Genomic DNA, 57,671 nt, shown 5'->3' with positions numbered 1-57,671 from the left:
ACACATGCATGTCTCCCATGGGGGAGCGGTTCAGGGAATGGCATCACATATGGCCTTTTTACCTGAACTAGACGTTGCCGTCATTGCACTAACAAATCAATGGTCTAGAGCCGCGCAAGGATTAACAGCAACCATTTTAGAAAGCTATATTACTGAAAAACCAACTGACTATATTGACCTCTATATTGATGGTAAAAACCGATATAAAGCTAGGCAAAAATCTCAAAAGCCAGCCACTGAACCAACAACAACTCAAATTACGACGCCAACATTAGCGCTTGAGGACTATGCAGGTTCCTACCATGACACATGGTATGGTGAGGTTTCGATAAAAAAACAAGCCGATCAGCTCCATATTAAGTTTTCACGTAGCGATGCATTAGAGGGCACACTGCTTCACCTTCATGGTAATCGCTTTATTGCGAAATGGAATGATAGAACGCTGAACGCAGATGCTTACGTCAACTTTGAAATGGATTTCGAAGGAAAAGTAAAAACGATTAAAATGAAGGCAGTGAATCGCAGCACAGATTTCTCTTATAACTTCCATGATTTGCTGTTAAAAAAGCGCTCACAATAATTACCGCAATTCGGCAAAAATGTACATAGAACGCGCTAAATCGTGCGCTCTATGTACATACCTAGCATTACTGGGGCTGCACGATGGCACTTTGCCCGAATAATCGGCGCTGAAGGGTGTGATTATTTGGACAAGCCAGCGTAAGTAATTGCTGAAACTCCGCCTTAGACAGTACACGACCATGGTGCGAAGACACATACTGAGAAATGTCTAGCTCAAGATCTAAGGTTCTTTTATGCAATACATTACTACGATAATACACATCTCGGCTCGGCCAACTGTTAGGAGAATGAAACCCGTGTTTCAAACTACTCCCGAACATATCCTCAGCAAAAAGAACCTCTTGATTAGGCAAATATACGACAAGATTGTGCTCTGAGTGGCTGCTTGGTATATCTATTAGCTGAAGATGGCCAAGTTTAGGCAGCACTTGTTCCTTGACAAATATATACTGCTCAGAGGTCAGCGCCCCAGATACGCTGTCTTGAACGGCAGCCAAATGAGCAGGCAACAAGACTAGACGCGCGCCATGATCAACCACTTCTTGCAATCCCATTAGGTGATCATCATGATGGTGTGTAACGATAAAGTGAGATACTGGCTTTGTGTTTCCCGTTACTTGGTGCAGTTTGTCCAGTCGTTTTTGCCATGTAAAATGGTCGTTAGGCATTTGCCAAGCGCCCATCGAAACATAAGCACTTCCAATATCAAAAAACAGTGTAAACCCCCACCCTTGGCCGACTAAATATACGCCTTCAGCGACTTGATTGACACTCGGTTGTGAGAAGGCCAAAAATGTCGCCGTGCTTTTTTGCGTATACCCTTTTGGGTTCAATACAAAGCTTGTTTGTTCTCGCCCAGTTGAGATAGTTCGAGATGTGACATGACGATCAGGTTTTTCATTTGCACTGATTAAAACTTGTTGTGCCCAAGCAATCCCCGCCTTGTTGCGCGTATGCGCCAAAAAATCGTAGCGTATAGATTGATTATCAAATGTATTTATCATTCGGGATAAATACCCACTTTGTTTATCAAAATAGAAATTTTTTTTGGTATCTTTGCCCACCAGTGTAAGCACTTGATGCTCCCGGCCTTGAATGAACATAGTCCCCCGACTCGTTATATTTGCTTTGTTCGCCGCTAACCTCTTCACCAACAGCGTGTCTACCGCGTTTTCCATACCTAAGGCAACAGAGCGCCAATTAATGCTGGCAGTGTGCTGATACGTTTTTAAACAATGATCAACCATAGTTCCCACACCGCCACCTATGCGCCTATCAATCGTCGTCATATTGTGTAGACCATAATTTCCTATCAAGCTTTGATCGCTACGTTTAAAAGTTTTGGTTTTTGCTTGAAAGTCTATGTGCAATTGCTGGTAAAGTTTATGCAATTGAATACCATGTGCCCCCTCAGCAGCAAAGCCACTTTGACCTTGAGAATAATGAAAAAGTTGTTCTTCAATTTTAAGCTGCTGGGTATCACGCAACGCGTCAGCGCCATACGCAGAAAATGCGAAGTCTATCGTCATATCAACGCTTTCTGTAGCTGCGGATTTCGTGCAATTGACTGCCAACAGCACACTCAAAAAGAGGGGGGTTATTTTTATAGTTTTAACGATAGAGGTTCGAGGATGTGTACTCACCGTGTGGCTCCCTAACTAGTACGAATTTAGAGTGAGTACTGTGCTTGACTGGTAGACAACAACAACAATGGCCCGCTGATGAAATCATGATGAATAGCTGATATCTATATTAAACAGTAAGTTACAATAGCTTTTGAAACTCGACATCAGATACTAATATCCATATACTCAATTTACTTTGTGCTGTTATATTGCTGTTATGTCTTCACCTTCGCGATTTTATATCAACGAATTTCTTATCGATTTGTCTCGCTCTGAAGTGATTTGCAATGCACGTAGCGTAAAAGTTGAACCAAAAATTTTGCAGGTATTACTACTGCTTGCACAACACCCGCAACAGGTTGTCAGCCACCAGCAAATTATGGCGCACGTTTGGAGCGGCACTGAAGTCGTGCCAAACGCGTTGCAACGATGTATCGCACGATTGCGCAAAGTATTGGGAGATGACGCCAAGTCTCCACACATTATCGCGACCCACCCTAAAATCGGTTATCGGCTTATCGCTGACGTAAAATGGCAGCAAACGAGTGAAGAGCAGCCTAATTCGGCCCCCACAATTACATCACGACATAAAAAAGGAATATATCTGCTAGTGCTTGGGCTCGCACTGATTCTGAGCGTTGTATGGTTACACAGTTCACCAAAACAGCGTTCGGTGTCTTCCATTAAACCAATCACACAAACAGATGCAAACGAAAGGGATGCAACCTATAGCCCCGACGGTCAATATATTGTATTTAATCGTCATGTCCGCGCATGCCAAAGTCATATCTGGGCAAAACACTTGGCATCAGGTACCGAAACACGTTTAACTGCATTCGCTGGTTTTTACCAGGATACGCGCTTCACGCCCGATGGACGAAATTTGATTTTTGCTCAGCAACATCATTGTGACCAACCCACAGTGCCTTCATACGAGCCGCAAACCGCAAATTGTTGGCAAATAAATATGCTTGATTTGGCTGAGTCGTTACAAAAACCTCAGTCGCCGAGCGTACGCTATCAGTGCCAGGCGAGCGCGATTGAGCGCCCTATCGCATTGCCAAATCATCATTACGCGTTCTTACACACCAACCATGGTGAACGCAGCCTAGTTAGTTACAGTGCTACGACACATCAAGTAAATGAGCTTTTTATGTCCGCTGAGTTAACGATCTATAGCTATGACTTTGATCATAAACACTCAAAGTACATTGTACTGAGCCGCAATGATCAGTTAGAACACGTGCTCACCGTGTTAAATATACGAGGTGAAGTAATGCAGCAAAACACCATACATCTACAAGGCAAAAGCCAGTTTGCTGCACCATTTCATATTAACCTATCAAGCGATAACAGCAGTCTAGTCGCTGTTAATCAAGGACGACTGTATCACTTAACCCTAAATGGAGCACTGACACCCTACAATTTAACCTCGAGAGATATTCTCAGTGCATATAAACACCCAACACAACCAAAACTTGTCGCCATCCGTGGGTACAAAGATACAGACATCGCGAAACTGATAATAAATGAGCAGCATCATCAAACGCGTCAACTAGGTATAAATCAACGTGTACAGCCTTATAAAAGTATTGCTCGCACTAAGGCACAGGAGAAATCACCTCGATTTCAGCCACTCGGCGAGCTGGTAGCATTTATTTCTGCCCGCACCGGTCATGATGAGGTTTGGCTGTGGGATGGTAAGCAATCCACACGGATAAGTCGCTTTACAACGCAAACTAACATTGATCGACTAGTCTGGTCGCCTTCAGGGGAAAAAATCGCGGCTGTCGTTGATGGCGTGCTTCGCATTCTCGACCTTAATGGAAACATCGAAGTCATACACTCTCCGATACCTTTAAAGCAGGTAGTCGCTTGGCATGGACAAGCCGGTTTATTTGTTACCGCAAAGTCGCGACAAACAACAAATCAATTATGGCGGGTAAACATGAAAACGTTGCATTTTACGTCATACCCAGCCAAGAATGTTCATAATATTTGGCTTGCCAATGAACACCTCTATATCAGCGACTTCTCCGGAAAAGTGTTTAAACAAACGTTATCGCCCGAAACAAAGACATCGCAGCACCTACCCACATTAAACGGTAAAAGCCTCGTGCTGCACGACGCCTTGTTTTACAGCTATGACCCGACGTCGAAGCATTTATCAACCTATTCTCTGACAGGTGAAATACAGACACAGATAATGCCACTCAAGCCTTTTGCTTGGAAAATAACCGATGTTCGTGACAAAAAAGTTTTGCTTGAACAAGTGATTGAACTGAATCACGATGTGGTAGAGATCTCATTTTAATGCTTCATGTTGACTCACGCACTGTATTTAACTCTTCACTTACTCACCTCGTATTAAGTTACCCCTGAGTGCGTACCGTCAATGAAATAAGGAGTGTAACTGTAGAATAAGGGCCAAAATACGTCGTACCCTAGTTTGTTAAATTATGCTTTATCAAAACAGTTAATCGCCAGAGCCCATCCCTGAATTACCAGCACTACCGCCTCCAAATGGTCTTTTACTCGTATGGATGCTTTCTTGATCTTGGCTGCGGTAAAATAGCCAAAGCCCTGTCGCGCCAAAAATGGGGATAAGCCAGATTATGATAATCTGAACTGCCTTTTGAATGATTTCAAGATCATTTCGTTTAGCGATAAAAACACTCATCAATAAATTTTGCGCACCGATAATCATCAGCACATAATCTAAATATGCCATAGGTATACCTCCCGATTGTATACATAATAAACCCGAAATTTGCTGTACTCTTTGCTAACACACCATGCGTGTTCGCCACGACTTCGCATTGTTATAATCCGAGTTTATTCACTTTTTTTACCAAGAAAACGCCTCTCATGTATGAATATAACGATATTTGGGCTCCTTTTGGCAAGGCTTTAACTCTATTATATTTGCAAGCTTACTGTACAAATAAAGTGTTTTTCTCAATAATACAGTGACAAAATAACACTAATAAACAGAAACGTAAAAAATTAGAAATAGCACCGCCTTCATACCAATGTGATCGCTGTTTTAAAGATAATGGCGGGAAAAGTCAGCGTTCACTCATTCCCTGCAAAAGCAACTTTGTGAACCCCATTCTTTTTAAAGAGGTTGCTCACTTGGAATGTATAGGTAACAGGCACATCTTCAGCCACATACATCCACACTCTGTCGGTTGGGTACTCAGACACCATCTCATTGATTTGCTTATCAATGCCTTGTTTATCTTCAATTGAAAAGCGCTTTCTTACACCGATAAAATGCACCATACCATTCGCTGTCACCCCAACCTTAATAGCCGAGCTGTGGCGACGTCCCCAGTAGGTGTGGTCTAGAATTTTTCCCAGCTTATACTCAATGCCAGCCTCTTGTTTAACAGGGTAAAGTACAAATAATGCAATGATCAGCACCAAAGCAATATCAACAAACCCCAAATTATTAAAATTCACTCTGTTTCATACCGGTTAAAAACATCTCATTTTTTAGTCTTAGAGAGCATGGTTACAAACTTCACTTGCCCAGTATATCTCGTCGATAATTTAAATCGTAGAATGGCCTAGGTATCTTAAACATTACATCCCCCTGTCGCTCACTTTAACTCTTTTCAATGTTCTTTGTAGTAGGCACTAAATTTGGTATACCTTCCCACAACGACTCAAATAAAGTTCGTGTTGAAAGCCGCGAGACGCATTTGCCGTTTTACGATATCCAGCGCTAAATACCCTGCTTCCATCAGGATCGAGAGCACAGGTTAGCGATGTTCAATTTCGTCTAAGAAATGTTTCAGAATTTTTCGACTTTCAGCCAATTTTTTCGCTTTGCTATCAACAAGTTTAATTTGCGTATGTAACAGCGAAATTAACTCATCGCAGGGCTCTAAAACGAGTTCATCCCCTCGTATACACGGTAAAAATTGCAACACGGTGCTTAAGTTCATACCAGCAGAATTCAGCAGTTTAATACGCTCTAACGTTTGCACATCTCGCTCGCCAAAATCTCGATACCCTGCCGCCGTTCGGTTGGGGGCTAGTAACCCTTGCTCTTCATAATAACGTAACATTCTCACACTCACGCCGGAGACTTTAGAAAGTTCACTTATTTTCATTTTCCTTATTGACCCTCACACTACTGTTAAGGTTTATCCTAACTGCACGATTCACCTTTTTCAAATAGGAAACAGCACAATGAAAGTCGAAATGACCTCACATTACACTTTTTTAAATGGGTCACAGGTACCAAGCAATGACATGTCTAAACTGGTATTTGGTGGATTTGCACACTTCACCTCACTGCAAGTAAGGAACAGAATGGCAAAAGGACTCGATTTACACTTAGAGAGGCTACATCAAGCTTCCATTAAACTTTTCAATCAAGCGCTGCCACATGCAACCATTCGCTCGTGTATACGTCAGGCCATAGAAAGTGGGCCAGCCGATCACAGTCTCTCAGTTACCCTTTTTTCACCTAACGGCGAATTTACGGCACAAAGCATGAATATCACTCCACATGTTTTGGTTAAAACCACTGACCCATTATGCGGCCCTGTTGGCCCTTTGCGATTGATGGCGATTTCTCATGAAAGACCTTTAGCTGAAATCAAACATGTTGGAGAAATAGGTAAAACGTATTATTTACACCAAGCCATAAAACAGGGGTTCGACGATGCCGTTTTCGTAAATAAAAACGGTGACTTAAGTGAAGGCACCATTTGGAACCTGGCTTTTTGGGACGGCAATTCCGTTGTCTGGCCAAAAGCGCGCATGCTAAAAGGCACTATGATGAGTATGATCCAGCGACAGTTAAGTCAGCTGAATATTACACAGCGGTATGAGTCGATTTCCATTGACAATTTAGCAGATTTTAAGGGCGCAGCCTTACTGAACTCTTTGACACCCGGTGTTGAAGTGTGTGAAATTGGATCGACACGTTTTCAGCTCTCGCCACAATTGCTATCTATTCTCCATCGCGCCTATGCGTTAGAGCTAGCAGAACCCGTTTAACATAAAAAGTGGCCCATTAAATGGGCCACATCCTAGCTTTACGGACTATTGAATTAGACACAATTTAGAGTGTTTCATCCAACCACTTAAAGAATTCTCTTTGCCATACGATGCCATTTTGTGGCGTCAGTACCCAATGGTTTTCCTCAGGGAAGTATAAAAAACGACTCTTTAAACCGCGTAATTTTGCCGCTTGGAACGCTTGAATACCCTGACCAAGCGGTACTCGGTAATCCTTGCCTCCATGGATAACAAACATGGGTGAATCCCACTTATCGACGAAGTTAACCGGATTAAATTGGTTGTATGCTTTGCTCGCTGCCGCGTTGTCTTTTTCCCAATAGGCTCCACCTAAATCGTGGTTCACGAAAAACAACTCTTCTGTCGTGCCATACATGCTGCGTGTATCAAAGATCCCACAGTGAGAAATAAAGGTTTTGAAGCGACCATCGTGGTTGCCCGCTAAGTAAAACGCTGAGTATCCGCCAAAACTCGCGCCGATAGCACCAATGCGCGACTTGTCTACGTACGACTCTTTAGCGATATCATCAATGGCATCTAGGTAGTCTTGCATCGCCTTCCCACCCCAGTCTTTACTGATATCTTCATTCCACTTAACACCGTGGCCGGGCATGCCCCTTCGGTTTGGTGCCACGACGATATAACCCTGAGAGGCCATGACTTGGAAGTTCCAACGGTACGAGTAAAATTGTGACAGCGACGATTGAGGGCCGCCTTGTAGGTATAATAACGTTGGGTATTTCTTACGCTTATCAAAGTTTGGGGGGTAAATTATCCACGATAACATATCCTTGCCATCTTTGGTCTCTACCACGCGCTTTTCGACTTTTGGCAGATCTAAGTTTGCATAAAATGTCTCATTTACTCGCGTCAACGGCGTCATTTTATTGTTACGCAGGCTCAGTGAATAGATTTCTTTCGCTTCATTCATGCTGTTGCGTGTTATCACAAGTTGCCCGTCTAATGCTGCAACAATGCCATTAACGTCAAACTGACCTTTTGTCAGCTGTCTAATCTTTGGCTGGATTTTCGAACGCGTATTCACAGCGACCTGAAACAGTTGAATTGTCCCATCGGTTGGCGCGATAAAGTAAATGTACTTACCATCGTGGCTCCACTTAAAGCTGTATACGGTGCCATCCCAGTGCTCAGTCAGGTTGATTTTCGCCTTGTTGGCCAATACGATAATATCGTTTTTGTCCGCTTCATATCCTGGCTCATCCATTTGCAACCACGCGAGCATTCCCTTTGATGAGAACGCAGGGCTTTTATCGTATCCTAGATTGCCTTCTGTAAGATTAGTGGTCTTTTTGCTTGCAAGGTTGTAACGGTAGATATCGGTGTTGGTGCTGGTCACATACTCAACACCTGTTAGCTTTTTACTTACATAGTAAATATTTTTGCCTTTAGGGCCCCAAATGTAATCTTCAGAACCACCAAAAGGAGAAGTTGGACTATCAAAAGGTTTACCTTTCATAATGTCCACTTTTTCTTCCGTTTTTAGATCTTGATAAAACACATGTTTAACGCTGCCATCCTTCCATGTATCCCAATGGCGGTAGTTCAAATCGTCAAAAACATACGCATTCGCACTGCCTAAATCTTTGTGTCTGTCTGAGGCCAATATCGCAGCCATATTCACTGACTCATGGAATAACTTTTTGCTGCCGTCCGGAGACATGTTACTGTCTACTAACAAACCCTGATATGCATCTAGTAACTGTGCTGCGCCTCCTTTAAGCGGCACTTGATACACTTGACTATCAAAGTTATTCATCTCAACACTTGGTGTGGTAACACGATAGATCACGTGCGTGTTTTCTTTATTTAAACCAAGCGCGCTAACACGCTTTACCTGCCACAGCTTTTCTGGGGTCATGACCTCTTTAGCAGACGCTTCTGCCCCCACAGCTAGCCCCAAGCTAGCACACAATAAAATTCGCAACATCGCGAAATGCCTCCAAAATTACAAACCGGTTTAGACTACATAAATATGTTATAACATTAAAGCTATCTCTGTCATAACCTTGAGACCAACTTATGCTCTAAATAACTTATTCCTATACGTAATTTCCGGATTGAGTAAATTAACAAGACTGAGGTTGTCGTCAATTTCACCGCTGTTCTCACTGTATGCCTATCAGCAAGCTGCTGCCAGAAATCTGCTCATTGATCACATATTCCTACGTTGATATGCCTTTAGATCAAGCGGAGTAACGATATCAGCTTATTTAAGTTCATATCGTGGCAATATACCGCGTATCGACCCGTAAACTGTTGCCTAGCAGAGGGAGAAAAGGCATGCTACTTGGCTTCCTTAGTCCAGTTTAGTGGCGTGCGCTCTACCCGTTTAATTTGAACTAACCCGAGGCTTAGGAGGAGGAGGGATAATCTTTTTAAAGGCCTTAGCATTGAGAAGTTCGCGCAGTGTTAACTTAACCACTGAACCACACATTACAATACTTTGTGCATACAACTCATTAGATGATAGCCAAAGAGGACCCCTAAATGCTTCAAAAAAATCATCTAAGAATGTTTTCAAGTGCGGCGGTGCATAAACAAAATATTGACCTGTCGTAAAGTCATGCTCTATTTTTAGTTGTTTTTCCGTTGCGAAACTCAACGTTTCGTCTAAGTCTAAGTCTAAGTCTAAGTCTAAAATTAGTCATCTTTGCTTCATGCGCGCAACGGAATACACTAAAGTAAGCTATGATAATGCTTAGATAAATTTGTTTTGTAAAGCAAAAAGGGACAGCGGCCATAGCGTAATACTAAGGTGAGATAAACGCTTCGGGCATAGGTGAATCAACGGTCCAATGTTGACTATAAGTCGTACCACCGTGATTGAGGTATACACTTTGTGTGCCACCCAATTCAAAACAAAAGTTTAATGTAAAAACAGACCAAACTTGGGAACGGCGGGTTAACTATACAAAGCGCGCATTTTGTATGTCTTCAAACCTTTTATTCCAATTTCCATTATGCTCATTTTGACACGCTTCTTCGGTATCAAAAACAATACGTTTTTTAATGCCTTTGGCTTTGACGTTGGCTAAGGTAAGCTTGCGTTCAATCAGAGTTTTAATACGCTCGCCCTTATCCATTTCAATAACTTGTTGCAAACTCATGTTGCAATTAAAAACACAAACAATAGATAAGCTGTCAGGGAATGTTTGAAAGTTCACGAAGTGTGTTAACCACTCAAACCCTTCATACAGCTTAAGCACCTCTTCACAAGCCTCGGTTAAGGCGCTGACAATGGTTTTTTCTAGTTTTTTATCAGATTTACGCATAAATATCGTTGGATAATGTCCCATTTTATGGTTAAGCGCACAGTAAAATTAACGCGCTGTATCACTGCTGAGAGGGAAATTAGCACTTACAGTTCGTGATTTCTACTAAATTGAGAGATTCGCTCAGTGTCACCACTTTATTTGTTCATCGTATTACACGTGGCTGCGTTTTAAAATAATTATGAAATTACTGCAATACTCATCATCGTAAAAAAGTAAAGTTGGCTAGGCACACAAATAGCGTGTACTAGAAGTATTTAAATTTTTTTCCTGAAAAATTTACAGCGAAATTTATGTCAAATCCCGAATAATTTTATTTTATGAATTGCGTGAAAAGTAATAATTTGGATGTCATTCAGCCTTTAAAAGTAGTTTAAATACCAAAACGCCTTAAAAAGTGCCAAATAAGCCTTTGACCAAAAAGTAAACTCATGCTCTTGTCTTACTAAAATTCAATTTATTCCTCCATTTTGCTTTCATAATTATGTATCACCATGTGACAAAAGTCGGTGATCTAGCTTGGAACCAATATGCAGCATACTAAAAAGGTGAAAGACATAAAGTCTTCAAAAGCTGTTTATGAACAAAAAAATAACAATAAAAGCGATGAAAGTAGTAAAAAAAACTACAAAGAAAAAGTACCACTAATTTCTCCAACCAGCTTGGGGAGCGCAGACTTTTGCAAAGATTATTGCATTAAATACGCCTACTTGGCGGGTGGTATGTACCGCGGCATTGCGTCAAAAGAATTAGTAATTGCTTTGGCTCATGCAGGGTTTATGGGCTTTTTAGGTACCGGTGGCAGAAGTATCAAAGATATTGAGCAAGATATTCTGCAAATTCAAAATTCGCTGAATGAGCAACAAGCATATGGCATGAATCTCGTTGCGAATTTAGACGCCCCCGATTTAGAGCTTGCAACAATTGACCTCTATCTCAAATATGGTATCCGCTGCATTGAAGCTGCTGCCTTTATTCGTATGACTCCTGCTCTGGTACTATACCGTTTACAGGGCCTGTATAAAGATCAGCATGGTACAGTAAAAGCAAAAAATAAAATCATTGCCAAACTCTCTCGGCCTGAAGTCGCCGCCCAATTCTTAAGCCCCGCCCCCATGCACATCGTGCAACAACTATTCGCACTTGGGAAAATCTCACCTGAACAAGTTGAGTTAAGTCAGTCCGTCTTTATGTGTGATGACATTTGCGTTGAAGCTGACTCAGGCGGCCATACTGACAGAGGACTCCCCTCTGTCTTACTGCCATCAATTCAAAACCTTCGTGACCAAAAACAACAGCAATATGGTTTTGACCATAAGCCAAGAGTGGGCCTTGGGGGAGGAATTGGCACGCCGGCTTCGGCAGCCGCTGCATTCATGATGGGTGCAGACTTTATCCTGACCGGTTCCATTAACCAGTGCACGGTTGAAGCTGGTACATCCGATTTAGTTAAATCTATGCTACAAGAAATCAATGTTCAGGATACTGACTACGCCCCTGCAGGAGACATGTTTGAGTCTGGTGCTAAAGTTCAAGTGCTCAAAAAAGGAGTATTTTTCGCTGCGAGAGCCAACAAGTTATACCAGCTTTATCAACAATATGACTCGCTAGAATCCTTACCCGATAAAGTGCAAACACAATTGCAAGAGAAGTATTTTAACTTATCGTTTGATGATGTTTGGGCACACACAAAGCAATACTTATTGGCTTCAAATCGAGCCCAAGATATCGCGCGCGCAGAGCAAGACAGCAAATATAAAATGGCGCGCATTTTCCGTTGGTACTTTTCGCACAGTATGAAACAAGCTTTTGCTGGAAATGAACACTCCCGAGTTAATTTTCAAGTGCATACCGGGCCAGCCTTGGGCGCATTTAACCAATGGGTTAAAGGTACCGAGTTAGAGCCATGGCAGAATCGTTATGTTGCTCAAATTGCTGAAAAGCTCATGCAAGACACCGCAGCACTGCTCAGTGCCAAAACGCAACAACTCTTGGCATTAAATCACGTCACTGCTTAAAAAACGGAGGCAATATGAAAACTTACATATTTCCGGGACAGGGCTCACACTACGTGGGTATGGGGAAAAAGCTTTTTAAACAGTTCCCACACATGGTTGAACAAGCAAATGAAGTACTTGGCTATTCCATTCGCGATTTGTGTCTAAACGATTCATGCAAACAACTCAACCAAACTCAATTTACACAGCCTGCACTCTACACCGTCAGTGTGCTTGCTTATTTGCAGCACCAACAAGATAACCCAACTCCCGCTGACTTTTTTGCAGGTCATAGCTTAGGTGAATACTGTGCTTTATTCGCTGGCGGCGCTTTTAGTTTTGAAGCAGGTTTAAAACTGGTCAAAAAACGCGGCGAACTGATGAGCCAAGCAGCTTCTGGTGCCATGGCCGCAGTGCTCAATGTGGAAGAAGTAACGCTACGCTCGAACTTACATGAAAACCAGTTAACAAGCGTTGATATTGCCAATCTTAACGCCCCCGATCAAATCGTCATTTCTGGACCGACTGCTGACATACAACGATGTCAGCCGATGATTGAACAGCTTGGTGGTCGCTTTATCAAGCTAAACACCAGTGGTGCCTTTCACTCACGTTACATGGCGCCAGCGCAACAAGAATTTGCACGATATATTCAGGCATTTAATTTTTCGGCGTTACATACCCCAGTGATCGCCAATGTCACTGCTCAGCCTATGGCGTCTCATGACATTGCCAAGCTACTTATTGCTCAAATCACGCAACCTGTAAAGTGGACACAAAGTATTGAGTTTTTGCTTACACAAGGTGAGATGACATTTACAGAACTGGGCCCTAAAAAAGTACTCACCAAACTCATACAAAGTATCCAAACAAACGTCGCGTTGGTAACTCAGCACAAGTCGGTTACACCGGTTAGTGCCACTGATAAAACACTGACACCTCAACAACAGGTTACACATTGGAATCGCATTTATCCAATTGGCACTGAAGTGAAGATTAATGGCAAGTCAGACCTATACACCACGCGAACAAATGCAAGCTTACTGTTTGGTCACCGTCCGGCAATTTATTTGCACGGTTTTCACGGCTATTTCCATTTACACGAGTTAAGCGCAATGCCGCAAACCGCTCATGCAGCGAAATCGGCCTAATACAGAAACAACTATAGACATAGGCTTGGCGTATCAACCAGCCATCAACAGAATAAACATTAACAATACTTTTGGACCACAGCGATGAAATATTATATTGGCTTAGCAACCTCATTCCACGACCCTGCTATTGCAATCGTAAACGAAAAAGGCGAACTAATTTTCGCTGAAGATGCAGAACGATTCTTAGGCTACAAGCGCGGACTATACTGTTTGCCTGATAACCCCTATTACATTGAAGAAGTGCTGAAAACCCACTGTGCAGATTGTACTGAATTGGTTATCGCTAAAACTTGGAGTAAAGGTCGCGAGAAAAGCACAAACATTTTAGAAAATGTGGTCCTCAGTATTTTGGAAACCTTCTCGTTTAATATTGATGTCAATACTCGAGATATTAAAGACCAATTTTATTTTGCTCGCGCTTCACAAGCGGCGGCTGGTAGAACACTATCGCGCTTTTTTGAAGCCGGCTGCAGAAACTTTATTGTTGGTAACTATCGGACTAAAAAGCCCACTGATATACGCTACCATGACCACCATTTAACACATGCTGCGAACGCTTGTTTCAACAGTCCCTATGATGATGCGGCATGTATCGTCGTAGACGGTATGGGTGAAAAGAGCAGTATTGCTTATTACACCTACAAAAACGGACAAATTAAACCTGCCCCGATTAAAGTGAAACGCTCGTTTAAAAGCCTAGGCCTGTTCTACACTATCATTTGCGAAAACTTGGGCTTTGATCCACTCAAAGGAGAAGAATGGAAAGTCATGGGGCTTGCGCCATACGGTAAAAAAGATCAGCAAGTCTATGATCTACTGCGCGCTTCACTTCAAGTTAAAAACGGCAATTTTGCGGTGCCTAAAAACTTAAATGCCATCATGAAAGAAATCAAAAGCATGGCCAGGGAACCAGGTGAGTCTGTTGAACGATTCAAAGATTTTGCCTACACCGGACAACTCGTATTTGGCGAAATCTTTATGGATTTAATCAATGCTGCGTATGACTACGCACCATCTAAAAACCTCGCGATTTCTGGCGGCTGTGCACTCAACTCCTCATTTATGGGAACCGCCCTTGCGCGTTCGAAGTTTGAAAATATTTTTGTACCATCAGCGCCTGCGGATGATGGCAATGCGATTGGGGCCGCTTTCTTAAGCTACCAGCAAGATCACCCAAACTGGCAGCCAAGTAAAACGGTGCAATCACCGTATACAGGTTCTGTCGTCAAAGAAAAATCGCTACAAAAACTCGCGCAATATGGTCACTTAAAGGCCACCGAGTGTGGCGATGACGTTTACCAAAAAACTGCCGAGTTTTTAGCACAAGGCAAGATCATTGGCTGGGCACAAGGCAGAGCGGAATTTGGGCCAAGATCTTTGGGTAATCGTTCAATTCTGGCCAATCCCTGTTTGCCAGATATGAAAGATACCATCAATGCGCGCGTTAAGTTCCGCGAAGAGTTCCGCCCTTTTGCCCCCTCCATTTTGCATGAGTATGGTGACGAGTACTTCGAAAACTACCAAGAATCGCCCTATATGGAACGTACTTTAGTCTTCAAAGAGGCGGTACGTCATAGGGTCCCAGCTGTCGTTCATGTCGACAATACAGGCCGCTTACAGTCCGTCAAAAAAGAGTGGAACGAACCGTATTACAACTTAATTAGTCGCTTTAAAGAAATCACAGGCGTCCCCGTGTTGTTAAACACCAGCTTCAACATTATGGGCAAACCCATTGTGCATTCAGTCGAAGACATGCTGGCGGTGTTTTTAATGTCAGGTATCGATGTCTTGGTCATTAACAATACCATTTACGAGAAACACTAGTCGCCTCGTGCCCTTGACCCGAATAGGTCAAGGGCGACCACCAAGCTTAGTGGTCGCCCTTTGTTCCATACACCCGTTTTATTGAGACAAAACATGAAAGAGACACAAGATACTATGGTCCCAGAACAAACGAACGCTCAGCAAGATATTGCGATTGTCGGTATATCTTTGCGCTTCCCTGGCGCAAATTCAAAAGAGCAGTTTTGGCACAACTTGGCAAACAAAGTAAGTAGTATCAGAGAGATCCCCGAATCACGCTGGCGATGGCAGGATGATTTCGACCCTGCTCCCAAAAAAGATGAACAAAAAATTGTGAGTAAATGGGGCGGCTTCATCGACAACATAGATAGCTTTGATGCCCACTTTTTTGCGATTTCGCCAAAAGAAGCACAAAGTATGGATCCACAACAGCGTTTGAGTATGGAACTGGCTTGGCAGTGCTTTGAAGACGCGGGGTTATCACCAAGCAGCTTTAAAAACACGAAGACGGGCGTGTACTTAGGGTGCAGCAATACTGACTACCAAGAACTTGCGACAGGCAATATTGATCCGCATTTTCTAACTGGCATGTCTACAGGGGTGTTTGCCAATCGAATCTCTCATTTCTTTAATTTTCAGGGGCCAAGCGAAACAGTGGACACAGCCTGTTCTTCATCTTTGGTTGCGTTACACAAAGCTGTGAACGATTTCAAAGCCGGCGAAATCAATGCGGCACTGGTAGGTGGAGTCAATTTACTAATTACCAAAAGTCGATATGTTTCCTTTAGCAAACTTGGTGTGCTTTCCCCTCAAGGACGCTGTAAAACATTAGATGCCGATGCAGATGGGTACGTTCGCGGCGAAGGGGTTGGTATGGTGCTATTGTTGCCACTCAAACGTGCACAGGCTGAAAACCTAAACATATATGGCGTCATAAAAGGCAGCAGTGTTGGTCACTCTGGCCATACCAACACCCTCACGTCGCCGAGTCCATTTTCACAATCTCGGGTTATTCAGGCAGCCATCGATAATGCGGGGATACACTCAAACGACTTATCGTTTATTGAACTGCACGGGACAGGCACTGTACTGGGTGATCCAATTGAAATCCAAGGCCTGAAACGCGCCTTTAGGGCCACTAAATCCAAACAAGAACGTAACGAGCAACAGTGTTACTTAAGTACAGTAAAAACCAATATCGGACACCTTGAGTCTGCTGCTGGTATCGCGGGCATCATTAAAGTACTGTTAAGTTTTAAACACCAGCAACGCCCACCACTTCAAAACTTTGAAACGCTCAACCCCAAAATTGCGTTGGAAAAATCGCCATTCGTACTTACAACAGAGTGTCAACCTTGGCAACAAAGTAATGACAAGCCATTACTTGCCGGTATCTCATCATTTGGTTTTGCTGGCGTAAACGCGCATGTGATTTTGCAATCTCCCCCAAAATCATGTTCGACACAGGCAACCAAGGTTTCACCTGTGGCTATCGTTTTGTCAGCTAAAAAATCCTCCGCTCTCACTGAGCGTGCAAAACAATTACATGCATTTATAAAAGCGCGTGCACTTGACGACACAAAGCTGGTTAATCTTGCATACACCTTACAAGTCGGTCGAGACCACATGCAACACCGCCTGTGCTTTATCGCCGATTCAATCGCAGAAGTCGTTCATCAGCTCGATCTCTTTATTGGTAACCAACATGGTACTTGGCAACAAAGCAAAATAAATAAGGAAAATACACAATCCCTTGATGCGAGCAATTGTAAAGAGGCACTTGCGCATTGGATGACAGGTGCACAAATTAACTGGCGCACGCTGTACCCAAATACCTTACCACTTAGGATTGCCCTGCCAGGTTACCCATTTAACTCTAAGCCTTATTGGATGAATGGGGCAAACCATCACGCAGTGGCTGCTCAGCTACACCCGTTGTTACACCAGTCACTGCCCGCTTTTGACGCATTGCTGTTCAGTGCTTCATTTAATGGCAACGAGTTTTTCCTCAATGATCACCAAATTCAGCATGAACGTATATTGCCGGGGGTATGTGGTTTAGAAATGGTCCGTGCCGCCATTTCACTGTCACATAATTTAGGTGATCATCATAGTCTTACTATTGAAAACATAAATTGGCTGCGTCCTATTTGTATTAAGCCAAATGAAGACTTAGATCATCAACGTGTTTTTCTCTCAATGTGGGAAGTAGACACGCAGATCCAATTTGAAATTCGGCAACAACAAGGTGACGATGAACAAATTTGTGCCAGTGGCACCGTTTTGATAGGTGATCGATTACCATCGGTTACCGCATTAGATTTGCCCAGCACACCACACAGTACGTTAACATCCTCGCAAGTATATTCTCTTTTTCAAAATGCAGGTATCGAATACGGTCCGAGCTTTCAAGGACTCAAGCAAGTCGAGTTACACGACAATATCGCGATCGCAAAAGTCCAAGTACCACCCACAACGTGTGAAGACTTTGCCCTCTCACCCGCATTAATGGATGCGGCTTTGCAGTCGTTGATTATTTTCAACCCCAAGCAACTTGCCTTGCCATTTGCCACTGATAAAGTGACCTATTTTAACGCCAATAAACTCGCTGCCAGTTATCATGAAGAAGTCTTGGTAAAAGCCGTTAAAACAAGTGCAGATTCACAAAACACGCAAAAATTCGATATAGATATCTGTGACTTAGAGGGCCAGTTATTGGTTCGTATTCAGGGGTTCTCAACCAGAGAAGTTACCGCTCCAGCGTTGCCGAAAACAGATGATGTACAAGAGAAATTGCTCACTCTAAAGCCGTGCTGGACTGAGGTTACACCCACTGTTTCTGGCGAACCTGCATCGAACCTTCGTTGGCAATATATCGGGCCGAGCGAATCAAAACCACATTGGCTCGCTGAACGTGATAGTCACACGGAGTTCGACCACCTTCTGTGGGTTGCACAAGGAGACTACGCAGCCCCTTTAAAACTATTTAATTACTTGAAGGAGTTGTTGGCACAAGGCTATGACACTAAAACGCTCTCAATCACGCTAATTACCAATCATACCCACTCTGTTTTCGGTGAACCCGTCAAAGCGGATGGCGCTGGACTTATCGGGTTATTGCAAAGTGTGACACAGGAATACTCACGCTGGACCCTACGCGTCATCGATATTAACGGATCAATTGACAACACCGACCTGTCCAGCCACATAGCAGAGCTCAAGGCTGGCTGCTACGCGCTCAGACATACCTTGTGGTATCGCTTTGAGCTTACTTCACATGACTATTTATATGCGTCAACAGGGCACTACAAACCCCAAGGCGTTTACGTTGTTCTGGGCGGCGCTGGTGGCCTCGGCCAAGTTTGGAGCCAGTGGATGATCGAGCGCTTTGACGCACACATTATTTGGCTAGGTAGGCGGCCGATAGATAGCGACATCGAAGCAAGCATAGCGCGTCTTGCAAAACGAGGGAAAGCCCCTGTTTACATCTCTTGCGACGCCCGTGACAGAACAGCAATGCAAGCTGTGTGCGACGATATTAAGCGTCAATATGGCGCCCCAAATGGCGTGGTTCATTCGATTTTGCACCTTGAAGATCAAACATTTGCTAAGATGGATGAAACACAATTCCTGAGAAGTTATGAGGCAAAACAACTGACAGGAGAAGTGGCTTTAGACGTGTTTGGTCACGTCGATTTGGACTTTTTCTTATTCTTTTCATCGATGCAATCATTTTCTCCCGCGCCAGGACAAAATAACTATGCCGCAGGCTGTACTTATCTCGATAGCCTTGCGCGCTCCTATCAACATATCTGTCCAGTAAAGGTTATAAATTGGGGATACTGGGGATCAGTTGGTGTCGTTCAAGACGAATATTACCAAAAGAAAATGCAGGCAATCGGGTTGGGTTCCATTGAGGCCGAAGCTGGGATGGCCGCGCTGGACAAGTTTATCGGCTCCGACCTGTTACAAGCTGGCGTAATGCAGATCATCCAAGGTCAGTTTCAAGACACATTAAATCAACTAAGTTATAGTGCCGCTGGCGAGCAACCAAATCTTGATCTAACACAGTCACAGCTACGCCTGCCCGAAGACCAGGCTGCAGTCGACACCGATTTAGAATGGCTGTGTTCAACACTTATCAAAGCAGGCTGGCAAACTCCGCAATCACGTCAAAATGCGCTCGATAAGCTACCAAGCTATTTCAAAAAATGGTGGACAGAAACACAGCGCTATTTGGCTGACCATGGCTTGCTTACAGACGGAGTATTGAAAGCGGTTGAGTATGAAGGAAATACGGATGGCCAAACTAACGGTAACCTGCTGAGCAACTGCTTAGCAAATTTACCTGCTATTTTATCCAATGAAATGAAAGCGACGGATGCCGTATTTCCAAATGCCTCACTGGCGCTCGTCGAAGCCGTTTACCAAAATAACCCGACTGCTGATTACGCCAATCATGTATTAATTGAGCAACTTCAAGCATATCTTACTCAACATTCACTGTCATCGATCAAAGTACTCGAAATCGGCGCAGGAACGGGTGGGACAACCCGTTCCGTATTACCTGCACTAGACAAATGGCAAGTGGATGAATACGCATATACGGATTTATCTCATGCTTTTTTCAATCATGCCAAAGCGCAATACCAAACCAAGTTTCCGTTTGTTGAACCTAAATATTTAGATATCAGTAAGCCAATTGGGTCACAAAATATTGAACTTGGTGGCTATGACGTCGTGATTGCAACAAATGTATTGCATGCTACGGCAGACATCAAACATACCCTACAAAATGCCAAAGCATGCCTTAAGTCCGGCGGATTGTTGTTGGTGAATGAAGTGGTGAAAAAATCACTTTTTACACACCTCACTTTTGGCTTACTGGAGGGGTGGTGGCTGAGCCAGGACGCCCACTTACGCCTATGCGGTTCCCCTATGCTGTCAGCTTCAAGCTGGCAAAAGGCACTAGCACACTCTGGGTTTACCCCAGTCACAACCCCCGCCGATGTGCGCTGTTCTCAGCAAATATTCTGTGCAATTAGTGATGGGCAGATTTTACAAAAACGCGAGCCAATGTGTGCTCACACAATTCAAAAAAAGCCAAAGCCGAAACATATGACAAACAAGAAAGTGTCTTTAGAACATCCCCAATCTCATGCTTTGCAAAATACAACAAACGTTTGCGATCAGCAGACCATCACGCTCTTTGTACAAGAAGCGTTATTTAACATCGCCAGCCACGCGCTTGATATCGCACCGAATGAACTTGACATTGATGAATCATTTGCAGACTACGGCGTCGACTCGATTCTCGCGATTCAAATATTAGATGAGATCAACGCGAAATTTACGTTGAACCTACCCGCGACACTCCTTTTTGATTATCCCTCAGTAGAGACATTGAGTCATTACATCGCTCAAGAGCATACCGAACGTGTGATTGCATTGATGCCCGCACAACCCGCATCGCCTTTAACTCTCTCTCCTCAACCAGAACAACCAGTCAAAAAGCACTGTGCAACCAAGCCGAGTCTTAAAAAGCACTATGCCCGCACACCCAAAGCAAGCCCAGCTTCGACGAACAACACGCAAAACCCAAGCGGTAAAATCGCCATTGTGGGTATGAGTGGCCAATTTGGTGATGCGCACAACTTAGACGAGTTCTGGTCCATGCTCTGTGAAAAAAGGACATCCGTTAAAGCTCAAACGCGCTGGCATACAGACACGCTGAATAGCGAAGAGAAAGCTTGGAGTCAGTACGCCAGTTTACTAGATGATATCAGTACTTTTGATGCGCCGTTTTTCTCCATTACGCCACAAGAAGCGATGTACATGGATCCTCAACAAAGGTTGTTTTTACAAGAAGCATACAAAGCCCTTGAAGATGCCAACATGATCACCCAGGTCTCGGGCCAAAATGTCGGTGTATATTTAGGCTGTGCACAAAGTGACTATGCAGAGATGGCCGAACGCGATGCGCCAGCACAGGTCTTTTGGGGTAATGCTGGCTCCGTTATCCCTGCACGGGTCTCCTATTTCTTAAACCTCAAAGGCCCCGCTCTTGCGATTGATACCGCGTGCTCGTCGTCATTGGTTGCCATACACAGCGCTTGTCAGGCGCTCAATAATGACGAAATCTCCAGCGCATTAGTCGGGGGAGTGGCCACTTTGTGTTCGCCAAAGTTTTCGATATATGCTGGAAGAGCTGGCATGCTCAGCCCAGATGGCACTTGCTATACCTTTGATGATCGTGCCAATGGGTTTGTACCGGGCGAAGGCGTCGGTGTTTTGGTATTGAAGAAGCTTGAGGATGCTGAACGAGATAACGATCAAATCTATGGTGTTATTTTAGGATCTGCAACTAATCAAGACGGTACCACCAGCGGCATTACCGCGCCGAGCTCCTTATCACAAGAGCAGTTACACCAAGAGATTTATGACCGTTTTAACATCGAACCTGATTCAATTCAAATGCTTGAAGCCCATGGTACGGGCACCAAACTGGGCGATCCGATAGAGTTTCAAGCACTTACTCGCGCGTTTCGTGCACATACAAAACGTACTGAATTTTGCGCGCTGGGCTCAGTGAAAACAAACATTGGTCACTGCTTAACGGCAGCAGGTGTTGCCGGTGTCATCAAAGCCTTATTAGCCATAAAGTACCGTACTATTCCGGCCTCATTGCATTTCGAGCAAGGCAATAGCCACATTGACTGGCAAAACAGCCCATTTTTTGTCAATCAAGACGCCCACCCATGGCAGCCAAAGAGTACGCAAAAACGCAGAGCAGCTGTCAGCTCATTTGGTTTTAGTGGTACCAATGCCCACGTGGTGCTAGAAGAATATGAAGCCACCAGCCCAGCTCATTTTGGCTCTACCGAGCAGCCGGTTATTATCTCGCTCAGTGCTAAGAGCAAAGCATCACTGATTGAAAAAGCACAACAATTATACGCTTATTTGGACCATGACGGCCTCACCGATACACAATTGAGCGCTTTGGCATATACGCTGCAAAGTGCGCGAGAGGAAATGGAGCACAGACTCGCTTTTAGCGCCAGAACAATCAAGACTGTGCGCACGCAATTGAGTGACTTTTTAGCCAGTGCACGGGGGGATTACAAACAGGGAGAGGTAAAGCAAGGCAAAGAAATTTTAAGTGCGCTCGATAGCAGTGACTTTACGCGCTGGATTGAGCAAGGGGAGCTGAACAAGTTACTCGCATTATGGGTCGTCGGTGCCAACATCGATTGGCCATTGCTATATGGTGAAAGCTTGCCAAGGCGACTGCGTTTACCAACTTACCCATTCGCTAAGGGCCAATTTTGGCTGCCCAATGCCTCTGTTGTGAGCCCGCAGTATGACAGCGCCCCTACGCAGCGCCTAGATCAAGACTTAAGTTTTGATCTACAAGGTGATGAAGTCATAGAATTAACACCAACTCAACCAAGCACAGCATCGGTGAAGGCAAAGTCGACGCTATTGCATTACACGGCTAATTGGATCGACACGCCATTGGCGACACATGACAACGCCATACAGAACCGTCACATCGTGCTTATAGGGGAAAACCTGGCTTGCCCATTGTCCACACCGATAACCCATTTTACATGTGATAACACCAGCGTGGACACACAACTTGAAACCTACACGAATAAACTCATCACCTTTTTCAAAACTCTTGATTCACGCATCACAGCAACAGGGCAAAAGCGACTCGTTCAAGTCGTCGTCCAAGATCAAAGCCACCTACTCAGCGCATTAAACGGTGTGCTAAAGAGCGCAGCAATCGAGTATAGCTGTGTATCAGCGCAACTGATTTGTATCACGGACAACCAGGATCTTGAACAGCGTTTAAATCAGGAGTCGACCCAACCTCAGCAATGTATTCGCTACACTCAAGGTCGCCGAGAAGTTTTAAATTTTGACTTGCAACCCTATTCACCGGTCAATGCCACTACTTTGCCTTGGAAAGAGCAAGGTATATATGTCATTACTGGCGGCTTAGGTCAACTCGGACAAATATTTGCCAAAGAAATCATCCGTAACACCACACAATCCCATGTCGTGCTTATTGGTAGAAGCCCATTGAATAGCCAAATTCAGTCACAACTGAACGCGCTTCAAATTACAGACACCCAACTTAGCTACGAATCAGTGGATATGACAGATTCTATTGCGGTTACTCAATTGTTTAATCAACTTCACGCTCAACATGGCAGCATTACTGGCATTATTCATAGCGCAGGTGTCATTAAAGATCAGTTGATCAGCGACAAAACACCGCAAGAAGTGGCGGCCGTTTTTGCGCCCAAAGTAACTGGCTTAATCAATCTCGATGAGGCGACCAAATCAATGGATTTGGACTTTTTCGCATGTTTTTCGTCGATTGCCGCCATTTTTGGCAATATGGGACAAGCTGACTATGCCTGTGCAAATGCATTCATGGACCGCTTCATGACCAACCGCAAAGCACAAGTAGTTCAGGGTGAACGTTTTGGTCTGAGCCTCTCGATTAATTGGCCGCTATGGTCCGAAGGAGGCATGCAAGTGGATTCGCTGACGGCATCCATTTTACATTCGCAAGGTATAGAAGGGTTACCCAACGAGGTCGGTATTGACGCATTCTATCGCATTTTTACTGCCCAAAATATCGCGGTTCAACACTGCTTTTTATTTGGCGATGCAGGCAAACTAAGTAAATTATGGCATTGGCACCCCTCTGAAAATAAGCTGCGCGAGCACACCCATTCTGGCAAAAGTAAAACAGTTGCCCAAATAAGTACATACGTTAAGTCCGTAGTTTCGAATATCACTAAAATTGACAGCACAGACTTAGAGGATGATACAGATTTTAAAGACATGGGCTTTGATTCAATCATGTTAATGTCCATCGTGCAAAAGATTGAATCAGATGGCTTTTTAGAAATTGATGCCCTGCCCCCAACGCTGCTATTCGATATTAGTACCATCGCGCAACTGTGCGACTATTTATTGAAACATCAAACGCCAGAACAACCAACGTCGGTGGCTCAACACACGCCCATATGTTCAACCTCTCCAATCCCTCTATCAAAAGCACAGCAAGGGTTATGGCTGTTACAAAAACAAAACCCAACACTCAGTAGTTATCACGTCCCAATGGTGTTTGAAGTGACAAACCTCAATGTGGCCTGCATGCAAGATGCACTTGATTGGGTCAGTAAAAAACATCCTATTTTATCCGTGGTAATCTCAGAAATAGAGGGCTTACCTCAGCAGGTAATAACCCATTTAGCCCCCAATCTGACACCGCAATATGCGCAGGCGACTACCAAATCCGCGCTTTTAGCCTTAATCAAAGAAGACATAAAGCGTCCATTTCTAATTAGCCAAAATACAACTTCTGTTGAAAGCAATCAATTATTGTGGCGTGCTACACATTGGCGAATTGACCACTCATCGCAACCTTTGGATGTCATTGTGTTGGTATTCCATCACCTCATCATTGATGGCGTCTCAGCAACTCGGTTGCTAGAAGAGCTTTGGCAAGCTTATCAAACTCGCCTCTCAAACAACGAACTGCTGGCACCCGGACAAGATTTGGGATTCTTTGCTTATTTAGAGTGGGAAAAGCAGATGCTCAACAGTGCGCAAAGCAAGGTGCTCAAACAATATTGGCAATCTAATTTGCACGGCCCACTGCCCATACTGACACTGCCAGAAAAGCGCCAAGTAAGCTCTACTGAGAAACTTGCCAGCCGTATAGAGTTACCACTTCCTGGCAACGGTCTAGCGCGTATTGAAGCATACTGTAGCACGCATAAAATCAACCCAGCTGCATTTTTCTTGGCTGCGTTCCAAACACTGCTGTCTGCCAAAACACGATGTACAGATATCCTAGTAGGAATACCTGTTTTGCATCGTCCAACAAAAGAAATGACAGACTCCCTTGGCCTATTCGTGAATCAACTGCCTTACAGAGCACATCTAAATTGGCATCAAACATTTGATGAGTTAGCGTTAAATAATCAACGTGGACTGGGGCAATTAATTAAACACAGCGCCCTACCATTCTCAGAAATTGTTCGCACCGTGCAAGCGCCGAGGGCCAAACACGACCACCCTATTTTTCAAATCGGGTTCGCCTATCACAACTTTTTAAAAGCAGAGTGGATTGAATCTAATCAAGATCTTGTCAATTCGATATGGCAATCGTGCTTACAAGAACCAGAGTTGGATCTGAGCTTAGAAATCACGCCGCTTCCCAACACCTTTAAAATCGCCTTTAAATTTAACGCCTATGTATACCCTGTACATGCCGTAAACGCTTTAGCAGAAGAGTTTTTAACCTTACTTGAAGATGTGATGTTCGCTAACAAGCCCACACTCAATGAACTGCCAATATTCGCTTCTCACTCGCCAGCGGTTCAACCCAAGAACCTACCGCACACACTAGTATCTCAATTTGAAACACAAGTGCGCCATCATCCTCTACGCACTGCCGTGAGTATTGGCATGCAATCACTCAGCTATAGCAAGTTAAACGATAAAGCCAATCAATTTGCACAGGCACTGCTCAGTCACCCTGAGTTTAAGCCGAATTCACAAAACCTAATCGCTTTGTGTGCGAAGCCTTCGGCAGATCTGATTGTTGCTATCCTTGGCATTTTAAAATCGGGTGCGGCTTATGTGCCAATAGACCCAAGCTCTCCAAAGCCCCGCATTAGTCACATTTTGCAAGATGCTCAGCCTTGTATTTTGGTACTTGATACTGACTTACCTGAGACGGGGTCGATTACCCATCATCAAGTGATCGATCTACAACACGCACTGTCTGGCAACACGCAAGTGACCAATATCAATCGGGCAAAGGCGAACGGCTTGGCTTACATGATTTATACCTCTGGCTCGACAGGTAAGCCTAAAGGCGTTCTGGTTGAGCACAGCAATATCTGTAGCTTAATCAGCAATACACAACCACTTTTTGGCTTTAATGAGCAAGATGTTTGGTGCCTGTTCCATTCCTATGCATTTGATTTCTCGGTGTGGGAGATATGGGGCGCTTTGCTCAATGGCGGTAAACTGACGATTCCAGATGAAATAGTGCGCAAGGACACTGGCCTTTTCGCGCAGTTTATTGCAGACAATCAAGTGACCATTTTGAACCAAACCCCTTCGGCATTTTACCCACTCATGGCAGTATTGGTTGCTAATGGGCCTGACAATAACGCACTTAGAAAAGTGATTTTTGGTGGCGAAGCACTTGATCTTAAAAGGTTGATGCCTTGGTTTAGTCAGCCCGCTGCGCACGCCGAGTTAATCAACATGTATGGCATTACAGAAACCACGGTGCACGTTACGCATATCACAATTGACGCTGATTTAGTGCACTCAAACACGGCACAAAGTGTCATTGGTCGCCCATTACCGGGTTATGAAATACATTTATTCGACGAACATTTAAACCCTGTCCAGCCAGGCCAAACTGGCGAGATTTATGTCGGTGGCTGCGGCGTATCTCGTGGCTATCACAACCAAATTGCACTCACAAACACGCGCTTCATTCAGCATGTGGGCCAACGCTTGTATCGCTCCGGAGATCTGGCACGTTTAAATCACGCGGGCGTATTCGAGTATATCGGCAGAGTCGATGACCAAGTGCAGATCCGGGGCCATCGTATTGAGCTCGGCGAAGTACAACATGCATTACATTCATTGGAATATATCCAAGATGCCTACGTGACGGCGGCTAAAAAACAGCTTGGTCAGGTACTAGTCGCGTTTTTGGTGGCGTCAGATGCCCCTTCCACAGCCCAAATAAGAACCGACCTATTAATCAAGTTACCCGAATATATGGTGCCCGCTTACTTTGTTTTTGTACCAAACTATCCGTTAACTGCAAACGGTAAAGTCGATAAGCAAGCCCTACTCGCACAATTACCATTTAGTCAGCAAGCACACGAGTCAATTACGAGTCCTGCAACACATACTGCAACCTTGGTGCACACCCAACCCACGTTTATAGACACAGACAGGCATGCAGCAATCACACAAATTTGGCAGGAGGTGTTAGAAGTCGATCAAATCGCGACCAATGTGCCATTTTTTGAAGCGGGTGGCGACTCCCTGCTCGCGAATGTTCTGAGTGCCAAGTTTAAATCTCAATTGGGGATCGAATTTCCGATCACACATATCTTTCAACACAGCACCATTGATGCCATGGCAAGTTATGTCGCCCAACAACATACCAATATAGCGACACCATCACAACAAGACTCATCTCCTCAATTGGAGGCGACCCAGTCTGACGACAGTACCCAAAGCGTGGCGATGATAGGCTTGTCCTGTCAGTACCCTAATTCGCCAACACACCAAGCATTTTGGCAAAACTTGGTGCAAGAAAAAGACTTTTTAACACGCCTTAGCGAATCTAAAGCACAAGGGGATATCACGTGGCTCGACTCTTGGGTGGATGGACAAGAGTTGTTTGACCCTGAGTTTTTTAACATCTCTGAAAAGAATGCCAAGACCATGAGCTACTCTCAGCGCCAGTTGCTTTTACATGCTTGGAAAGCCATAGAAGATGCAGGTTATCGCACAGACCAAATGCCAAACACCGGCGTATATGTATCTTCATCAGGCGCTGATACCCTCGACTTACACTTGCAGGATAAATTTAAAGATGGCCAATTTGTATTAAACGCGCAGGATTATGTTGCATCCACGATCAATCAGCCTGGAACTTTACCAACGACAATTTCATACCACCTTGGCTTCAATGGCCCCAGTCTGTTTGTGCATTCAAACTGTTCTTCTTCATTGTCAGCAGTAGCGCTGGCTTGTAGTGCATTGAAAGCCAAAGAGATTGACTATGCAATTGTCGGTGCAGCCTGCTTATACCCGCAGCGCTATACCGGGTACGAACACGAGCAAGGGTTAAATTTTGCCGCAGATGCACGCTGCAAAGTGTTTGATGAAAAGGCAGACGGTATGATCGGAGGGAGCGGTGTTTCTGTCATTGTATTAAAACGCGCTGAAGAAGCCATTGCAGACGCAGACAATATCTACAGCCTAATTCGAGGTGTCAAAGTAAATAATGATGGTAAAGACAAAGCGGGGTTCTTTGCCCCTGGTACACAAGGTCAAATGCACGTGATCGAACAGACACTGGCGTCCGCCAATGTCTCACCGGCTTCGATTAGTTATGTAGAAGCGCATGGCACGGGGACCGAACTGGGTGATCCCGTTGAATTCACGTCATTGCAACAGATTTACCAAAAGCATACCAATAACAAACAGTTTTGTGGTCTAGGTGCGGTAAAATCCAACCTCGGTCACACAGACACCTTGGCGGGATTAACAGGGCTGATTAAAACATCGTTAGCGCTTTATAACAAAAAGCTGCCGGCATCATTGCACTACAATAAAGCGAATCCACACATTGACTTAGCAAACTCTCCATTTTATGTTGTAGACAAAACACAAGATTGGCACACGCCGCTGTTGCCCAGGCGCGCAGCCGTCAGTTCATTTGGTATTGGCGGTACCAATGCCCATGCGATATTAGAAGAGAAACCTCAGGATACCGTGCCCAGTTTGGTTGAAGAAGCGCTTGTGACATCTCCTTCTATTGTGGTTTTGTCAGCGCAAAACCCTCACGTGCTTGCCAATCAGGTCAAGCAACTGCACGCGTTTATTATCGATAACCCCCTGAGCGAATATGAACGTATTAGGCTAGCATACACCCTTCAATTCGGTCGTTCTGTGATGCATACCCGAACCGGATTTGTTGTAAATAGCGTGGAAGAACTCAAATCGAAACTTGAACACTTTTTACTTTCACCCAATTACAATACGGCTCCGCAAAAGGCCGCGCATCAAGGCACACTGTCTGCCATGCTGGCTCAAGACAACCATACTGCCATTTTGAATACTTGGCTCGAAACAGGCTTCAATGATTGGGGTTTCATCTACCAAGGTCGTCGAGTACAAAAGCTCTGCTTACCTACTTACCCATTTGCGCTTAAAGCGATGCCTATGGGAGAGGGACATGCCGCTAAAGTGCCTAGTTCAAAAACTCACCCGGTCGATAGCGCAGGTCGGGCAACCATTAAAATACCGGTATGGACAGCCAAACCGATACATGAGCAAGAGCTAAAATCGCAAGAAGAGGGTTATCATCATCATGTGGTACTGTGTGAAGCCCCTGAGGTTGAGCATTGCAGTGAAACACTACACACGTTACGCTCGAACCACTTTTCTATAGAACAAAAAATTGAAGACTATGGCTTCCAATTAATAGAGCTGGCCAAATGCTTACACGCAACCAAACAGCCTATCAAACTTCAATTACTGATAGGTAACTCGGCTGATAGTGCAACCTTAACCAACCTTTATACGTGTTTTCATGCCTTGCTTAAAACAGTGAGTCTGGAGTGCAATAACCTAAAAACACAACTACTTATTATAGATATACCATCATCACCGCGTGACATTGCACATACCCTAAATGAAAACCTAACGTCTTTTGAGGACAGCGTTGTTCGCTATCAACACACGATGCGTTCAGTGCTGGCGTACTCTGCCGTTGCAGATCAGCCCACCCCCTCGCCATTCAAACCAAATGGTATCTACCTAATTACCGGCGGCTTTGGTGGCATTGGGAGACACTTCATTCAATCGCTGAATGCACAACCATTCCATAAAACGGTAATTGTCACTGGCAGGAAGCCCCTGGACCACCCTGAAGTGACAGCACATTTAGCCCAGCTACAAGGCACACATAGTGACTTACATTATCATCAGCTTGATGTATCGCATAAAATGGACGTGCTGCTGTTGATTCGAAAGATTGTCGCTGAACATGGGACTTTATCTGGCGTAGTCCATAGTGCGGGCATCGTTGAAGATACACGCTTTACCACTAAAGATCGTGAAACATTCAAGCGCGTGCTGTCGCCCAAAGTGGCGGGCGTGGTGGCGTTAGATGAAGCCACTCAAGACATCGCACTTGACTTTTTTACGTGTTTTGCCGGATTAAGTGGCGTCCACGGTGCACTCACTCAGGTTGACTATGCCACTGCAAACGCCTTTTTAGACAGCTATATGCATCAACGTGATGCACTTCAAAAACAAGGTAAACGCCATGGCTTAAGTGCCAGTATCGACTGGCCTTATTGGCAAGATGGTGGCATGACCATTAACCCTGATGTTCTCAAAGCAATTAGCTCAAGTGGCTTTGCGCCCATGCCGACACAAGTTGGTATTAACGCCTTCTCTCAAGCTTTACATTACCCACAAGCATTGGTCGAATATTCAACAGACAACCAACAACAGAAAGGGCCAAATACGCTGGCGTCAAAACAATTTAAAAGTCGAGAAGCACTGACTGCAGCGCTTGAAGAAAGCTTGGCACAAATCGCGGCCAACGTGCTTGGCGTGGCTACCAATGAAATTGACCCCGACACCGACTTAGGAGATTTTGGTGCAGACTCCATTGCATTTATCACCTTTATCAATCAAATCAATACCCAGTATGAATTAACGCTTTCTCCCAGCGTACTATTTATGCACTCAACCTTAAATGGCATCTTGCAGCATATTGTGGATGAACATGGCGCTCAACTAATTGGCCACCCCGCCAGTCACATGCAACCCTGCAACACACCGCAAAACGATCAAAGTGCCCCGCCAGATGATCGCATCGCAATTGTGGGTATGAGTGCACAATTTCCAAAAGCGCACGATCTGGCCACTTTTTGGCAAAATTTAATCAATGAACAAGACTGCATCAGTGAATTTAATTGGGTTGACGCACCTGGTAATGATCCCCGTTCACAAAAAACACTTCCTAATGAAATCAATTGGCTAGGACGGCTTGAGCGCAATCAAACATTTGATCCGTTGTTTTTTAACATTGCTCCAGCGGAAAGTGAGCGCATCAAATTGCAAGAAAGTTTATTGATGACACACGTGTGGAAATGCATCGAAGATGCAGGCTATGACCCCAAATCTCTAGCAGGTACCAATACCGGCCTATTTATTGGTTGTCAGGCCAGTTACCACGATGGGTTAGTTACCTCTTGTGCCTATGCGCCAAACAGAATGAGTTACTTCTTAGATTTGCATGGTCCGAGTGAAGGCGTAGATACGACATGCTCTTCATCTTTAGTGGCTATCCACAAAGCAATTCAATCTATTAGAAGTGGAGAATGCGACCAAGCCATCGTTGGCGGTGTCAACGTCATTGACTCGCCAAGTGCTTCTCTAGCGATGCATGAAATCGGCGCGTTATCAGCAACGGGTCGCTGCCGTACATTTTCGTCAGATGCTGATGGTATTGTCCGTGGTGAAGGCGTTGGGATGCTTTTTATTAAAAAATTGTCAAACGCAGAACAAGATAACGACCACATCTACGGCACCGTTTTAGGTTCGGCCATCAATCATGGCGGAAAATCTCAAGGCTTCACAGTGCCCAATGCGAAAGCACAAACTCGTCTGCTGAACAAAGCATGGACAGATGCCGGTATTGATCCGAGTACACTAAGCTACATTGAATGTCATGGTACTGGTACATCTTTAGGCGATCCGGTGGAAATTGATGCACTCAAAGCGGCGTTTAAACCTACTCAGTCGGACCAGACGGCTTCTGCACGCTGTGCTTTGGGCTCTGTAAAAAGCAATATTGGTCACCTCGAAATCGCGGCAGGTATCGCGGGCGTCATTAAAGTGCTGTTACAGCTAAAGCAAAAAACATTGGTACCCTCTTTACATGTGACTGAGCAAAACCCATACCTATCATTGGAAAACTCCCCTTTTGAAGTGCAAGTGGATACGCGTCACTGGGAAAGTATTCACCCACGCCGAGCAGGTGTGAGTTCTTTTGGTATCAGCGGTGTCAATGCGCATCTAGTTTTGGAGGAGTACACACCGCCAGCGCAGCAAACTTTGCAAGAAGACAACAACTCACGTGAGCATATTGTCGTGCTATCTGCCACCAGCATATCTGCATTGACGACTAAGGTCCGTGAGCTCAAGGCCTATCTGGACGAGCATGATGAGCCGGCGCTTGACGCCTTGGCTTATACCCTGCAAATCGGCAGAACGGCTCACAAATATCGTATTGGCTGGACGGTGTCTTCTATCGCGACCTTAAAGAGTGCCCTCGCTGACGCATTGAACGATAATTTAGAGGCATCCTCAAAAGTGCCCAGCAGCAAACAGCCGACACTAGATGATACCGAGATCCAACAGTTACAGCATGATTTGCAGCCACTGCTGCGTTTTTGGCTAGCGGGACACGGTGTAAATTGGCAGGTTTTATATATCACTAAACCAAGAAGACTGAATTTACCCAGCACCTCGTTCATTGAACACGCACCAGTTGTAAAAAGTGAATCGGCTCCGTGGCTACTGCTCAACAATCAGTGGCAAGCCCAACCTTTAAATGCACCAAATGATTGGCATAGCCATATCGAATCAACGGCCGGTGATAAAAAGATACTGGTGATATCCAAACACCCAGAGGCAGCTACGGCACTTAGCAACCACCTAAAAAAGGTAGAGATAGAAACCCTGTCATTTTTGCAAATGACCACACATACGTTCAACCCAGAATCTTTGCCTGATGTGATATTTTTTATCGGCGAAGCGGGCAAGTTAGCGTCTATTGACCCAAGCTTGCAGCCACTTCATAAGCTACTTATGGCCATCGCACCATTTGATAAACACCCGATACAGTTATTTTATTCACTATCACTCACTGACAAACATGCTAGGCGCGATGATATAAGTGCCCTGCTCAGAAGTTACACCATGCGAAATGCAGCACATGCATGGGCACTGATAGAATTTGACAACCAAGTCGAAGATTGGGCTGAGTTACTCGTCAAAGAGTTAATATCACCCAGCTTAAGCAATGAACTGGCACAGCCGAACCATGTAAAATATCTTGGCCAAACTCGCTATGGCCAATTTTTGCAACAGGCTGAACAGGTGCAATCCAGTGCCACTGAGTTTAAAGAAAAAGGCACCTACCTCGTTGTGGGCGCGCTGGGTGAGCTTGGACTTGGCCTTTGCGCTCACTTATTGCAAAACTTTAACGCCACGATTGTGCTGCTAGGTAGACGCCAAATACAAGCGTGTGAAGCACCGTTGAAAACCCTCAAATCGATTGGCAAAGGACATATTCACTACCTCACAGCTGACGTAACATCGACGCAGGACCTAAACGACGTAAAGCAGTATTTGGCTGACGCACACCTTACTTTGAACGGCGTACTGCATTTAGGTACTTCCTTTTCAGAACATGAGTCTACTTGGGAGGACTTTGAAGAAGCGATACGAGTCAAAGTTCAAGGTTCTATCAATCTTGATAATCTATTTGCGGATACCAATTTGGACATGTTTGTTATGTTTTCATCTATGGCGGTGTTTGGCAGCTTAAATCACCTCTCATATTCATACGGCAATGGCTTTCAAAATGCATTTTCAACCCAGCGCCAACAATGGGTAGAACAAGGTACTCGACAAGGAAAAACACTGGCGATCAACTGGGGGTATTGGCAATCCAATGACCCTGTTAAACGCATTGAAAACCGTTTTGCCGAGAAAAAAGGCTACCAACTCATTAAAATGGCTGGAGCTGTCAATTTAATAGACTCACTACTTCGCTCGCAGTACTCGACCATTGGCGCCTTACTCAGTTCAGCGCCAAATAAAATTTATCAAAATACTGCAAAGCTGATGACGCGCAATCTCAATAATATGATAATCGCAGAGCCCATCGCGACTGTCTCAGAACACATTCAAACACCATCTGATTTACGTGGTACAGTCATTCAGATAGTTAGCCAAGTCATTGGTATTCCATCACAAGATTTGGATCTCGACTGTGACCTGTACGAATACGGATTTGATTCAATTTCGCTGCTCAAAACCTTTCAACAACTTAAAGACAAGTTAGCCATAGATTTACAAGCAGATACTTTTAAAAATATGAATACCATTGGCGCTTTTGTTGAGGACATTGAAGCGCTCTACCAAGCACAACGCAACGGTAAAGAACACCTTGATAAGCAGCAAAAACCCGACTTTATTCTGGATGCTGGTTTTACACCAAAAACAAACACAGATACGCTGGAAGAAGTGTTTAATGGCGACGTCGAATCTGTTTTATTAACCGGTGCCACAGGCTTTTTAGGCAGTCATATATTGCAGCAGCTGCTAAACGAGACGCAAGCCATAATTTACTGTGTGGTGCGCGCAAAATCGTTAAAGCAAGCAAAACAGCGCATCAAAAAATCAGCTCAAGATTATCAACTTAATATAGATATGGCGAGAGTACGCCCTATGCTCGGTGATATGGAACAGCCTCAACTCGGGTTGAGTGACGCAGATTGGCAGGTGTTATGCGAGCAAGTTCAACATATTGTGCATACCGCATCCTATGTGAATCACATTCAGCCCTATTTTGCGTTTAAAAAGTCGGTTGCAGGTACAAACCAGCTGCTAGACATCGCAACCACGCACACACTCAAAATGGTTCATTTTGTCTCGAGTACCACAGCAAGTACACAGGTTAAAAACTCTCACTTTTCAGTTAATCCAGTGGAAGACTTTATCAATATTGAAGATGCCGAATTGATTTGTAGTGGCTATGGTCAATCCAAATGGGTACAAGAAGAAAACATTCGACAGGCCTCAGAAGTAGGCGTGCCCTACACGATTTATCGCTTTGCACAAATATCGGGCTCGTCCGAGACAGGGGTTGGTAACACCGATGATATCTTCCATCGTATTTTAAAAATGATGATGAAAATCTCATCCATGCCACGCGATGCTTCTTATTTACTCGATATTATTCCAGTCGACAAAGCCGCAATGGCGATTGTGAAAGGAATGGCAGAGAAAGAAAAGCGCAATACGGTATACCATGTTGCAAATGCGGAACCATTGCCTATTGCGCATTTTTATCAGTTTGCACAATCTAGATTGCTAAGTTTTGAACCGTCATCGAAGTCGGATTTCATTGATGCCTGCAAAGTGTATGTAGACAACCTTGAAAAAGGTAACAACCAAGTGATTATGGAGGGCCTATTAACCCAAAGGCCGGGCTACGACGAGTATCTTTTTGAGACTTATTTAATGCCCATGACACCCTACAATAAAGAGAATTATCTCGCATTGATGCATAGGTACAACATCGAGCCAACAAATTGGGAAGCGCTTTTCGAGACTTATTTTCATCAGTGGCAAAAGGATAAGCACTACCAAATCATCTGGCAAAGCCCAAAGGTGACAACGCCCTAATCGACACAGCTCGCATCGCCCCATAAAAATGGGGCTTTGCATTATTGCTGTAGGTGCACTAGCTTATTTAAAAAGCCTCAGTCACACACCTTCAATGAACATAACTAAAACGGTAAAATGTGCACTCACCGAGATTAACGACTCAGCTCAAGTGCTCAAAACGGCTCAAATAAGGCAAGTGTCTGCCACGCTCTTCAAGGAGTTAAACGAATACGACATTCGTTTTATCTTTACGCAATGTGAGACCTTGTTATCACAGCGTGATTGGCCTTGCCGCCTCATAGCTTTTGATTGGGCGTTTAGAGTCAAGAAACAGTATACGCGTGATACCTTTGAAATTTTTGAGTATTGGCTATTAGAATATGTTATAGATTGGTATGACTGTGATGATTTTTGCACGCACGCTTTTGGTGAGTTACTCGCACAATACAATGATTTAATAATCAAAACACATAGGTGGGCGAAACACCCTAACTTTGCGGTGAGGCGTGCGCTCGCCGTCGTTCTGATTTACCCTCTAAACAAAAAAAGGTGCCCCCTCGATGTGCCAATACAAGCGGCCGATCTTTTGTTGCTCGATCAACATGATTTAGTCCAAAAAGGGTATGGCTGGTTACTAAAAGTACTGTCCAAACATGCACCCAAAGAGGTGATCTCTTATTTAAAGAGTCGACATCACACCCTGCCAAGAGTGGCCTTTAGGTATGCCATAGAAAAGTTAGACGAACACACGCGCAAGTCGCTTATGTCTTTGTAAACATGATTGGTTTTACTATTCAATGTAGTATTTACAAGCGAATTCAATTATAGTTTTGTTACTATATAACAAACACAGCGCAATTTATGATAGCAATAACAAAGCTCTTCGATACTGACATTCCACACGTTCAAAAAATCCGCCTCAATAAAGAACAAGTTGAATTCGCAGGGACTGTTGAAGAATTTTTAACTGATGCATCAGACACAACCCATCTGCACGTGATCAAAAATGGCGATGACATTATTGGGTATTTCAAGCTTGACTTGGCTTACGCGAACAAATACGATTTTTGCCCAAACCATGCCGTTGGCATAAGAGCTTTTGTGATAGATAAACAACACCAAGGAAACGGCTATGGAACACGCGCCGTCGAAGTATTATTTAGCTATGTGGCCTCTGCCTACCCGGACTATTCTGAGATCGTTTTGACTGTCAATTGCCGGAACACAGCTGCATATGCATGCTATAAAAAAGCAGGGTTTGAAGATACCAACGAAAAGTATTTAGGGAGTCCTGCAGGACCTAATTACATCATGAAAGGAAGGTGCCATTAGCGCCCTCCTTATCAATTATAGCGTGTCGATAACGCACTAATTTATTGACGCAACAGCATCTTTTTTAGCAAGTTTAGTCAACTGAGTTGCAATATGACGACGTAAATTTAGTCTCCATCTGTCTACGTGTCTTTGCTTAACTTTACACCTAGAACCTGAACAATCATTTCTTTGCGCACTTACGTGCTCAAAACTAATTTCTTTGTCATCGAAATAAATTGTGGAGTTCAGCAGGTAACCTTTATGATCCAGCTCAGCTTTGATGAAGCCTTCGCCCTTTTCCTTGACTTTCCACCCTGCGTGCGTGATTGCTTTTTCGATGACTTGCTGAGGCGCTTTTACATACTCTGCAAGTTTGAATGGATCGCTATAAAAACTGTAACTATTCCCATTGACCGAGCGAAGGTTTAGATCATTGTTAGCGTCTGCAAAAGCGCTGACCGCCAAAAATGAGGAAATTACAATTAAACGTTTCAACATGACAAGTCCCTTAAATACTACCTAACGTTTTGCGAAGTTGCTTAACGAGTGAAAGATTATATTTATAATAATTACGATGAGTTTTATAGCAGTAGTCGTCTACTAACAGCTCACATCTGTAGTCATTCACACCACCATCATATTTTATCTGAACCGCCTTATCGTCATACTCGATACGATGGATAATGGCATGTCCTTTATAATCCCAGCGCGCCAAGATGTAGCCTTCACCTTCTCGTTCCAATAACCACGGTGTTCCTTTTGTTTGAGACATCGCATTTAATATTGCCAACCTAACCTCTTGAGGGTTGTCGCTTGCGTGATTGATTAGGCTGTAAATGCTGCGCATTTTCTTTTCAGACACCCCTTTGCGGAGATCTTTATACTCAAATGGCGTGGGGGCTGCACTTGAGAGTGTTGAGTATGACAAAACTGCCACACTTAATAATGCGAGTAGACGTTTCATTCTGTTCCCTTCAGATTAAAATAGATGCCAAGGGTACATCTTTACACGCATAGAAGTCTAGCAACATTGTAAAACCATGTAATTGATAACTAGAGCGCATTAATTTATGTATAAAATATAGACGATTCAATTGTGTAGCTAGGGTATGATAAGGTATAAACAACAAAGATAAATGGAGTTCATTGTGAGTATTGAGAGTTATATTGCGTTATTTAGTGCCATGTTCATTGTTGGCATCATTCCTGGACCAGCTGTATTTGCCATTATGACAACGTCATTGACTGGGGGATTTCGCCGTGGTGCCAGTATGACATTAGGGCTGGTCGTGGCTGACTATGTCTTCATCTTGTTGGCAGTTTCAGGACTTTCATTGATTGCCGAATCCATGGGCAGTGCGTTTGCGATTATTAAGTATGTATGTGCAGCCTATCTAGTATGGATGGGTATCAACTTGTGCTTGTCGAAACCTACCTTCGTAGATTCAACCAGTGAGCCCAAAGCGAACCGCTTAGATATTCTGGCAGGTTTTTTACTGTCCATGAGTAATCCCAAGGCAATTATTTTTTACATTGCACTCTTTCCTGCATTTGTCGATTTTCAACATATAACCCAATCAGACATTTTAGGTATCTTTGCTTGTGCAACACTCGCATTTGGTTCTGTGAATCTTGGATATGCATACTTGTCTTCAAAAGCGAGAACGCTTGTTTCTAACAGTAGACGTCTTGGCATATTTAATAAGGTAGCGGGAGGCACCCTCTCAGCAACGGGAATTGCTGTTGCTTTGAGATCGTGATCTATCAGTAGGAGAGTAAATTGTCGACGGCGTTGATCCTGGGTATTACCGCATTTTTCACATCGCTCATCGCTGCCATTATCGGCTTTGGTGGAGGTATGTTGTTAATCGCAATCCTCCCCATTTTTATCGCACCCGCATTAGTGATCCCACTTCATGGAGTCACGCAACTTGCCAGTAACGCCTCTAGAGCGACCTTTTCATGGAGATTTGTACAATGGGCGCTCTTACCACCCTTTTTAGCTGGCTCGATAATTGGGTCACTGCTGTTCGGGGTCATTTTGCTTGGGTTACCCACGACGTATATCCCATGTGCAATTGGTTTGTATCTATTGCTCAACTTGTGGTGCCCACCATTTACGCGCTTTATCAGCCAATTCGACAGTTTTTACCTTATCGGCGCGTTGCAAACGGGGCTAGGACTCATCGTTGGCACCACAGGTCCCTTGTCTTTATCAAAACTCACTAAGACGTTGCACTCCAAAGATGAGATAGTCGCGACCAGTGCCGTATTCATGACAATCAGTCACATCGCTAAGATCCCTGTTTTTATGCTTATCACACACTTACTCTGGCAAAGTATGAGCTTAGCTGCCGTGATGGTGTCGTGCGCCATCATTGGCTCTTTTATTGGCACTAGGCTAAGACTCAAAACAAACAACACTGCACTCATCGCCGTGATAAAATGGCTACTCTCTTTACTTGCGCTGAACATGATTTATTCGACAATAGTCCGCTTTTTCTAACGATGTTAAACATACTGGCCAACCCTGTAGGCTTGTTCCTGTCGATTAGTACTAAGGTCCTTAAAATCGACTTCACACTCGCTCCATATTCTTAGCTTACAATAATAAAGAGTTAAATAAGATAGAGAATCAACATGCGCTTAATCACAACGGCTCTTCTGAGCTTAGCCACTTTGACAGGGTGTCAATTTGGCGAAAATGATACGCTCACAGTTACCCCAATTACGGAGGTAGAAAGTAACTTAGAGATCACCGCAATCTCTACGGGCCCTTTGGACACGTTGTCACCATCTGACACAGTAAAAACCTACTATACCGTTGATGTCACAGGGTTCAACGATGTTGATGTTGAAGTTCATTTCTACCTCATGCACTCAGATGAACTGGACGTACGCAGCGAGCAAGAAGTGGCTATTGAAGACATACAGCAGATTGCAGTGGTGGAGTTGGCTGCACTTGCAGAGGGCGCGTCTGAGCATGAAATTGACTTAATATTGCCCAATACACTTGAAGGCGGTAACTACCATATCATCGCGCAAATCGATCCAAATGACTTACATGTAGAAGACATCGAAGAAGACAACCACCCTTCTGTTGATCATGAACCGCATCTTGATGGTGATTTCCCTCATGCTGATATTGTTGTCCGTGAACAAGAAGGGCATGATTACAAATTATTAAGCGCCACTTTTGGTCAGTCTGCACTTATTTTAGATGCACCCAGTGTTGATAACGGTACCAGTGAACATCACTCCGATCTTATTGGTTATTTCGAAGCTGATTATGAAGGTGGGAACTTAGGGCTGTCACATATTAAAGCTGAAGTCATGGTAGCAGGTAATTGGGTTGAAACTCATTTTTGGGATGCGCAAAATAATCAGTACACCGATACGCTTGCACACGAATTCACCGCGCAGTTACACGATGAACACATCGGTTTTGATATTGCGTTAGAACCTGCGCTACTGCAACAACTTTACGCCCAGTATGATGCACAAGCTGACAACCAATTAGAGCTGCGTTTTACACTTATTGACGCGGCGCAGGATGCAGAAACGCGCACCGACAATAATGAAATCCACACGTCTATTGCGCTTTACTTCTTTGAGCAGACGGATGCACCACAAGCGCGACCCGCAAGAGAAACTCAATTTGAAGAAACAGCCATTACACCAGCTGCCGTGGGCCTTGCGAATGTAAACTTCTCGAGCGAGTTCAATAAGTCCTATGGCAACAAATCAAAATTCAGTGTTGGTGTCGACCTTCAAGGTCAGTTGTTCATTGTCCCGACTGGCGACCCTGGCGGCCGTATTACGGGTGAAGGCACCGTAGAGGCCTATTTCTTTAATGCTAAAAATACACTATTTAGTATCTCATATAACGGCAGTGCCTATATCAGTGGTCAAAATACGGGCTATGAGTCTGAAATGATTATCTTTAACAACGTAGTTTTTGAAGATGAAAAGTTCACAGCCAAATATGAAAAGTCATGGGAAAAGAAATGGGAAGAAGACAAAGTACTTGCTCAAGCTACGTTCACTGTTGGCCCTATTCCCATCAAAGTTGAAGCAGGTGTCACTGGCAACCTAGGCTTTGAATTAACGGTCGGCTACAACGCGGAGTTGTATGCTGAGGGCGACTTATTCCATGTAGACTTTGGCGCATTTGGACGCGGTGGCGTAAACTTACTGGTTGCATCAGCTGGTGTTCAAGCTATCTTAACCCTGATTGACAATACCTTTGCAATGGAGTCAAACGCCGGGTTTGCGTTGCTTACCAATGACAATACGAACCCACATATTTACTATGGTATCGAGTTAAAGAACGATCTGGATGTGATTTCTGGCAAGTTTGGCTTGTACGCAGAGACTTATGGTGTGAAGTGGTGCAAGAAATGGGGCATTCCATACCCTTGCGGAAAGAAAACAACTCGCTATGATCTGTGGTTATATCAAACCAATAGTGTATTCGACAAATCTTGGACAATCTACTCCAAAGAAGGCGATATCAATCTATGATAACGCTTAATAAAGTAATGCTAGCCGGTGTACTTTGTGCACTGGCTAATAGTCAATATGCGCAGGCATCTTGTTCTTCACAATATGACTTTCGTATTGATACACGCACAACCTTTAATTACGACCAAATTAAAAATCAGGGACAACAAACACACATCAGGCTCTCTGGGTTGCTGACTATCAAAAAGGCTGAGCACAATGCTGAGCACGATTGGTGGGCAATCAAAGCTGACAATGTGCGAGCCGGAAGTGGTCAGTTTGCTTCTGAATTAGACAGTTACACTGTACCTTTTGCATTTAAATTAAACCAAAATGGTTTGATCACTGAATTCTGGTTTCCAACCCAACTAAATAAACAAGCGCAAGATCAGCTAAAAGGGCTTGCGTATTATTTTCAGTTTCAGCGTAACCCTGAAAACCCATCGAAGTTAGAGCACGATACGCTCGGTCAGTACACCGTAACGTACGAATATAAAAACGATAAGATTCAACTTAATAAGCAGACGTATCACTTACACAACGCACAACAAGGTGCCTTGCAAACTATCAAAATTGCGTCTTCAGGCCATCAGATCACGCCCAGCACCTGCTTTTTTAGCGCCCGCAAAGGCCAAGAAACACTGTTGTTTAGCGGTCAGTCACAAAGCTTAAACTTGAAAACGAAGCAGCAATATCAAATTAGCACTGCGAAGCAGGCCTACCCGTCGCCCCTGTTTTCATTGCCTGCAGATTTAGCTAACTGGCCAACAAATAACAGAACGCTCAGCGAAGCAGCGTTAACGAAACTAGCGCAATCACTTCAGCGCTTTGTGCTTGAAAATGACTTAACTCAAATTCCGGCCTATCAATTGGCTCAGCAACTTGCCCAATTTGACGCCGTCATCGACGCCTTAAGCAATGTATTTTTAACACAGCAACTCACAGATAATGCACAAATGCGCCTGTTTAACGCGTTGGGTCAGTTAGACAGCGCAAATAGCCAGCGACTCCTTGGACGCTTACTGATAGACGCAGAGAAAGATCCACTGATGCAGTTTCGCGCTTTGAGAGCGTTATCCCAGGGTCGAAACCCATTTAGCCCTGAGCTTACGCTATTGCTAACAGAACAAGTTGAGGGAGGCTTTACCAGTCTTGATTCTGAAGTCACAAGTAGTTTCTACATGACCATTGGCGCAATGTTGCATGGTCGTCAGCCCGACGCACAGGCACAGACATTACATGATGTATTATCAGAGCAGCTCTCGCTTGAAACAGATAAAAAAACCCAGTCGGCGTTAATATCCGGTCTTGGTAATAGCCGTAATACACAGCACTTTGAACAAATTGACCGTTACGTCAATGATACAAACAAAAGTGTCCAAAAGGCCTCTATTAGAGCATTAGGCATGCTACAAACAGCACCAGCCTATGAAAGTTTGGAGAAGCAGCTTGCAAAGCCGAACCACACTAATCAGGTGGCGCTACTTGGTGCACTTGCAAATTACCAACTTAAACCTGCGGCAAGTGATGCCGTACTGGCCATTGCCGTAAATAACCCCAGTGCAGAAAGCCGCTATGCCGCAATTAAAGCTTTAGCTTCGCAAAACGAACAAGCCGGCATAAAACAAACGCTTAAATCAGCATTACGCTCGGAAAAGTCAAAAAGAAACTTTCAAGCCATTGTTGAACTGCTCCATAGCGCTACTCCATCTGCACAAAAGTAAGTTCAGCCAAACAGCCACCAATATGACGGTGGCTGTGGTACACCCCAACCTACACTCACATGAGTACACGGCCAATCCCAACTTGAAGCGCCTATCACATTGTATCTAAAACCTTATCCGACAAGGTAATACGTATCTGCGAGCTCATATCATCACACGCGCGGCCTCAATGAATGCTTGCCTCTTAAACGAGACGTAAAACACGCCACTAGCTTTGTGCTTCGTCAACACGCCGATTGACGGGGTAACGTTCAAAGTCCTCCCAGTAATGAATCCCCCCAATCATTTCTTTGACACGATAACCTAAAGCTGACAGCTTTTGTGCTGCTTTACTGGCACCATTACACCCGGGCCCCCAACAGTACACAACAAACAACGTATCTTGATGAAATTGCTGCATGCGTAGTTGTGTTATTTCTGCGTGGGGTATGTTAATTGCCGTCATGGCATGGCTTTTAGCAAATGCTTCGTGTGAGCGAACGTCAATCAGTACAAAGTGATTTTCGCCAGCTCTGATGTCTGCGTATACATCGGAACAATCTGTTTCGCATGCCAGTTTACGGGCAAAATACTGCGCCGATTTTTCCGTGTTACGTTCTAAAAAGCGACTTACATTCGACATGAATTTACTCCTTATTTAACCTACTAAATAATTTACTAAGTAATTGCAAAGTAAGGAATTCATAAGTTTTTAAGAGCGCGTTCAGATATTCTTAACGCGGCTTATTTGGCCTTAGTAGCGTACGCACAAAGTTAATCTTTCATCTGTTCTATGGCCACAATTTCGGAGCGGTTCATCGTCAGTTTATAGCGTTCTAGCTGCACCTTATTCTGGGTTTTAAAGCGCATCACCAAATTGATTTGATAACGCCGTTCTACCGAGTTCTTTGATACTTTATGTCCGTCCAAACTGTACAGTTTACCCGCCCCTTTTTTCAAATAGCGTGCAAACGAACTCATATTGAATGTGATACGTTGCTGCACTTCTTCATATCCCGGTAAGAACTCATCTACATGAACTTGGTTTTTAGCACAAAAGTGTAAAAAGTTAGCCTCTTGGCGGTTTTGCCTCCCACGCTTTTTTAACAGCTTGTCGACATCTTCTGGGATCTCTTTTTTCTTAATGTGCTCCAACCAAATTGTTTGTGTGCACACCGTTGCATCATTTACCGAGTTTTTAAATTTGTTGCGCCATTTAGGCCTTCCCTTTTGCACTTGCCGCCATGCCCACTGGGTTAAGTCATCTTTAAAAGTTTCCCTCAACCCGTAAATAACGCCCAACAATGCAATCAGTGCAACTGTGATTTCTTCAAAATTGGAGCGTGCATTGAGCACCAGATACATGACAAATGCCATGATCACTGCGGTGACAGCGCCTCTGGCCATGCGCTTGAGGTTTGCTCCCAAATTCGTGGTTTCTTTATTAAATACCACACCGTACTCAATTAACCTTTCAAGCAAACGCATTTTGTTGGTAATTCTATTTGGGTCTTCTAATGTGACTTGCGAGTTATAGCTCAGCTTTTCTCTGTAAGCACTTTCTTGTTTGCAAAAATCAATAACAACACTTCTTTCTCGACTAAACTCACTCGATTTAGGCCCTTTCGCAAGCAAGTTCAAAAAAGCCTGTTCAGTGTGCCAACTTAAATAGTTATCGGCATTTTGAAAGTAAGATTTTAGTTTATTGTCTGGTGGCGTGTATCGCCTCAATTTAACCAATAACTTCGTAGATTGTGCCACCAACTCAATCGCAGCCGGGTAAAACGCTTCGGCCTGCTTAAGCTTCAGTGTATCTTTGACATCCGCTTCCAAAGCAATGCGAATTTGATAACAAAATAAGTTCAAATTGACGCGATAATCACTTTTTTGTCCTTTGCTTTGGCTGATAAAACGACTTCGGACCAGAGGGAGATGTAACTGCTCAGAATAATAGGCACTGTGACTTTTGATGTTCGCATTGAAATAATCGACCTCGTTTAAGGTATTTGCATTGATCCCCATATCGGTCGGTATCGAAAAGTACAGGTCAAGTTGGTTGGTCTCTTTTGGCAGGAGTTGATAATTTATTTTAAAAGATAGGCTTTCGTCTTGGCTTAGTTTCGCTTTACTCACTCGAATAATGTACCTCCTATGTTTGACACTCCTAAATTATAACACAAATCCTTTGCTAACATCGGCTTATATCAACAAATAGCACGCTGTTTTTACTAAAGTTGTACTATGCAAGTTTGCGTCAATTCGCCATAATGGCATTTTTAATCAACAAGTAGTTGCCATGACTAATAACCCCAAAACATCTGAAAGTATTAAACAATTTATTGAACGTTTAACATCAAATAGTGAGACAGTGGAGTTTGAAGACACCATTGCAGTAATAGAGCAGCATTACGTATTTGACCCATGCGCATTTACAAATGGCGAACAAATAAATGAACTTGGCACCAATCTGGGCTCATGCAAAATTTTAGCATTTGCTGATCTGCACAGTTTGCCGGCGCAAGCGACATTGCACTGCTTTGGCCGCTACTACCGACAAGACGTGTTGCAAAACCCCGACGGCACTGACCACGCAAATATCAGAAACTTCATCAAATATGGTTGGCAAGGTGTCTCATTCTCCCGTTTTCCTTTGTCTGCAAAGTAGTACTCATTCCAGGTGCATTCAGGTTGTAGGGTTAAATAGCCTATGCACCTTAACCCAGCATAGACAGCAACTTACCTTGTTTCGCTATGGCTGAACTAATCCAAAATATTGCATAACGCGTATAACTCGGCCTGACTTGAAAAACAGGCACGTTAAATAATGCAATTAAGAGAAGATGAAACATCACGGATCATAGAAATGGCGTGGGAAGATCGCACACCATTTGAAGCCATTTACACCTTGTTTGGTTTAGATGAACCGTCTGTCATCAAACTCATGCGTAAACACCTCAAACCTCGTAGCTTCAATACGTGGCGGGCACGGGTATCGGGCCGCAAGACCAAACATTTGCAAATGCGCTCCAAAGAAGTCGTTAGGGGTTACTGTAAAACCCAGTACAAACACCGTTGATTTTATGCAGTGCAGCTTTCAATCGTCTTTTTTAAGCTGTGTACGGATAGACTTTCCTTCACCAGATAGCCTTTAACGAAGTCATAGCCTTGGGCCTTGTGCTTATCTTCATCACACTTAGAAGATGTGTACAGAGCCAGCATCGATTTGTTGAATACGTGTGTACACGCCCTCAGCTTTACAAACGCCTCTAAGAATTCGAAACCGTCCATAAGCGGCATATTGATATCAAGGAAAATAATAATTGGTGGAAACCTCTCGGGGTACTGTTTCGCATTGTCTTCATAGTTAGACAAAAAGTCGATGGCCGCTTGCCCATTCTCGGCTTCGAATATGTAACTTACATACCCTGCACTTTTTAGTGCCCTTTTGAGCAAATACCTGTCTACCTCATCATCATCTATCATCATTATAGTAAATTCATTCATGTGCACTTTCCTTAAGCAACCTGACGCCAAACATTACAGAAAACCATTAAGCTTATAAAAACGTAGAGTTAGTATTTTGGGAGACCTTGTTTGCTACAACAAGTTTAGTTGAGAAGATCTGATGTACAAGTAAATAGAGACATGACAACAGGGAGCAGCAGAATCTGCCCTGAACACATTAATTAAACGCCAGATTAAGTCACGGCTTCAAGATAGATCAAATTCGCCATTGCCTGCTTATTATTGGTCCCACACATTTCCTTGTCGGCCTTGAAATCATGACACACTTTTGGACGCTCAGGTTTACCAAATATTGCGCATAAATTATCTTGATTCAGATGCACACAGCGCACATTGGCAGCTTTGTTCAACGAGCTGATACTCGGTGCAATGCAACATGCCCCGCACCCTAACCTACACTCCATCACAATCTCCGCACTAGTAAAAATACAGAGTATACGGAGAAGTACATTCGATGTATGCAAAAAACCGTGTTTATTAGGTTTTAAGCAATTTTAGCCCTAAATTGTAAATTTGTGACAAAGGTCGCAATGCTTTGTTACATATTGATATGAGATCAAAACACATAGAAATATCTATTGGCGTATTATTCTGTGTAACCGATGCGTACTTGTATTCATGCTCGTATCAAATTTGTCAATTCAGGAAGGAATTAACATCGTGGCTAGTAAAAAACAAATCATATTACCTTGTGTGGTGTTACTCGGAGGCATTGCAAGCGCTATTGCATTTTCTTCAATGCAAACACCCCCGCAAGAAAAACCAGAAAAAATCATTCACCCTCTCGTTGAAGTTGCCCCGATTAACACAGCGTCATTGCAAATGTCTGTGAGCTCTTATGGTATCGTCAAACCAAAATACAGCACACAACTGGTCGCTCAAGTAAGTGGACAAATTATCGCGCTTTCTGAAGAGTTCGTAAAAGGTGGCTTTGTTAAACAAGGTGCCGTTTTAGCACGTATCGATCCCAACGATTATGAAGCCGCGCTGATTGATGCCCAAGCGAATCTTGCACAGGCAAGCTCCGCACTTGAAATAGAGCAGGCACAAGCACATGTAGCAAAAACTGAATGGGAACGCATCAAAAATAATGCAAACTCAACAATTCCCTCTGAACTCTACCTCAGAAAGCCCCAACTGGCTGAAAAGTTAGCTCGCTTTCAGGCCGCACAAGCCAGTGTGAAACGCGCCAAACGTAACCTTGAGCGTACCTATATCAAAGCACCCTACGACGCAATTATCGATACACGTTCATTAAGCCTAGGCAGTGTTGTTAATCAAGGTAGCTCTGTTGGGGTTATTAATGCGATATCAGTCGCAGAAGTAAGGTTGCCAGTGGCAGATGCCGAGTTACAACATTTAAACAACAATGGTATTAATGCCTCAGTCACCTTGAGTGCAAAAGTGGCAGGACAAGAAGTAAGCTGGCAAGGAAAAATCGTACGTAGTGAAGGCGTGATTGACAGTCGCAGCCGCATGACTTACTTAGTAGCACAAGTTGACCGCCCGTATGATGACAACCAAAAGCCATTGCGGTTTGGCGCATACCTGAACGCTCAGATCAAAGGTAAATTAGTTTCAAATGCCGTTGAAATCCCACACCATTTAGTGCGTGACGGACAAGTTGCCGTATTGAACAGTGATAACACGCTGTCTTTCAAAAAGCTCAACATTGTTAGAGAGTATGATGGCTTAATTGTTACCAACCAAGGCCTTGAATCAGGACAAAGCTTGATCACCTCTGCACTTGAATACCCAACCGAAGGCATGCAACTGCGTGTTGATGAGGGCACTGTGGCCCAAACTTCCACTCAACTTGCGTTGAAAGAGGAGTAACCGCGTATGGAAACCCAAGAAAAAGGCATTATTGCTTGGTTTGCACGCAATCCAGTTGCCGCAAACCTGCTCATGATTTTTGTGCTCGTTGGTGGCTTACTGACGGCATTCACAATTCAGAAGCAAATCTTTCCACAAAATAAAAACTATTGGCTAAGTATTCAAGCGGTATATCCAGGTGCGGCACCTCAGGAGGTCGAAGAAGGCATCACTATCAAAGTCGAAGAAGCAATGGAAGGGCTTGAAGGGATCAAACGACTTATCACCTATTCAAACCGTGGTTTTTCACAAACTTGGATTGAAGTAGACCAACAATATGAGCCCAAAGATGTCCTTGATGAAGTGAAAATGCAGGTAGATGCTATTTCAAACTTTCCATCGGGTATGGAGCGCCCCATTGTTCGTAATGAAAAAAATGAACAAGATGTGATGCTCCTAACACTTAATGGGGATATGGATTTCAAAGAACTTAAGAAACTAGGTAATACACTGCATGATGAAATGCTCGCGCTACCTGGGGTAAATCTCGTCACATTTAACAGTGGCTTAGATTACGAAATTGGCATCGAAGTCAGTCCAGATAAACTGCGTGAATACGGTCTTACGTTTCGTGATATCTCAGCGGCAGTTCAAAGTTTTTCAGCGAATATGTCAGCCGGTCAGATCCGGTCAGACAATGGCTACATTTCAATGCGAGTAGAAAACCAAGCATATCAAGGCCATGAATTTGAACAGCTGCCGCTGATAACATTAGAAGATGGCGCCCAGATCCGTTTAGGTGACGTTGCGAAAGTTTCAGATGGTTTTGAAGAAGGCCTAATGTACTCACTTTACAATGGCCGAAATTCACTCCTTTATGAGGTTAAGGCGTCGAAGGACCAAGACATAACAAAAGTTGCCAGTGTTATCAAAGGTTACCTCAATGACAAAAAATCACAGCTGCCACAAAACGTAAAGCTGGAGCCATTTCTAGACTTCACTTACTACCTTGAAGGCCGACTTAACATGATGATCGAAAACATGGTTATCGGTGGTATTTTGGTCATGTTGATGCTGGCGCTATTTTTAAGAGTGAGACTTGCATTTTGGGTCATGATGGGCCTGCCCGTTTCATTTCTGGGCGCGTTTTTATTAATGCCTATGGGCTTTATGGACATCACGATTAACCTCGCCTCATTGTTCGCCTTTATTCTGGTTCTGGGTATTGTGGTCGATGATGCCATCGTCGTGGGCGAATCTGCGCATGCCGAAATAGAAAAACATGGGCATAGCCTTGATAACGTTGTGCGTGGCGTAAAACGCGTCGCGGTGCCTGCAACATTCGGCGTACTGACCACCATTGCAGCCTTTTTGCCTCAAACGTTGTCAACAGGCCCAGAAGCGGCATTTTCAAAAGCCATCGGTGGTGTCATCATTCTGTGTTTGATCTTCTCTTTGATTGAATCAAAACTTATTTTACCAGCGCACTTAGCGGCAATGAAAGACAAGCCAAGTAACCCAAAAAACCCACTTCATCGTTTGAGAGCAGGTATGGATAATGGCTTAAAACACTTCATCGAAAACATCTACAGACCATTTATCGACAAGTGCATACATTACCGTTACACCGTCATTGTTGGCTTTATTTGTATCTTGATTGTGAGTGGCGGATTATTTGCCGGAGGCTTCATAAAATTTGTTGCCAACCCTAAAATCCCCCATGACTTTCCAAGTATTCGCATTGAGATGAATCTGTCAGCCTCTGAATCCGCAACGCTTGCAACCACCAATAAAATTGAAAAAATGGTCTGGGAAGTTGAGAAACAAGTAGAAGCGCAGTACGGTCAGGTCATGGTTAAGAACCTGTCAGTGAATATGAATGGCCGCACTAATGCATCTATCCGTGCAATTTTGGTAGAGCCACATTTACGCCCTATAGACACCTTTGAACTCAGTGAAATGTGGCGTGAAAATATGCCGCCTTTACCTGGTGTCAAAAGCTTCAATATTGAGGATAACGTATTTGGCGGTGGCCGAGATGACGGTGATATTAGCTTCCGCCTTGAAGGTAAAAATAAGGATACCCTCAGAGAGGTCGCAGCTAAACTAAAAGCAAAGCTAAGAACGGTTGAAGGCGTGGGTGATGTCAATGACTCTATGCAGTCAGCAACAGATGAAATTCGACTCGAGCTTAAACCTTTGGCTTACAGCATGGGGCTAACGCTGTCGGATGTTGCCTCTCAGGTAAACTTTAGCTACTACGGTCTTGAAGCTCAGCGCATCTTGCGTAACGGCGAAGAAATCAAAGTGATGGTTCGTTACCCTAAAGAACACCGCAATGCCATCAGTGACATCCAAGATGTACGTATAATCTCGCCTGCCGGCGCAGAAATCCCGCTGATTGAGGTTGCTGACATCAAGCTCGTCGAAGGTGTAAATCGTATTCGTCGCGAAAATGCTAAGCGGACGATTAATGTTTGGGCATCTGTAGATACAGATCAAGCAGAACCGTTCAAAATTGCTGAACAAATTGGCGAAGAATATTTACCCAGCCTATTGGAAAACTACCCTGATGTTACCAGCAGCATTACAGGCCGTGTACAAGAAGAGATGGACAGTGTGGCAGAGCAGCTTCGTGATTTTGCGTTGTCATTAATGATCATTTTTGCCCTACTAGCCATTCCACTGCGCTCCTATACTCAGCCACTCTTAATTATGTCTGTGATTCCGTTTGGCGTTGTAGGAGCAGTATTGGGTCATATGGTACTGGGTATGACAATGAGTGGCCTCTCTTTCTTTGGTATTATCGCGGTCGCTGGGGTCGTAGTGAATGACTCACTTGTCATGGTTGATTTTGTCAACAAAGCAAGAGAAACAGGATTGAGTATCAAAGAGGCGGTTGTCGAGGCTGGGTGTCGCAGATTCCGCGCAATTTTGTTGACATCTTTGACCACATTCATTGGTTTGGTACCAATCATTATGGAAACCAGCCTACAAGCACAAATCGTGATCCCAATGGCTGTATCGCTTGCTTTTGGTGTTTTGTTTGCAACGGTCATTACGCTGATATTGATCCCTTGCCAGTATGTCGCGCTTGAGGACGCGAAACGCATTGGCAAAAGACTATTTGGTAGAAAAACTGAAGAAATCAACCAAGTACAATCCACTTTAAATTAAGTAAACTCCCTTCCTGACCAAGCCCGGCGTATTATGCTGGGCTTTTTCGTTCTACAACTGCTTACAATTGAAGTACGAAAATTAACCTTTTTATTAAGTTGCCATTAAAATAGACCACTCTAAATTGCTTGGAATAGGAAAGCTTTCCTATTTAAGTGAAACAGATAATGTGAAACAAAGCATTGATTAAGGAATAAAGATGCGCAAAATACTTTTGGCCTCGCTATTAGGTTTGTTAACTGCATGTGGCGGTGGTAATGATTCATCAAGTAATGACGATCAACGCCCAATAACCGAGAACAAAGCACCTACCATCACGCTAAGTGGTAACACACTGGCGGTATCTGCTGAGTCTATCACCCTAAATACCATTTTTAACGATCCCGACAACGACGAACTTGCGGTGAGTTGGACAAGCTCGCTACCAGGAGTCCAGTTTGAACAAGCGTCTTTAGCGCGCACCCTTGTTACATTCCCTACCGTGACTGAGAAACAAAATATTACCTTAAGCTGTGACGTTTCGGATGGTGTAAACCCAACAGTAACAAAAACGTACATGGTCACTCTCTACCCTGTCATCGCAGGCGCACATATTGAAATGGAAGAAAATTATGCATTTGATGGCGACAATACAGTGTCATTAAGCGCATCATTTGAAACTGACACGATAATCCAAGATGTGATGTGGGAGCTGGACGGTATCGACTTGAACTATGAAGTTTCAGGCTCCACCTCGAATAACCAGGGAGAGTCAACGCTCAAAATGGCACTTCCCAATGTCTCACAGATAACCGAGTTTACCGTTACGCTCAAAGTAATCACTGAACACGGTGCACATGCCCGCTCAGCGACAGTCAAAGTGTCCCCTGCCAATGGCCCTTCTTTAAGTGTCTCTTTACCTGACCAATTAACCGTTTCCAGCGCAAAAGAGAGCAGTGTCGTCCCTACCATTGCACACAGTGATGAAATTGAACGCTATACATGGCAGTGGCAACCCAACCCGCAACCTACAGAGCAAACAAGCAACAGCAAAGTGTATCAATTTGTCGCTCCGATTGTCGCTGAAGATACCCAGTTTGATTTATCACTCACAGTAAACATGAAAGGGGGCGTCTCTAAAACGGCAACTACGAAAGTCACAGTTAAAAAACACATTGTTCAAAACCCAATTACGTTAACGAGCTCCCATGACGTTGCCGCATCGGGGCAAACAGTGGTTGTGACAAGTAATGTCACTGACTTCTCAAATGTAGACAGCGTAACTTGGTCAATCAACAATGAATTTGATGACCAATACCTCAATAAGGAAAACAATAAACTCACAATACAAGTGCCAGAAGTTGAGAGCTACAATAACTTTCACACGATCAGTTATACGTTAAACTACAAATCGGGTGGGCATGCCACAGAAACTTTACCGTTTACTTTCCACAATACCGTTGCAACAAGAGGTGCCATCGATATTACCAACAAAGACCAAAGGTTTGATATTTATCCTAAACGCGAGGTAATGCAGAATTATACTTTAGAAAGCGCAGTCCCCATTGATGACATACGCATTGTCCCTATCACTAACTTGCATACTTACGACAAACTGGAAGTAACGCGCAACAATCACATCGCAACGATTACTGTACTAGACAACGAGTACATCGCAAGTTCAATGAGATCATTTAGTCTAATCATAAAAGCAGGCTTCGCTGAGAAAGAAGTTAACGTTTACGCGGAGTCATATAACTCGTTGTTAAGAACTTATGCGGGTGTCAACGAAACATATGTCAGCGGCGCCAATTTCTTCTTATTTGGTCAATTTAATCACCTTGAAGGAAAGACCGATTATATTCCTGCTTGGGACAATTCAGGTGGCGTATCAAAAGTGTCCAATGATGTTGCTTTGATTACTGAATACCGACAAATACTTCCTCAAGAAATCGAAGCGAGAATGTCTTTATACACCAGAGATGAAGCAGATACATTTATCATAAACAGCGCTGAAATTACCATGGCAAATAATTTTGAGGTCGAAGGAGAACAGTATCGCTGCGTGGTCGAAGACCGTGCCCTATCAAGATGTACGAGTAACAACAGCCTGCTCAATTTTGAGACGCAACCCGACCAACTTAAGCAAGTTGTCACACGTGGGAACTATGCGTGCCAACTCGGCAACGCAGGCGATGTGCATTGTGCTGGTTTTAACGACTCCCCGGTTGCTCAAGTGCCCGCGCTAGCACATGTGGTTAAACTGAATGCGGTCAACTATGATACCGCGTGTGCGCAATTTGCAGATGCAAGCTGGCAGTGCTGGGGAACAGACTCAGCTCAGATAGAGCAACGCATCGCTCAGTCAGGATTAGTGCATCAAATTTTAGGCAACCACACCCACACATGCCTTGTTAACAACGGTCATTTGACATGCTTTGGCGACGATAATACGCCCGCCTTCCAAAGCTCAGGAGATTACATTGCGCAACTAATACTAGAAAACGGTGAGCTATGTTATCGAACGCAAGGTGCCAATACACTGAAATGCCCGTTGAGTGACTAACCCATCATCACCTTTATATCCTTTTAGGGCATAACCACATAGCCCTAAAAGGTGCTGATGTTCCCACTATGGTACCTCCCCCCTTAATTCGTTTCGATTATAAAAATAAGCTATTTATATTAAGATAAAATATACGATTAGGTTATTTTAATTAGTTAACTTTACAAATGATTCGAATAAAGACACACTAGAGAGAGTGATTGGTAACTCCTTTTTAAAATGAAATATCTCTCTTTGATTTTCGCTTTTGCGACATTATTTTTAGCTGGTTGTGGTAACGAAGAAGCGGGCAGAGGTGATAAAGACACCCCTGGTTACACTGCAACAATGTATTTTGATGCCCTTTACAATCGCAAAGATATGAATGCAGCCCTCAAGCTTGCGACTCCGCGGCTTGCACGGATAATGCGCTCTTATGGCACAACGTCTCAATTCACGAGAAACCTCGTAAACATGCAATATGATAGTGTCACGATAGAATTGGACATGACAAATCAAAGCTTGCGTGAGCAATATGGTAAAAATGCCAAAGTAAACTTAATATTTACCGGCCAATTACATGGCGACCAAGTCGACGATATGCGAAGCGTGCAAATGGTTAAACGTAAGGGTGACTGGTACGTAGATAAAATTAACCCTGATCCATATGCACGCTAAGATAGCCTAAGCGCTTTTTGCATCCACGCTAAGCGCTTCGTCTCTAATTTTTAGCCACACTTCTAAAGCCTGCTTATCTCCCTCTGAAATAACCCCAGCTGCACACGCCTCTGCTAACTGTTGAGAGTCTGATTGGTTGTACAATTGTGCTGTTTGTTTTCTTTGCCAACGTAAGAAATCGTGATACGCCACTTTCACCCCTTTAGACAGAGATACTGCTTTTTCGAGCTTTTCGAGCCCAACCATCCCCTCACAATCACAAAATGCACTAATGCGATTGAGCGTATTGCTGTTTTCAAATACGCTCGCACACAGTGATTTAACCTCGTCATCTAAGGCGCCAAACGCACGTGTACCCAAAGGAAATATCAAGCGTTTTACAACGCTTCTTAGGCCCCTAGGTAAAAAGTTTTCGATAAAGGTCTTCGCTGCTTGGCTGTAACTTGTCAGATGGTACGCCATTGCGACTCTGACAAGCGGCAAATCCCCGCATTGGTGGCCATCATCTTCATACTTTTTCAACACGCAGGACGCTAAATACAAGTGACTGAGCATGTCTCCCAAACGGGCTGATTGCATTTCACGATATTTCAGTGCACCACCTAGTCGCAACATCGCAATATCACTCAATACCGCTAACACTTGGCTATACCAAGTGAGTAACTGGTAATAACGTGCCACATCCCCACTGACAGGCGAACTGACAAACCGAGCAACGGTTAATCCATTGAACAGCGCTTTCAAACTATTTGTGCCGGTATGAAGCAGATGAGACAAGAGTAATTTATCAAATTCTTTTAATCCGTGTTCCTTGTCTTCGAGCTGTACAGCTTCCATTTCTTTTAAAATGAATGGATGACAACGACTGGCTCCTTGGCCAAAAATCATCAAATTTCTGGTGAGAATATTTGCGCCTTCAACCGTAATACTAATCGGCATGCCGGCGTAGTGATTCGCGAGATAATTCAAAGCACCTTTTTGAATCGCTTTGCCACCATGTATATCCATTGCATCGTTGATCACCTGCCTTGCTTGCTCGGTGAGGTGGTACTTGGCAATTGCAGTAATAACGGAAGGCTTTTTATTTAAATCGACAGCCAACGCGGTATTCTCTCTCGCAGCTTCAATGCTATAAGTGAGTCCACAGATCCTTGCAAGTGCACTCTGCACGCCTTCAAATTGTCCAATGGGTTGTTTAAATTGATAGCGCAACTGGCTGTAAGCCGATGTAGAACGACTACATAACTGCGCTGTTCCCGCGCTTAACGCTGGCAATGAAATACCTCGACCAGCACTCAAACAAGAAACCAACATGCGCCACCCTAATCCGATGCCATCTTGACCGCCAATTACCCAATCCATCGGAATGAAAACATCTTTACCTTGTGTGGTGCCGTTCATAAACGCAAGCCCCATTGGGTCATGACGATCACCATGGTTTACGCCCTTATGTTGGGTGGGGATCAACGCGCAAGTAATACCCAGCTCTACGTCATCACTTAACAGTTTATCTGGGTCAAATACTTTGAATGCAAGACCAAGTACATCCGCAATAGGCGCCAAAGTGATATATCTTTTTGACCAAGTCACCCTCAGCCCTAATGTCTCCTTCCCTTCAAACTCTTGTTTACATACCGTCGCATAATCAGTAATACCACCCGCATCCGAGCCAGCATGTAATGACGTCAATGCAAAACACGGCAGTGCATCTGCGCTGGCAAGTTTAGGCAACCAGTAATTTTGCTGCGCTTGTGTGCCAAAATGCAGTAGCAACTCAGCGGGCCCCAAGCTATTTGGTACCATGACCGTAACGGCAGTAGATAAACTGCGAGTTGCAATTGTCGACACGATCACCGAATTAGCCTGTGCACTGAACTCCCTACCACCAAAGCTTTTAGGAATTATCATTGAAAAGAACCCCTGCTCTTTGAGGTACTTCCAGACGTCTTCCGGTAAATCTCCTTGTGCAGTAATCTGTGCTTCATCGAGCATTGTCATGAGCGTTTTTAGTTCATTGTTTACGAATGCTTGTTCTTCGTCCGACAACCTTGGTTTGCCAGAGTGTAACCACATTTTCCAATCTGGCTTACCACTGAACAAGCTGGCGTCCCACCAAGTATCCCCGGCCTTCATTGCTTCCTTTTCCGTGTCGGATAACTCTGGTAATGCACGCTTAAAATAATTGAACAGGGGTAAAGAAACCCATTTAACGCGTACCTCCTTAACCCCAAAAATAATCCAAACAGCTATAATTATTAATAAAACTAACCACATGAGAGTTTGTCTCCTTCCTATTGATTAGGTAAGTATGGATGAAAAACATACTAACTCAACCACGGTACTTATTCGCAGGCAACAAATAACATGGCAACCTGGCGAATAAGTGAAGAATCTTTGATTTAACTGCGGCTTAACTTGACTTGACATAACACTTTCGCGATTGAGGGGATGCCAAGAGGCTGTTATCATCGCTGTTCTCTATAACAAAAAGTGAATAATTATGTCAGCAAAATTTAAACTCAGCCTAAGCGCGGTATTCGTTGCTGGGGCACTCTCTCTGAGTGGCTGTAACTCAACAACAAGTGACAAGCTAACTGAAAAAGACGCCGAAGCTTTTTTAGTCCAAGCTGAAGAACAATTACTAGACCCTGTCTCTTATACACATCT

Annotated in this window: 33 protein-coding genes (1 of these 33 running past the window's edge); 19 read left to right on the top strand and 14 right to left on the bottom strand. The window is 43.9% G+C overall.

All coding sequences use genetic code 11. The annotated features are described in order from the left end of the window. Positions 1-580, top strand: partial view of a serine hydrolase gene (locus tag L1286_RS21935; protein ID WP_235409183.1) — the final stretch only. 965 nt of this gene lie to the left of the window's left edge; the window shows 580 of its 1,545 coding nt (coding positions 966-1,545); its start codon lies beyond the left edge, outside the window; it ends in the stop codon at positions 578-580. Positions 581-647: 67 nt separating this feature from the next. On the opposite strand, the gene L1286_RS21930 is transcribed toward L1286_RS21935, so the two are convergent. Further along, positions 648-2,111, bottom strand: a complete 1,464-nt coding sequence (locus L1286_RS21930) for a hypothetical protein (protein ID WP_235409182.1) — start codon at positions 2,109-2,111, stop codon at positions 648-650. Between the two features lie 313 nt (positions 2,112-2,424). On the opposite strand from L1286_RS21930, the gene L1286_RS21925 reads away from it, so the two are divergent. Continuing rightward, on the top strand, positions 2,425-4,521 hold the full coding sequence (locus L1286_RS21925; RefSeq protein WP_235409181.1) for a winged helix-turn-helix domain-containing protein: 2,097 nt from the start codon (positions 2,425-2,427) through the stop codon (positions 4,519-4,521). A gap of 162 nt (positions 4,522-4,683) precedes the next feature. On the opposite strand, the gene L1286_RS21920 is transcribed toward L1286_RS21925, so the two are convergent. The 3 genes from L1286_RS21920 to L1286_RS21910 form a co-directional block, all read right to left on the bottom strand. Further along, positions 4,684-4,938 (bottom strand): hypothetical protein, encoded by a 255-nt coding sequence (locus tag L1286_RS21920; RefSeq protein ID WP_235409180.1) that lies wholly within the window; start codon positions 4,936-4,938, stop codon positions 4,684-4,686. Between the two features lie 344 nt (positions 4,939-5,282). Beyond that, entirely contained in the window at positions 5,283-5,672 is a 390-nt protein-coding gene (locus L1286_RS21915) for a biopolymer transporter ExbD (RefSeq protein WP_235409179.1), read from the bottom strand. A 302-nt stretch (positions 5,673-5,974) separates the two neighbouring features. Next, the gene (locus L1286_RS21910; protein ID WP_235409178.1) at positions 5,975-6,328 is read right to left on the bottom strand and encodes a MerR family transcriptional regulator; all 354 of its coding nucleotides are present in this window, start codon (positions 6,326-6,328) and stop codon (positions 5,975-5,977) included. A 79-nt stretch (positions 6,329-6,407) separates the two neighbouring features. Here L1286_RS21910 and L1286_RS21905 point away from each other — a divergent pair, with 79 nt between their 5' ends. Next, entirely contained in the window at positions 6,408-7,223 is an 816-nt protein-coding gene (locus tag L1286_RS21905; RefSeq protein WP_235409177.1) for an aminotransferase class IV family protein, read from the top strand. Between the two features lie 64 nt (positions 7,224-7,287). Here L1286_RS21905 and L1286_RS21900 read toward each other — a convergent pair whose 3' ends face one another. The 3 genes from L1286_RS21900 to L1286_RS21895 all read right to left on the bottom strand — a co-directional run bounded on the left by L1286_RS21900 (position 7,288) and on the right by L1286_RS21895 (position 10,537). After that, positions 7,288-9,192 carry a S9 family peptidase gene (locus L1286_RS21900; RefSeq protein WP_235409176.1) on the bottom strand — a complete coding sequence of 635 codons (1,905 nt, stop codon included), beginning with the start codon at positions 9,190-9,192 and terminating at the stop codon, positions 7,288-7,290. Positions 9,193-9,594: 402 nt separating this feature from the next. Further along, a complete protein-coding gene (locus tag L1286_RS24330) occupies positions 9,595-9,906 on the bottom strand; it encodes an NIF family HAD-type phosphatase (protein ID WP_442961765.1) in 312 nt (103 codons plus the stop codon). Positions 9,907-10,171: 265 nt separating this feature from the next. Next, a complete protein-coding gene (locus L1286_RS21895) occupies positions 10,172-10,537 on the bottom strand; it encodes a Fis family transcriptional regulator (RefSeq protein ID WP_235409175.1) in 366 nt (121 codons plus the stop codon). A gap of 530 nt (positions 10,538-11,067) precedes the next feature. Here L1286_RS21895 and L1286_RS21890 point away from each other — a divergent pair. The 6 genes from L1286_RS21890 (at position 11,068) to L1286_RS21865 (ending at position 37,097) form a co-directional block, all read left to right on the top strand. Then, complete coding sequence (locus tag L1286_RS21890; protein WP_235409174.1) at positions 11,068-12,555, top strand: PfaD family polyunsaturated fatty acid/polyketide biosynthesis protein; 1,488 nt, start codon at positions 11,068-11,070, stop codon at positions 12,553-12,555. A 14-nt stretch (positions 12,556-12,569) separates the two neighbouring features. Continuing rightward, the gene (fabD, locus tag L1286_RS21885) at positions 12,570-13,685 is read left to right on the top strand and encodes an ACP S-malonyltransferase (protein WP_235409173.1); all 1,116 of its coding nucleotides are present in this window, start codon (positions 12,570-12,572) and stop codon (positions 13,683-13,685) included. Between the two features lie 84 nt (positions 13,686-13,769). After that, on the top strand, positions 13,770-15,512 hold the full coding sequence (locus L1286_RS21880) for a carbamoyltransferase family protein (RefSeq protein WP_235409172.1): 1,743 nt from the start codon (positions 13,770-13,772) through the stop codon (positions 15,510-15,512). Positions 15,513-15,605: 93 nt separating this feature from the next. Further along, entirely contained in the window at positions 15,606-35,783 is a 20,178-nt protein-coding gene (locus tag L1286_RS21875) for a non-ribosomal peptide synthetase (RefSeq protein WP_235409171.1), read from the top strand. 94 nt (positions 35,784-35,877) lie between these two features. Beyond that, complete coding sequence (locus L1286_RS21870) at positions 35,878-36,540, top strand: DNA alkylation repair protein (protein ID WP_235409170.1); 663 nt, start codon at positions 35,878-35,880, stop codon at positions 36,538-36,540. An 86-nt stretch (positions 36,541-36,626) separates the two neighbouring features. Continuing rightward, a complete protein-coding gene (locus tag L1286_RS21865; RefSeq protein WP_235409169.1) occupies positions 36,627-37,097 on the top strand; it encodes a GNAT family N-acetyltransferase in 471 nt (156 codons plus the stop codon). 36 nt (positions 37,098-37,133) lie between these two features. On the opposite strand, the gene L1286_RS21860 is transcribed toward L1286_RS21865, so the two are convergent. Together L1286_RS21860 and L1286_RS21855 are read right to left on the bottom strand one after the other, a co-directional pair. Next, on the bottom strand, positions 37,134-37,577 hold the full coding sequence (locus L1286_RS21860) for a hypothetical protein (protein ID WP_235409168.1): 444 nt from the start codon (positions 37,575-37,577) through the stop codon (positions 37,134-37,136). Between the two features lie 10 nt (positions 37,578-37,587). After that, positions 37,588-38,043: a hypothetical protein gene (locus L1286_RS21855; RefSeq protein WP_235409167.1), complete on the bottom strand. Its 456-nt coding sequence runs from the start codon at positions 38,041-38,043 to the stop codon at positions 37,588-37,590. 184 nt (positions 38,044-38,227) lie between these two features. Here L1286_RS21855 and L1286_RS21850 point away from each other — a divergent pair, with 184 nt between their 5' ends. The 4 genes from L1286_RS21850 (at position 38,228) to L1286_RS21835 (ending at position 43,306) form a co-directional block, all read left to right on the top strand. After that, a complete protein-coding gene (locus L1286_RS21850) occupies positions 38,228-38,839 on the top strand; it encodes a LysE family translocator (protein WP_235409166.1) in 612 nt (203 codons plus the stop codon). 20 nt (positions 38,840-38,859) lie between these two features. Beyond that, the gene (locus tag L1286_RS21845) at positions 38,860-39,585 is read left to right on the top strand and encodes a sulfite exporter TauE/SafE family protein (protein WP_235409165.1); all 726 of its coding nucleotides are present in this window, start codon (positions 38,860-38,862) and stop codon (positions 39,583-39,585) included. Between the two features lie 134 nt (positions 39,586-39,719). Next, on the top strand, positions 39,720-41,603 hold the full coding sequence (locus L1286_RS21840; RefSeq protein ID WP_235409164.1) for a hypothetical protein: 1,884 nt from the start codon (positions 39,720-39,722) through the stop codon (positions 41,601-41,603). Continuing rightward, positions 41,600-43,306 (top strand): HEAT repeat domain-containing protein, encoded by a 1,707-nt coding sequence (locus tag L1286_RS21835; RefSeq protein ID WP_235409163.1) that lies wholly within the window; start codon positions 41,600-41,602, stop codon positions 43,304-43,306. Before L1286_RS21840 ends, L1286_RS21835 begins: the two co-directional genes overlap by 4 nt. A 208-nt stretch (positions 43,307-43,514) precedes the next feature. Here the strand turns inward: L1286_RS21835 and L1286_RS21830 are convergent, their stop codons facing one another. Beyond that, positions 43,515-43,928, bottom strand: a complete 414-nt coding sequence (locus tag L1286_RS21830) for a rhodanese-like domain-containing protein (RefSeq protein WP_235409162.1) — start codon at positions 43,926-43,928, stop codon at positions 43,515-43,517. A gap of 131 nt (positions 43,929-44,059) precedes the next feature. After that, positions 44,060-45,418 (bottom strand): hypothetical protein, encoded by a 1,359-nt coding sequence (locus L1286_RS21825; RefSeq protein WP_235409161.1) that lies wholly within the window; start codon positions 45,416-45,418, stop codon positions 44,060-44,062. 163 nt (positions 45,419-45,581) lie between these two features. Here L1286_RS21825 and L1286_RS21820 point away from each other — a divergent pair, with 163 nt between their 5' ends. Beyond that, positions 45,582-45,950, top strand: coding sequence for a HopJ type III effector protein (locus tag L1286_RS21820; protein ID WP_235409160.1), 369 nt, complete (start codon positions 45,582-45,584; stop codon positions 45,948-45,950). Positions 45,951-46,109: 159 nt separating this feature from the next. Then, positions 46,110-46,361 carry a TIGR03643 family protein gene (locus tag L1286_RS21815; protein WP_235409159.1) on the top strand — a complete coding sequence of 84 codons (252 nt, stop codon included), beginning with the start codon at positions 46,110-46,112 and terminating at the stop codon, positions 46,359-46,361. Between the two features lie 2 nt (positions 46,362-46,363). On the opposite strand, the gene L1286_RS21810 is transcribed toward L1286_RS21815, so the two are convergent. Continuing rightward, positions 46,364-46,789: a response regulator gene (locus tag L1286_RS21810; RefSeq protein WP_235409158.1), complete on the bottom strand. Its 426-nt coding sequence runs from the start codon at positions 46,787-46,789 to the stop codon at positions 46,364-46,366. A 194-nt stretch (positions 46,790-46,983) separates the two neighbouring features. Further along, entirely contained in the window at positions 46,984-47,214 is a 231-nt protein-coding gene (locus L1286_RS21805; RefSeq protein WP_235409157.1) for a YkgJ family cysteine cluster protein, read from the bottom strand. 256 nt (positions 47,215-47,470) lie between these two features. On the opposite strand from L1286_RS21805, the gene L1286_RS21800 reads away from it, so the two are divergent. From L1286_RS21800 to L1286_RS21785, 4 genes are all read left to right on the top strand, one after another. Next, positions 47,471-48,646 carry an efflux RND transporter periplasmic adaptor subunit gene (locus L1286_RS21800; protein ID WP_235409156.1) on the top strand — a complete coding sequence of 392 codons (1,176 nt, stop codon included), beginning with the start codon at positions 47,471-47,473 and terminating at the stop codon, positions 48,644-48,646. A gap of 6 nt (positions 48,647-48,652) precedes the next feature. Then, positions 48,653-51,802 carry an efflux RND transporter permease subunit gene (locus L1286_RS21795; protein WP_235409155.1) on the top strand — a complete coding sequence of 1,050 codons (3,150 nt, stop codon included), beginning with the start codon at positions 48,653-48,655 and terminating at the stop codon, positions 51,800-51,802. 199 nt (positions 51,803-52,001) lie between these two features. Next, positions 52,002-54,347 (top strand): hypothetical protein, encoded by a 2,346-nt coding sequence (locus L1286_RS21790; protein WP_235409154.1) that lies wholly within the window; start codon positions 52,002-52,004, stop codon positions 54,345-54,347. A gap of 219 nt (positions 54,348-54,566) precedes the next feature. After that, a complete protein-coding gene (locus L1286_RS21785; protein ID WP_235409153.1) occupies positions 54,567-55,004 on the top strand; it encodes a hypothetical protein in 438 nt (145 codons plus the stop codon). Positions 55,005-55,010: 6 nt separating this feature from the next. On the opposite strand, the gene L1286_RS21780 is transcribed toward L1286_RS21785, so the two are convergent. Next, the gene (locus L1286_RS21780) at positions 55,011-57,278 is read right to left on the bottom strand and encodes an acyl-CoA dehydrogenase (protein WP_235409152.1); all 2,268 of its coding nucleotides are present in this window, start codon (positions 57,276-57,278) and stop codon (positions 55,011-55,013) included. Between the last annotated feature and the right edge of the window lie 393 nt (positions 57,279-57,671).

It is taken from the genome of Pseudoalteromonas sp. SMS1 (assembly GCF_021530565.1).
Lineage (GTDB): Bacteria > Pseudomonadota > Gammaproteobacteria > Enterobacterales > Alteromonadaceae > Pseudoalteromonas.
This window is presented reverse-complemented; position numbering and strand designations above follow the sequence as displayed.

Coding starts and splice junctions, on each gene's coding strand:
- L1286_RS21870 (WP_235409170.1), top strand. CDS start 35,878: ATGAACATAACTAAAACGGTAAAATGTGCACTCACCGAGATTAACGAC.
- L1286_RS21785 (WP_235409153.1), top strand. CDS start 54,567: ATGAAATATCTCTCTTTGATTTTCGCTTTTGCGACATTATTTTTAGCT.
- L1286_RS21790 (WP_235409154.1), top strand. CDS start 52,002: ATGCGCAAAATACTTTTGGCCTCGCTATTAGGTTTGTTAACTGCATGT.
- L1286_RS21830 (WP_235409162.1), bottom strand. CDS start 43,928: ATGTCGAATGTAAGTCGCTTTTTAGAACGTAACACGGAAAAATCGGCG.
- L1286_RS21875 (WP_235409171.1), top strand. CDS start 15,606: ATGAAAGAGACACAAGATACTATGGTCCCAGAACAAACGAACGCTCAG.
- L1286_RS21920 (WP_235409180.1), bottom strand. CDS start 4,938: ATGGCATATTTAGATTATGTGCTGATGATTATCGGTGCGCAAAATTTA.
- L1286_RS21805 (WP_235409157.1), bottom strand. CDS start 47,214: ATGGAGTGTAGGTTAGGGTGCGGGGCATGTTGCATTGCACCGAGTATC.
- L1286_RS21890 (WP_235409174.1), top strand. CDS start 11,068: ATGCAGCATACTAAAAAGGTGAAAGACATAAAGTCTTCAAAAGCTGTT.
- L1286_RS21865 (WP_235409169.1), top strand. CDS start 36,627: ATGATAGCAATAACAAAGCTCTTCGATACTGACATTCCACACGTTCAA.
- L1286_RS21895 (WP_235409175.1), bottom strand. CDS start 10,537: ATGCGTAAATCTGATAAAAAACTAGAAAAAACCATTGTCAGCGCCTTA.
- L1286_RS21910 (WP_235409178.1), bottom strand. CDS start 6,328: ATGAAAATAAGTGAACTTTCTAAAGTCTCCGGCGTGAGTGTGAGAATG.
- fabD (WP_235409173.1), top strand. CDS start 12,570: ATGAAAACTTACATATTTCCGGGACAGGGCTCACACTACGTGGGTATG.
- L1286_RS21900 (WP_235409176.1), bottom strand. CDS start 9,192: ATGTTGCGAATTTTATTGTGTGCTAGCTTGGGGCTAGCTGTGGGGGCA.
- L1286_RS21905 (WP_235409177.1), top strand. CDS start 6,408: ATGAAAGTCGAAATGACCTCACATTACACTTTTTTAAATGGGTCACAG.
- L1286_RS21860 (WP_235409168.1), bottom strand. CDS start 37,577: ATGTTGAAACGTTTAATTGTAATTTCCTCATTTTTGGCGGTCAGCGCT.
- L1286_RS21815 (WP_235409159.1), top strand. CDS start 46,110: ATGCAATTAAGAGAAGATGAAACATCACGGATCATAGAAATGGCGTGG.
- L1286_RS21840 (WP_235409164.1), top strand. CDS start 39,720: ATGCGCTTAATCACAACGGCTCTTCTGAGCTTAGCCACTTTGACAGGG.
- L1286_RS21780 (WP_235409152.1), bottom strand. CDS start 57,278: ATGTGGTTAGTTTTATTAATAATTATAGCTGTTTGGATTATTTTTGGG.
- L1286_RS21930 (WP_235409182.1), bottom strand. CDS start 2,111: ATGACGATAGACTTCGCATTTTCTGCGTATGGCGCTGACGCGTTGCGT.
- L1286_RS21880 (WP_235409172.1), top strand. CDS start 13,770: ATGAAATATTATATTGGCTTAGCAACCTCATTCCACGACCCTGCTATT.
- L1286_RS21795 (WP_235409155.1), top strand. CDS start 48,653: ATGGAAACCCAAGAAAAAGGCATTATTGCTTGGTTTGCACGCAATCCA.
- L1286_RS21855 (WP_235409167.1), bottom strand. CDS start 38,043: ATGAAACGTCTACTCGCATTATTAAGTGTGGCAGTTTTGTCATACTCA.
- L1286_RS21820 (WP_235409160.1), top strand. CDS start 45,582: ATGACTAATAACCCCAAAACATCTGAAAGTATTAAACAATTTATTGAA.
- L1286_RS21810 (WP_235409158.1), bottom strand. CDS start 46,789: ATGAATGAATTTACTATAATGATGATAGATGATGATGAGGTAGACAGG.
- L1286_RS21835 (WP_235409163.1), top strand. CDS start 41,600: ATGATAACGCTTAATAAAGTAATGCTAGCCGGTGTACTTTGTGCACTG.
- L1286_RS21925 (WP_235409181.1), top strand. CDS start 2,425: ATGTCTTCACCTTCGCGATTTTATATCAACGAATTTCTTATCGATTTG.